Origin of the sequence: Catellatospora bangladeshensis, assembly GCF_016862575.1 — a bacterium.
Taxonomy (GTDB): Bacteria; Actinomycetota; Actinomycetes; order Mycobacteriales; family Micromonosporaceae; genus Catellatospora; species Catellatospora bangladeshensis.
In genome coordinates this window covers 112,586-168,470 of the sequence record NZ_BONF01000029.1, presented here as the reverse complement: position 1 = coordinate 168,470, position 55,885 = coordinate 112,586, and the positions used below count along the sequence as shown (strand labels likewise).

The following is a 55,885-nucleotide window of genomic DNA, read 5'->3' as shown; positions in this document are numbered from 1 at the left end:
CGCAGCCAGCACAGAGCCCAGGTGAAGTAGCCGTACCAGCCGTCGCGAGCCATCCGCCCGGAGGCGGCATGTGCCAGGTCGGCGATCGCCGCCTCCCACGCCACCAGCAGATCTGTCGGGGCCAGGTTGGGATCGGGTAGTAGCCGGTCGAACCGCTCCGCCAACTCCTCAAGCCAATCCCGCCAGTCGAGCAGGGAAGCCGACACGCACGCCTGGTTCTCCTCGGCGGAGGCCACCGAGTGTTTTGTGCAGCACCAGGCCGCCACCCGGCCGCCGTGCCACGATCCCGGACTGGGCGACCAGCACCACTCGCGTGCCCAGATGCCGAACGCGGCGACAAGAAGACGGCTGATCTCGTCCCGCCAGCCATCACGCTGACCATGATCAGCATCGACGGGCACGGCCGACACGATTGCCCGAACGATGCCCGCTGCCGCGGTCCGGTCGAACGGGTTCCGTGCCGGATCGACGTCCGGCCACGTCAGCGAACGATGAAGAGCTGTGTCCAGGGAGGTCTCAGCCATCGCGGCGATTGTCGTGCGCCGCCGCCTCCGGCTGCCACTGGATTACCGATCGAAGAGCGATTCGGCCTGCGGCGGCTGGAGGACCCTGCGTATACCGTTGATGGTTCGACGCCATGCCAGGCCGCTGGCGGCATCCGTCCAGTGGTCGGCGAGCCAGGACGTCGCGACTATCCGGTCTAGGGAGTCGACGGCCAGCGGTGTGAGGTAGTCCGGGAACTGCGGCATCGGCGTGGACGGGCCGTAGTTGGTGCAGACGGGCTCGCCTCCCGGGCGTTGCGCAGCGATCAGAGCCGCCGCCGCCACGGCACGCGGTGCGTCCCAGAGGTCGGGGTCGTCGTCGGTCGCGACACGTTCGAGCACGCGGCCGACCATGTCGATACAAGCTCCGCTGTCACCTGATCCAGTTCGGCGGCGAAGTCCGCCAGCGTCGTCGTTATCGAAGGGGCCGACGTCCCAGAAGCCCATACCCCCTCCTTCCCACAATCGCCTGGGCGATCTTCCCACCCCCGGAACGACGACGCCATACGTATGCGCTGCCTACGCTGGCCGCCGTACGTGTTGCGTCTTCATGCTCTACTGCTCGCCATGATTCGTCGTCGGGTCGCCGCTGCCGTCGCCGTCGCCGTCCTGGCCGTGGCCGGTGTGGTCGTGGTGCGTTGGTGGCATGAGCGTCCCCCCTTCACACCCGACGTGATCAACGCGTCGGTCACGGTGGACATGCTGGGTGTGGGTACCGACGGGATGGAGGGGGAACGTTCCTACGACGGGGTTTCCTACCTGCCCTCTCCCGGCGATGCATTCGTCGGAGGACACCTGCGCTGGACCCCGCCGCCGGGCGCTGCGACGGACTGGGAGGACGGCTGGTTCGTGCTTCTCGTCATCGACAAGCGCGTGGACCTGAAGCCACCCATGGTGATCGGTCGATCTGATAGCTCGGTGCGAGTAGTCCAGGGCAGCGACGGTGTGCTGAACGAGGTGGCTGAGAAGTATCCGTGGCTACGTGGCGCGGGCGACGTTCGCACGGGGGAGGACACCTGGCTCGGCAGTACCACGACCGTGATGACCTCACCGGCCGGAGGGCCGATCACTTTCGTGGCGACCTTTCCCGCGCAACGGCGGGAGACCCCGCAGCCGCCCACGTACGCTACGGCGCCCGTGAACAGGGATGATCTGTTGGTGGCTTTGGTGTTCATCGGCCCGGACCGGCAGGTCTACTGGGCACAGCGGCTGTTCGGCTGAGGGTCGCGGGCCGATCTCACGTAGCCGAAGCCATGCACGGAACGTGCGGCGTCAGGCGGGCGGCGGGCCGTCCGGTGCTTCGAGGATCAGCACCGCCATGTCCAGCAGTCGCTGGTAGTAGAGGGCCTCACCGTCGCGCAACTCCGGAACGACGCGGAGGAGGTCCTGCTCGCGTGCCGCAAGGATGTCCCACAGCCTGTCATCGATGTGCCCGGCTTGCAGCCAGGTGCTGACGCAGCCGGCCACGGCGGAGTCGAGCAGATTGGCGCGTTTGTCGTTCGGTGCTGGGGCTCACGCGCTGATCGTGCCGGTCAGCCACTGGTGGGTGCGGCGGGTGCTCATCGGCCTGGCGAACAGGTAGCCCTGGCCGTACTGGCAGCCCGCGCGGCGTAGCAGGTCGAGTTCCTCCGGGCTCTCGACACCTTCGGCCACGGCGTCGAGGTCCATCTTGTGGGCCAGCGACACGATGCCCGCGACCAGGTCCGCCTGGTGGCGGGAGGTGGTGATGCTGCTGGTGAACACCCGGTCGAGCTTGAGCACGTCCAGCGCGGTATGGCGCAGGTAGTTCAGCGCGGAGTAGCCGGTGCCGAAGTCGTCGATGGCGACCCGGACCCCGAGCCGGCGCAGCTCGGCCAGGTCGTGCCAGACCTGCTCGTCGTCGCGCAGCAGCAGCGTCTCGGTGATCTCCAGCAGCAGCCGGTCGGCGGGCAGCTCCGTCTCGGCCAGGGTGTGCTCGACGTGGGCGGCGAAACCGGCGGTGCGGAACTGGCGGGCGGAGACGTTGACGCTGACGTACGGCGGCCGCCCGTCGGCGGTGGCCGGCCAGCTCGCGGCGGTGGCGGCGGCGGTGGCCAGCGCCCAGTTGCCGATGGCGACGATGACACCGGTGTCCTCGGCGATGTCGATGAAGCTGCCGGGCATGAGCCGCCCCCGGACCGGATGATTCCAGCGCAGCAGCGCCTCGAACCCGACGGTGACCATGTCGGACAGCCGCACGATCGGCTGGTAGTCCAGCTCGAACCGGCCGCCGGGCAGGGCCTGCTCCAGCTCGGCGCGCATCTGGATGCGCTCAACGGAGCTGGTGTCCAGGTCCGGCCGGTAGCGCCGCCAGCGGCCCTTGGCCTCGGCCTTGGCGGAGTAGAGCGCGACGTCGGCCTGGCGCAGCAGGTCTGCGGCGGTGCGCCCGTCGCTGGTGACCGACACCCCGACCGTGGCACGGCCCGACACGAGCCTGCCGTCCAGCTCGAACGGCCGGGCCAGCGCCGCCACCACGCGGTCGGCGACGTCCTCGATCAGCTGCGGGCCGGAGACGCTCTCGACCAGGACCGCGAACTCGTCACCGCCCAGCCGCGCGGCGGTGTCACCGGCCCGCAGCACGCCGCGCAGCCGCTGTGCGACCAGTTCCAGCAGCCGGTCCCCGGCCTCGTGGCCGAGCGTGTCGTTGACCAGCTTGAAGTCGTCCAGGTCGATGTAGAGGACGCCGGCCAGGGTCCCGTCGCGCCGGGCCCGCGCGGCGGCCTCGGCCAGGCGCTGGCGGAACGCGGTCCGGTTGGCCAGGTGGGTCAGCGCATCGTGGAAGGCGTGGTACGCCAGGTCGCGCTGCAGGCGCCGCTGCGTGGTGACGTCGCGCAAGGTGACCACGATCCCGGCGATGGCGGGCTCGGCGCGCAGGTCCCGGCAGATCGCCTCGACCTCCGTCTGCTGGCCGTCGCAGCGCAGCACGACCCAGTCCGCGGTGGTGCCCGCCCGCTTCGCGGGCGCTGTCTTGAGCTGCTCACGTACCTGCTGGCGGCCGTCCGGGGCGGTCAGGTCGACCAGGTCGGCGCCGACGATCTCGCACACGCCGAACACCTGCCGCGCCGACGGGCTCGCGTAGCGCACGCGCTGGTCGTCGGCGTCGACGATCAGGATGACGTCGGTGGCGTTGCGTACCAGCGCGCGGAAGTACTGCTCGCTGTCGCGCTGCACGACCTCGCGGGCCAGCGCGATCCGGTCGAGCGCCAGGGCCGCCTGCGGGGCCAGCGTCTGTACGGGGGTCGACAGCGACCGCAGCAGGTCGGTGTCGCCGCCGACGACGATGGTCGCCAGGTGCGGATCGTGTCCGGTGTCGCGCCGGTCGAGCAGCACCGGGCACACCAGCGCCCGGCCGAACGGCGCGACGGCTGCGGCCGTGTCCGGGCCCAGCTCGGCCGCGGGCCGGTCCTCGGCGCATCCGGCGGAAGACACCGGCTCGTCACGAGGCTCGGTGACCAGGTGGAACGTGTGGGCCTTGCCGTTCGCGAGCCGGTCGACGGCCAGCCGCAGGCAGTCGCGTACGCCGTCGAGGTCGTGCGCGCCGACCAGGCCCGTCGCCGTGCCCCGCAGCACGTCGGCGCGGGCGAGGTCGCGCCGGTGGTCGGCGATCATGGTGTAGAGGCGTGCGGCGACCAGCACCGCGGTGATGCTGGCGAATACGGCGATCGCCGGGGTGTGCAGCAGCCGCCCGCGCACGGCCTCGTAGACGAGCAGCGCCGACGGCAGCAGCGACGCCGCGAGCAGCGACATCTGGCGGGCCGGGCTCAGCTCGCGGGGCGAGCGGGCCGGAGTCTCGGTGAGCTGTGTCATCGACGGGTGCAGGGCCGCGGCGGCCCAGCCGCCGTAGAACAGCAGCCAGCCGAGGTCGATCGGGCCGCCCACGGGGCCGTGCCCGCGCAGCTGCGACAGCGCGTACACCAGGTCGGTGACCAGGAGCCCGGCCGAGCCGATGCTCATGAGCAGGACCGCCGGGGTGAAGCGGCGCAGCGCGATGAGCCTGCCGATGGTGGCCAGGATCAGCACATCGCCGACGGGGTACGCCACGGACAGCAGGCGCTGCTGTGGGGACAGGCTGGGATCGGCCAGGTGCGGCGTGATGAGGAAGATCCACGCCAGCAGACCGAGCCCGCTGACCAGGATCAGGGTGTCCAGCGGCGGTGCTCTGCGATGCTCGTTCGCCCGGCCGTTGCTGGCCAGCCCCAGCACACCCATCGCCAGGACGGGGTACATCGCCAGGTAGAACACGTCGGCGGCGGACGGGAAGAGTGCCGTGAGCTGATGCGTGTCGACCAGGAGGTCGTAAACGGTGTCACCGAGGAACAGCAGGCATACGGCGGCGCAGATGAGCCACCAGGGCCGGGTCCGGGCGGGGCGATGGTGGCGTATGCCGTACGCGACGGCCACGGCGGACCCGGCGCCCACGACCGCCCACGCCGCGTCGTCCGCGGGGCTGGGAAGGACGAAGAAGGCGGTCAGCCCGACCGCCCAGAGGCCGACATAGGTCCACAGCGCCTTGTGGGGCATGGCCTCCTCCGCAGCACCGTCGCGGGTATCTGCGCCTTCCACGCTACTCCGCAGGTCACCGCCGGGCCCGGCCTGTGCGGAGGTCGGCCGAAGGGCACCCTGTGCGACCGTGGAGCGCCGGACAAGGTGCCCTTCGCCTCGCTAGGGGGCCGGGGCGAACACGATCCGGGAGCGCACCTGCCGGAAGCCGGTGCGTTCCAGCTCCGCCACGGTCGCGACCCGGTGGGCGTCCGCATCGGCCACGACCTCCCGGGCACCGCCCTCGGCCAGCACCCGCACCGCCTCGGCCAGCAGCTCCGCCCGCACCGCCTCGTCGAGCAGGCCGAGGTACGCGATGAGCGGGTAGCAGGCGTCGCCCGCCGTCCCCACCAGGCCGACGGGCTCACCGGCCCGCAGCGCGATCCGCCAGGCTCCGGCGGGGCTGTTGAGCCAGGCCAGCGGCTCGGTGGCGAGGTCGACGCCGCGGACCGCCAGCGCGACCTCCCGGCCGGTCAGCACGTCCGGCCGGGCGATCCGGGCGACCAGGTCGTTGATCTCGGCGTGGTCGGCCGCGGGGCGGAAGGTGTACCGCCCGGAGAACGCGGGCAGCGGGGCGCCCGTCCAGGTGAGGCGCAGCCGCTCGCCCTGCTCGACGAGGCCGGCGAGCCGGGCGGCCGCCATCGGCGCCTCGGCGACGGCCCGCACCTCGGCCCGGTGCCGCCAGTGGGCGGGCAGGGCGGCGTAGTACAGCTGGGGGCCGCCGAGCGCCTCGTGGGCGGCGTGCAGCAGCGCGGCTCCGGCCTCGGGTTCGGCGGCCAGGTCGAAGCGTTCGAGCCACGGTTCGCCGATGGCGCCGGGCGGCAGGACCCAGGCCGCGCGGGCGACGACCCGGCCGCCGCGCAGCGCCACCCAGGTGCGTTCGGGGCGGTAGCCGCCACCGGCGAGCCCGTCGGCGTAGGCGACCTGCCGCAGCTGGGGCAGCGGATCGGGCATGGAGTCGAACAGGTTTTCCTCGCCCGCGGCAAGCGGGCGCACGACCAGATCGGTCATCGGTTGATCCTCCGGAAGGCGTACGCCCCGGTTCAGATCCGCGAGTACGCCGGGCCGCGGAAGGGGCGCAGAACATCGGACACGGTTCTGACCTCCCTTCGGCTCGCGCTGGCGTGCCCGGAAAACTACTCGACGGCCCGTTCCGGCGCAACCGGACAGCGCGGGGACGCCGGTGCCCGGCATGCGGGTGGGCCTCACCGCAGACGATGCATGTGACCATCTGAAGTGCGCATGCGGCGCGGAAAGTCTGGTGCACCAGGCAGCTGCCGGTCCCTAGAATTCGTGGGTGGATCTTTCGCGTCTCGGGGCGCCGCTCGGGCCGATGATCCGCGTTCACGGCGGGTTCGCGAACCGGATGTACCGGCTCGACACCGAGCAGGGGTCGTTCGCGGTGAAGGAGCTGAACCTCGCCGACCGCCGCCGGTCTTATCGCGCCGAGGATGTGTTCCGGTTCGAGCGGGCGGCCTTCGCGGTCGGCATCCCGATGCCGGAGCCGATCGCGGCCGGCCACGGCACGCTCGTTCACCGATGGGTCGAGGGAGAGACGGTGCCCGAGGCGCCGGTGCCGGTGGCGTACGCGTACGAGATCGGTGAGATCCTCGCGCGCATCCACACGCTCGACGTCGCGTGGACCCGTGTGCCGGTCGAGGAGCCGACGCCGCGGGACTGGCCCGAGCTCGCCACGCGGGCGGCGGCCACCGGACAGCCGTGGGCCGGCGAGCTCGCCTCCGAGGTGGAGACGTTCCTCGCGATTGCCCACTTCGTCGATGCCTGCGAGCGGCCAGGCCCCGTCGTACTGACCCATCGGGACATCCAGCCGTGGAACCTGCTCGCCCGGCAGGGCCGGCCGGTGCTGCTCGACTGGGAGCTCTCGGGGATGCTCGACCTGTCCGGTGAGCTGGGCTCGACAGCGCTGAGCATCGCGAAAGGACCTGGCTTCGACGACGTCCGGCCCGCCGTCTTCCACGCGGTCCGCGAGGGCTATGCCGCGGCGGGCGGAGCGCTGCCGCCGTGGGGTCCGAGCTGGTTCGTGTTCATGATCGGCGGCTGGCTGGGGCACACGAGGTGGAACATCCTCCGCTGCCTCGCCGGTGTGGAGGCGAGCACCGGCCCCGATCTCGCCCTGTCGCACGAGTCCGTACGCGACGGCCTGCGCGGCCTGCCCGACCTGTTCGGCCGGCTTCCGGAACTCGAAGCGCTGCTCAGGTGACCTGCCGGAGGCCCTCCAGCCGCCGCGCCCGGGGGAAGCCCTGGTGGGGAGGTGCCACCGGCTGGTGCGGCGGCGCCTCCGTCATCACAGCTCCCGGCCGAACAACGACGCGATCCGGCGCTGCCAGGCCCGCATGAACCGGGGAGGCCGGGCGGGGGAGTGATTCCACCTGCGGTTCAGCGAGGGGTGAGCCACGGCGCCGCCGACGTGACGCGGGTGGCCGTGGACCTTCGCCCCCTGGTGCCCGGCCGGCCGCTCGGCATGTGCGGGAACGCCGGGAGTGCGGTGCGTCGCCCGGTGCAGCAGGCCGCCCGGCGAGTGCTCCTTTGCCATCTTCAGCTCCCTCTCTATCGGTGATAGGGAAACCCTAGCACTGATAGAGTGCGGGCGGGAGGTACCGAGTTGGCGCTAGACCGACAGCGGATCGTCGCCGAGGCCGTCGCCCTGCTGGACGCCGAGGGCCTCGACGGCGTGACGACCCGCAGACTCGCCGCGCGGCTGGGCGTGCAATCGCCGACCCTCTACTGGCACCTGCCCAACAAAGCGGCCCTGCTCACCGCGATCGCCGACGCGATACTCGACCAGGAGTTCGGCGACATGACCCCGCCGCAACCCGAACAGCCCTGGCAGGACTGGTTGAGCGGCCTGGCCGAGCGGCTGCGCCGAGCGCTGCTCGCCCACAAGGACGGCGCCCGCGTCGTCTCGGCCTCCCAGCTCTCCCACCACATGGCGGCCATCTCCGAACTCGCGATGAGCACCCTGGTCGCGCGCGGCATCCCGTTGCGCCAGGCCCGCGTGATCGTCCTGACCGTCGAGCGCTTCACGGTGGGCCACGTCCTCGAAGAGCAGGCCCCACGCCCGGATCCGGACACGCTGAAACACTTCGACCTGGACACGTTCACCCGGCAGCACCCGACCGTTGTCGCCGCGGTCACCGAGTACTTCCAACCCGGCCGCACCGTGGACGACCTGTTCCGCGACTGCCTGGAGGTCGTCATCGAGGGCGCCGCGGTCAAAGCCGCGGCCACCCCCTGACGCAGATTCGCATGACTCCATCGCGGTCAGCTGTCGCCCGTAGCCTGGCTTCCGGCGTTGACCTGTGCGTATGAGGGAAGGCCCGCCGCTATCGGAAGGCCGTCCCGGACGGCGACGGCGGTCTGCGCCGACGCTGCCAGCGCGGCACGAAACAGCAGCGAGCCGGTGCTGATCCGCCGCACGCCGAGGTCGGCCAGTGCGGCGACGGTGTGCCGATCAGGCAGGAACAGCACGTTGACCGGGAGGTCGACCGCCGCCACGACCGCGGCGATGTCCCCCGGGTCCGACAGCCCGGGGACGAACACCCCGTCGGCGCCGGCATCGGCGTAGAGCCGCACCCGGGCCAGCGTCTCCGCCAGATCACCCGGCCGCTGCCAGTAGGTGTCGGTGCGCGCGTTGACGAACAACCCCGGCACCTGCCGTTTCACCGCCCGGATCAGCGCGGCGTGCGCCGCCGCCGGACCCATGGCGTCCTCCATGTTGACGCCCGCGGCCCCGGCTTCGGCCACCGCGGCCGCGGCCTCGACCGATCCGGTCTCGATGTCGGCGGTGAGGCACACCGGCAGCGGCGCCAGGGCGGCGATCAGGCGTACCGTCTCGGCGCAGACGGCACCCTGCCCGTCGGGCAGACCGTTCGCGGCGGCGATACCGAGGCTGGTCGTGCCGAGGGCGGTGAAACCGGCCGCGGCCAGGTGCCGGGCCGACGCGACGTCCCACACGTTCGGCAGCACGAGCGGATCACCGGTGCGGTGCAGGGCGGCGAAGTCCCTCATGCCGCACCTCCCTCGAACCGGCTCGTCGCGACGAGGGCCAGGGCGTGCTCGCGGCCGGGACAGCGCCGCGGCCCGGCACCGAACGCCAGCTCGCCCGCCAGCTGCACCTGCACCACCTCACCTGCTCGGACGCTGACCCCGCCGACCGTCGTCGGTTCGAGGGCACACCGTCTGGTCGCGGGCACAGGCGGATCGTCACGCAGCACGTCCTCGACGGGGCGCTGCCGGGCCCTGTCGATCAGGGCCGCAGTCGGCTCACACGCCTGCACCAGCACCCCGATGCGTGCCGCGGTCTGTTCGTCGTACCCACCGCCGAAGATCGCGACCAGGCGGCCGACCGCCGCGTCGGCGCGCGCGTCGTCGCCGGTGCCGGGCTGATATGCCTGCGCCACGTCCCGCACGAACTCGACGACGTGCTCATCGATACCCATGGCCTGGGCCAGGACCTGCACCGGGTGCACCGATGCGCTGGTGCGCAGCGCGTCCAGCGGGATCGCCGACAGGACCGCGATCGACAGGGCACGCCGGCGCTCGTGCGCCGGACCGTTGCAGAAGCGGCCGACCGTGGCGCGCAGCCACGCCACCCCGGTCGGGGCCGGTGGCGCGGGCGGCACCACGAACAGGGGGTCGTGCAGAACGGCGAGGGCGGCGTCACGGCCGCGGATCTGCTGCATACGGTCACGCTAGGGCCGTGACGGTTCGGTGCCCGCCGAAACGATCCCCGCCACAATGGGACCATGAACCCCGCCACGGAGCTGGCCTCACTCGCGGCACTGCTCGCCGACCAGACGCGCGCCGCCATCTGCCTGGCGCTGCTCGACGGCCGTGCCTGGACCGCAGGCGAACTCGCGGCCCACGCGGGAGTCGCTCCCTCCACCGCGACCGAGCACCTGCACCGTCTGATCAGCGGCGGCCTCCTCGTGGAACGGCGCCAGGGCCGCCATCGGTATGTCCAGCTCGCGGGTCCGGCTGTCGCGCAGCTGATCGAAGACCTGGCTGCCCACACCGGTCCCACCCGGACCCCGGTCCGCGGGCTGCGGGAGGCGACCGCCGGCGCCGCCCTGCGACGGGGCCGCACCTGCTACGACCACCTCGCCGGGCGGCTCGGCGTCGCGCTGACCGACGCGATGACAGCGGCAGGCTTGCTCGACCAGACCGGCGGCTTCGCCCTCACCCCGGCCGGGCTGACCTGGCTCACCGACGAGCTTGGACTGGATCCGGCCGAGCTGCGCCAGAGCAGGCGGCCGCTGGCACGCGGATGCCTCGACTGGACGGAACGCCGCCAGCACCTGGCCGGCATCGCCGGGGCCGAGCTCTGCCGGCGGCTGCTCGACAATCGATGGGTGGCAAGGGTGGGGTCCGGCAGAGCCGTGAGAATCACCCCCAGCGGAAAGAGTGAACTCGGCCGCCTGCTGGAACTGCCTGACATCGACTGATTGCCCGCCGTTCACCGGCGAGGACCAGGGCAAATTCTGCTTTGTACGCCCTCGGGGCGGTGCGGGCCGCGACATCGCCGCCCGCACCGCTCATCGGGCGGAGGAGAGATCAGCCGCCGTGGTCGTACGGGGCGCCGATCGTGTAGAGCAGCGTGGCCAGCGAGACGAGCGCCAGCGTGACGCGGATGCGCATGATCAGCCTCCGTGCTCGTGGGGTGCGCCTACCGTGTAGAGCAGTGTGGCCAGTGACAGGAGCGCCACGAGGATGCGGACTCTCATGCCGGCTCCTAACTGCCTTCCGTCATCGGTGCGCCGATCGTGTAGAGCAGCAGGGCCAGCGATGCCAGCGTGAGGATCGCGTAGGCGGCCTGGCGCCAGTTGATGGACAGGGTCATGTGTCACCTCCTGTTACGGGTCGGGGTGGCGGATCGGGCCGGTCGCGGCGGCGGCGCATCGCGAGCGCCGTGAGCGCGACGGTTCCGGTGCCGATGAGCAGGTCGCCGGGACTGACGACCTTCCGCAGCGGCGGGACGGGGATCGTGTCGCCGAGGAACGCGAGCCGGGTGGCGTGGTCGGCGGGTTCGTTCTTGGGTGTGGTGAGGCCCGGCCGCAGGCCGACTGCTTCGGCGGTGGCGGGCTCGTAGGGCATGCGGCCGTTGAGGGCGATGGTCAGCCCGTTGGCGAGCGCACCCACGGTGATGGCGACGCCGGCGATGCGGATGGCGAGCGGCCATGCGGGCAGGTTGAGGGCCAGCCACCACAGGACCAGGCCGAACACGACGGCGAGCAGGGCGGGATGGCGCAGGGGGGTCACGTAGTACTGCGCCGCCTGGACGAGGGCGGCCAGCCACAGGAGCCACAGGGCCGAGAGCCGGAGGTTCCGCAGGCTCGCGAGGCGGCCTCCGCAGGCGTACCCGACGATGACGCCCAGGGCCGGTGGTGCGATGAGCAGGAGCAGGCCGTGAATCGTCATCGCACCACCGCGCACGCCGCGATCGAGTGGGTTCCGGTCATCCGCTGCTCCTCTCGTCTCGCGCCTTCACCATCGCTTCGTCCGATGCGGATCGTCGGAGCCGGCAGCGGGCATGCTCGCGCCCTCTGCAGTGACTACGTCTTGGCACACCGCATCGGTGGCCCCCGGCGCTCGGATTTGCGTCCGCCCGCGACGCCGCAGGTTCGGACCCGGCCGCAGGGCAGGTCCTGTCGATCGACGAGCTGACCTGGCTCAGGGCTCAGCCGACTGCCATGCCTAGGCTCGGTGCTCGCTACGGGACGTGAACTCGGCGGCCCGCTCGGTGACGAGGCCGGGGCTGTGCACCTGCAGATCGTGTCCGGCGCCTGGGACGACATCAGCGCGCCCGGCCGGCATCAGTGCGCGGATGCGGGCGGCCACCTGCTCGGCGTCGTACATCTGGCTGCGCCCGCCGAGCAGCGCCAGGGTGGGGACGGTGATCGCGCGCAGCTCGTCGTCGGTGAGCGGCGGCGGCGCGGGCAGCCGCCGCCGGAAGCCCGTCGAGGCGAGCGCCAGGCTCATGAGATCGTCGTCGAGCAGGGTGGCGTTGCGCAGCCAGCGTGCCGCGCGGTGGCGCAGCGGGCGGGGGGTGAGCCCGGCGAGCCCGCCCACGACCACCCAGGCGATGAACCGTTTGGTGATCCGGCCGAATCCCGCCGGGTCCAGCAGCGTGATCGTGGCGGCGCGGCCGGGGGTGTGGAGCTGGTGCTGCAGGGCGACCCAGCCGCCGTAGGAGCAGCCGACGAGGTGCGCACGGTCGACGTCCAGGGCGGCGAGCACCTCGTCGAGCCAGCGGGCGAGGTCGCGGCCGTCGGTGACCGGGCTGTCCTGTGTGGAGTGTCCGGGCTCGCCGACCGGGTCGATCGCGATGACGGGCCGGGTTTGGCCCCATCGCGTCACGTACTGGTGCCATCCGAGCGCGTTGCCGCCCGCGCCGGGCAGCAGCACGAACGGAACGCCGCCGGGCCGCCCCGTCCGGTACACCCGGGTGGTGCCGAAGGAGGTGGGCACGTCGATGCGGCTGTGGCCGGCGGGCCAGACCCGGCCGAAGGCGCGCTCGTACGCCGCCAGGAACTTGGCTCGTGCCTTGTCGCTGGTGAACACGCTGAGACGTGCCTCGGTCATGTCAGGTCTCCGATCGACGCGTTTTTGATACGAACGTATCATCAAAATCCTGTTGCATGATAGGCCCACGTGACAGCCCCGACACGACCGTCAGACCGGATGGAGCACAGTGCCCAAGCGCGTGGACCATGACCTGCGGCGCCGGCAGATCGGCGAAGCCCTGCTGCGCATCGCCAGCACCAGGGGCCTGCAGGCGGCGAGCATGCGCGAGGTGGCCACGGAGGCCGGCGTATCCCTGCGCCTGGTCCAGTACTACTTCCACACCAAGCAGGAACTGCTGCTCGGCGCCCTCGCCTACCTCGGCGAACAGCTCTCCGCACGGGTGGAGGCGCACATCCGCGCCCTCGGCATGCCGCCCACCCCGCGCAGCCTCGTCTACGGCACCCTCACCGCGATCCTGCCGACCGACGCGGAAAGCCGGCGCCTCACCAGGACCTACGCCGCGTACTACGCCCTGGTGCTGGCCGAGCCGGCACTCGCCGCCGACCACGGCGCGACATACCCCGACCTGCTCGAACGCTTCCTCGCCGGCCACCTGCGCACCGCCCAGCGGTCGGGCCAGGTCGATCCGGACCTGGACGCGCCGACGACGGCTGCGGGCCTGCTGGCCCTGACCAACGGCCTCGGCTCCAGCGTGCTCGGCGGCCAGCGCGACGGCGACGCCGCGCTGGCGATCCTCACGTACCACCTCGACCGCCTGTTCGGTGGCTCGCCGGGCGGGTCCGCGGCCGGACCTGCACCCGAGGCGAGCTGATCCGACGGGGATCGTGCCGCCCGATGGGCGGGCGGACGGCATCGGCGCTGCCCGGCGTACCTGTGCGTCAGCCCGGGGCCAGGATGCAGAACTCGTTGCCCTCCGGGTCGGCCAGGATCTGCCACGAGAAGTCGCGCCGGCCCACGGCGGCCGGCGTCGCGCCGAGGCTGACCAGCCGGGCCGTCTCCGCAGCCTGATCGTCGCCGCGACACGGCACCAGGTCGAGGTGGGCGCGGTGCCGACCGGTCTGCACGCCGGGCGTGCGCAGGAACTCCAGATACGGCCCGGTGCCCTTGGGCGAGCGCAGCCGCGCGAAGTCGCCGGCCGCCTCGTGCACGGTCCAGTCCAGGGCCGCGCCCCAGAACCGGGCCATGGCGCGAGGGTCGGCGCAGTCGACCACCATCGCCGCGATCGGACCGGTGTCCCGGTAGACCTCCCGGGGCTCCAGCACGCAGAACAGGTTGCCCTCCGGGCCGGCCAGCACCGTCCACGGGACGTCGCCCTGGCCCACGTCGGCGGGCGTCGCGCCGAGTTCCCGCAGCCGCGCGACCAGCTCCCGCTGGTGCTCCAGGGAGGTGGTGGCGAGATCGAGGTGCATCCGGTACGCCACCGTCGCCGGGTCCGGGACGGCGATGACGTCGATGCAGACCGGCGCGTCGGGGTCCGTCCAGTCGAAGCCCGCGGGTGCGGCGCTGGTCGCCCCGGATCCCGAGCCGGAGGCATGCCAGCCGAGCGCCTCCGCCCAGAACCGGCCGAGCGCCGAGTCGTCCCGAGCCTTGTAGTTCACCTGTACCAGTCGCAGCGCCACACGGCCGACCCTATCGCCGCCGGTCAGGCCGTGCCGCCCGACCGGCGCTTCAGCAAGGTCATGACCTGCTCGAACTCGTGCGGTGGCAGCATCCGGCTCACCGGGCCGCCGCGCTGCTGCGCGTGCAACGCGGGGCGCCACGGGCCGGGCGGCGCGCTCAGCACCGGTGTGTCGATCACCTCGTGCCGGCTTGTGACGATCCGGATCCCCTGGTGGCCCCAGGGCGCACGTGGTCGCATCTCGACGGTTCTGACCTCGTGCCACGGCATGGTGTACGTCCGCCAGAAGCGGCGCACGCGTACCGCGCCGTCGCTCACGAACAGGCCCACCAGGCCCGCCCGGACCACCGCACCGGTCAGCAGCCAGCACACGGCGTACACGCCGAAGCGCCGGCCGCCCGCGAGCAGGTCGATCAGGCAGAACAGCGAGCCGGTGCCGAGAACGAACAGCCAGCTCGCCACGATGCCCAGGCCGTTGTCCAGGCTGTAGGGCCTGCGCCATCTCCGTCGCACGGCGACATCGTGCATCACGCCACCGCACCGTCGACCACCACCTCCCAGGACGTCACTCCAAGAAGACAGAACTAAAAGGACAAGCCCTTGGTCGGCGGGCTGCGCGACGCGGTCCACTCCGGGGTCCCGTCTGGTGCTCGCGTTGAGGGTGAAAGGATTCGGCGGCACGTCCGGCGCCGTGCCGGACCACCGCTGTTGAAGGAGTGGCCATGCCGGTTTCCGCTGATCTCGCCAAGCTGCTGGACAAGGAGTACCACGACAAGTCGCTGGAGGAGATCGCCAACGCGCCGGTCGCCGCGCTCGCCGGTGTGAGCGAGCGTGCCGCTGAGCACATCAAGGACGCCCTGGGCGTCAAGACGATCGGCGAGCTGGGCCGCAGCCCGTACTTCCGCGCTGCCCGCGCGATCGCCGACCTGGCCGACGCCAAGTAGTCGCGCCCGGGGCCGGCCGCCCGTCGCGGTAGCCGGCCCCGCAGCCGCCCTGCGTCTCGGGCCCGACCCGGCACTACGTCATGCGGCTCGCCGTGCCCGCCCTCGGCCTGCACAGCGGCTGGTGGGAGCGTTGCGCCTGACCGAAACACGGTTGCCGACCCGGTACCGGTATCTGGCACGATGCGGCCGTGGACCTGTTGCCGTGCGGACACGCCGCCTATGCCGGCCCGGGCCGGATGTGCCGTCACCTGCTCGGCGACGACGGCCGTGACGACCACGTCCGGCTGCTGACCGGCCGCGGGCTGGAGTACGACATGTGCTGCCAGGACTGCGACAAGGCCACCGGCGACGGCAGCCCGGTCCAGCTGCTGGTCGCCTGCGAAGGCTGCGTCGCCCGGTGCGCGGACACCTACTGGAACCTGATCCGGTGGCGCGGCAGCGCGGGGATCGGCCTGCGCCCGGAACCACTCGACACGAGCGTGCGGGACACGCCGCTGCCCGTCGACGTGGTGGACTTCGCGCCGGTGGAAGGCCCCGGCTCGGTATGGCTGCTGCTGGACCACGACGGGCGCATCGGCCGGTTCGACGCGGACACGGGCGGCTGGACGGTCCTGGCCGAGACGACCGTGCCCGCCGAGCCCGACCATGAGCCGTGGGCCGGGCACGAGCTGCGCCGCAGCCTGCACGCCTCCGCCGACGGCCGTTTCGCGGCGGTGGTCAACGACTTCGGCCACCACGGGCAGGTGCTCGACCTGCGAACCGGCGCGGTGACGATGGTGCTGCACGGCGGCGACCACCGGCCCGACACCGTCCCGTTCTCGCTGGCGATGCTCGAGCATCAGGGCCGCACCCTGGTGATGCACCGCACGGAGTGGAACCGGCTCGACGTCTCCGACGCCGCCACCGGGCGGCTGCTCACCGGCCGGGAGCCGGCCTCCCACACGGCGGGCCGCCCGCGGCCCGAGCACTACCTGGACTACTTCCACGGCACCCTGCACCTGTCACCGTCGGGCCGGTACGTGCTCGACGACGGCTGGGTGTGGTCACCGGTTGGCGTCCCGCACGTCTGGAGCGTGGACCGGTGGCTGGAGGACAACGTGTGGGAGTCCGAGGACGGCCCGAGCCTGCACTGGCTCGACCAGCGCGCCTACTACTGGAACAACCCGATGTGCTGGCTCGACGACCGGCGGCCGGTGATCGCCGGCATCGGTGGCGACGAGGAGGCCATGCTGGACGGCGTGCGCATCTTCGACGCCGACACCGGGCGGGAGACGGCGGCGTTCGCCGGTCCCACCGGCGCGCTGTTCGCCGACGGGCGGCGGCTGTACGCGGCCGCGGCCACCGGTCTGGAGGTGTGGGATCCGGACACCGGCGAGCGCACCGGGCAGCTCCCGGGGTTCGTGCCGGCCCGCCATCACCGGCGCGCCGGGGAGCTCGCGTCCGCCGCCGGGCGGGTGCTGCGGCGCTGGCGTATCCCGTCCGGCGAGGTCGCGGCGTGAGGCCACGGGGCGAACCGGTGACCGCTGCGGCAGGCGGCGCCCGCTGCGGGCAGGAAGCGCCTGGTGGCGATCCGGGGCGGCTATCGTGATCCAGATGGGCGGCAACCGCAAGGTCTTCTACCACCTGCTGGCGAACACCCTGCTGGTGTCGGTGATCAACTTCACGGTGTGGTTCGCGATCACCTTCTACGTGTACCTGCAGACCCGATCGGTGTTCGCCACCAGCATCATCGCCGGCATCTTCCTGGTGATGACCGCGCTGACCGGCATCTGGTTCGGCAGCCTCGTCGACCACCACCGCAAGAAGACGGTGATGCAGGCGTCCGCGCTGATCTCGCTCACGCTGTACGCCGCCGCGTTCGTCATCTACCAGCTGACCCCGGAGCGGGAGTTCACCGACCCGTCCAGCGTGCCGCTGTGGACGTTCGTCGTACTGCTGATGCTCGGCGTGATCGCCGGGAACATCCGTACGATCGCGCTGCCGACACTGGTCACCGTCCTCATCCCCGAAGCCGAACGCGATAGGGCCAACGGCCTGGTCGGCAGCGCCACCGGAGTGTCCTTCCTGGTGACCTCCGTGATCAGCGGCGTGCTGGTCGGTGCCAGCGGCATGTTCTGGGTCCTGCTGCTCGCCGTCGGCGTGCTGGGCGCCGCGATGCTGCACCTGGGGCTGCTCCCGGTCCCTGAACGGCCGCCCGGCGCCGCCCAGGCCGAGCCCGGCGAGCAGGCCGCCGCACCGGACCGCCGCATCGACCTGCGGGGCACCCTGCGCGTGGTCGGCAGCGTGCCAGGGCTCCCGGCGCTGATCCTCTTCTCGGCGTTCAACAACTTCCTCGGCGGCGTCTACATGGCGCTGATGGACGCCTACGGGTTGTCGCTGGTCAGCGTGCAGGCGTGGGGGCTGCTCTGGGGTGTGCTCAGTACGGGGTTCATCTTCGGCGGCCTGCTGGTGGCCCGGACCGGCCTGGGCCGCAACCCGCTGCGGCTGCTGCTGGGCGTCAACGCGGTCCTGTGGTCGGTGACGATCCTCTTCCCGCTGCGCTCCTCGGTGGTGCTGCTGGCCGTTGGGATGTACGCGTACATGCTGCTCGTGCCCTATGCCGAGGCCGCCGAGCAGACGATCCTGCAGAAGGTCGTGCCCTACGAGCGGCAGGGCCGGGTGTTCGGGTTCGCGCAGAGCGTCGAGCAGGCCGCCTCGCCGCTGACCGCGTTCCTGATCGGCCCCATCGCCCAGTTCGTGTTCATCCCGCTGATGACCGACGGAGCCGGAGCGGACGCGATCGGCGGCTGGTTCGGTGTCGGCCCCGACCGCGGGCTCGCGCTGGTGTTCGTGCTGACCGGCATGATCGGCCTGGCGGTGACCGTGCTCGCGCTGCGCAGCACGCCCTACCGCCGGCTGAGCGGCTACTACCTCGAACAGCCGCAGTCGCCGGTGCCGGCCGGCGAACCAGCCGTGGACGCGGACGCCGTCGACCTCGACGAGGAGCCGGACCGCGACCGCACGCACCGCCGGGCGTCCTCCTCGTAGGGCAGGCCCGCTGGTCGCGGGACGCGCACCGGCCTCAGTAGAATGATCGACTGGGATACGATGCGGCGTGTCGTTCACTCCCCGCGCCGCGTGGGCCGATACGCCCGCGCCGCTGCAGGCGGCCGTCGCCGACGCGCTCGGCACCCGCATCGCCGGCCACCAGGACCTGACCGGCGGTATGTCGCCCGGACCGGCCGCCGCACTGCGGCTGGCGGACGGCCGCACGGTGTTCGCCAAGGCGATGTCGGCCGAGGTCCGAGCGCACAACCACATGCTGATCGGCCGCGAGTCGGCCGTCCTGGACGTGCTGCCGCCGTCCGTGCCTGCCCCGCGCCGCCTCGCGACCGTCGAGCACGGTCCCTGGATCGCCCTGGTCACCACCTGGGCCGCCGGAGCCGTCGGCGAGCTGTGGACAGATGCGTCGATAGCTGCCGTCGTGGCCGCGTGTAAGACGGTGAGCGGTCACCGGGCGCCGGATGAACTGCGGCCGGTCGCCGAGCGGATCTGGGACTTCGACGGCTGGGAGAGGGTCGCCGCGGCCGGGCCCGCGGACGAGTGGGAGGCGGCGTACGCAGCCCGGGCCGCTGAGGTGGTCGCGGACTGGCCGCGGTGGACGGCCGGCGACGCTCTGGTCCACCGCGACATGCGCGCCGACAACGTGGCCGTGGACCTGGCGACCGGCTCGGCGACGCTGCTGGACTGGGCGTATGCGGCCGCCGGTGTGCCGTGGCTGGACTTCGCCCAGCTGGCGGCGGACATCGTCGGCACCGGTCACCGCCTGGGCGGGCAGGTGGCGACGGATCGTGCGTACCGGCTGATCCAGGCTCTGCCCGCCGATGCCGCGCGGTTCGTGGTGGCGATGAGCGGCATGTGGCGCATCCGCGCCGCGACGGTCCAGCACAGCGTGCTGCCGACGATCTCGGCCTGGCGCCGCGAGCGGGTGCAGGCGTCACGCCAACTGGTGACTCGGCTGATCATGGACCTCACCGAGGGCCGCTGAACCGTCTGGATCGCACTCTCGTCGGCAACGCTGAGCAGCCTCCTGGCCCCGCAACAGCGCCCCGTCGGCCCCGCCATGGACCAACCGGGGGAGCCGATGGCGGGCGGCGGTGATCGTCACGTCGGAAGGCTCACCGAGCCCCACGGCCCGACGGGTCAGCAGGTGACCTGCGGATCGGCTCCGGTGTAGTTCAGCGGGCCGGCGACGATCGTGGCCGCGATCGTCGAGACGTGATCACACGTCGCGGATGATCCGGCGAAATAGTCGCGCCGCGAGGCTGCCACGACGCCGCTGACCAGCCACACCAGGACCACCACGGTCACGATCCGGCGCATCGCCACCTCCCCGATCAGGCTATGCGACCGGATATCGCCGCAGCCTCGTTCGCGGATATCGCGGTCAGGCGCAGCGTGGTTGTGCTAGCGCGGCCTCGCGGCCGGCTCGAACAGCGTTTCCGGCCGGCTGGACCGCTGGCGCATAATCCGTTGCCGTGACGCGGCACATCCGCCAGCATCCCGGATCATGAATGGATCAGCGTGGGAGCTGTTCGATCGCGTCGCCGCCGACTATGACGAGGTCGTTCCGTTCTTCGCCTCGTTCGGCACGGCAATCATCGCGGCGATCGATCCGCCGCCCGGCTGCCGCTTCCTGGATCTCGGCGCCGGAAGAGGGGCGCTGACGGCACCCGCGCTGGCCCGGGGCTGTGCCGTCACCGCGGTCGACGCCGCGCCCGGCATGGTGCGGCATCTTGCCGCCGCTTATCCGGATGCGGCCGTGCACGTCATGGACGCCCAGGCGCTCACGCTGGCGGACGACGGCTTCGACGTGGTCGCGTCATCGTTCGCGATCCACGTTCTCGATGATCCCGCGGCCGGCGTGGCCGAGGCGTTCCGTGTCCTGAAGCCCGGTGGGCGGTTCGCTTTCACGGGCGGCAGCGCCCGAAGCAAGGGCGGGCCTGCGGTGTCGGGCGCAGACGAGCTGGGCGTACGCCTCAACGAGCTGTTCGGGGAGTTCGCCGCCCACCTGCCGCCGAACGGCAGCATGGGCACGCCGGTCGACGCGGCGGACCTGCTGGAGGGGGCGGGCTTCGTCGACCTGCGCGAGGACTTCGCCGAGGTCGCCATTCCGTTCCCGGACACCGAGACCCTGTGGCGCTGGTCGATGACGCACGGGTATCGGGCTTTCATCGAGGACCTGCCCGCAGACCGCCGCGCCGAGTTCCACGACCGGGTGCTGGCGCTGCGGGCGAAGGACCTCGTCCTGCGCCGGGTGACCGGGGTGTGGTCCGGTCGCAAGCCCGGCTTCGGGGCAGCCTGACGCCTGGGCTTGAACAACCGCGTCGAGCGCCTTGACCGGGCCGTCAGCCCCAGAGCCGGTGTGTGCCCATACCGGCCAGGCCGTGGTATGCCCAGCGGCGCAGCAGCCGCCACTGGATGAGCACCGCCATCACGGTCAGGATCAGGGTCAGCGCGGCGACCGCGGCGGCGTAGCCGTAGCGCAGGTACTCGAAGGCCTCCTGGTAGATCACCAGGGACAGGTAGGTCGTCGCGTACGGCGGAGGGCCGCCGTTCGTCACGACCAGCGCGGGGATGAACGACGCCTGCAGGCTCGCCACCGTGTCCCGCAGCACCAGGACGGCGAGCACCGGCGCGAGCAGCGGCAGCGTGACCCGGCGCAGCACCTGCCCGGCACGGGCCCCTTCCAGCTCGGCGATCTCGTACGCCTCGGGCGGCAGCGCGAGCCGGGCGGTGAGCACGATGACGAACGTCTCGCCGATCGTGAACAGGCTCATCAGCACGATGCCCGCGCGGGCGTCCTCGGGGTCGGTCAGCCACTGGGGCGGCAGCGTGCCGAACATCGTCCGGCCGTTCTCGCCGCCGAGCAGAAGCAGCTGGTTGACCGGTCCCTGCAGGGGATTGAGCAGCCACAGCCACATCAGCCCGTAGGCGAGTTCCGGTACGGCGCCGGGCAGCAGCACCGCGGCCCGTGCCGTGCCCGCGCCCCGGGTCCGGCGGTGCAGCAGCAGTGCCAGGCCGACCGCGAGGACCAGGCGCAGCGGTACGGAGTACGCCAGGTAGGACAGCGAGTTGCCGACCGCGGCGTGTACCGCCGGATCGCGGGCCAGCTCGGCGAAGTTGTCCAGGCCGATGAACTCCGAGGTGGCGATGAGGTCGGTGTGGGTGAACGCCATCGTCATCGTGGCCGTGGCGGGCAGCAGCACGAGCAGGGCCAGCCCGGCGAGGTACGGCGCGAGCATCAGCACGAGCTGGCGGCGGTCGCGGTTCACCGGGTGGCCGCCTCGGCGGGCAGCGGGATCCGCTCGCCGGTGATCGCGTCGAAGGCGTGCAGGTGCTCGTCGGCGACGTGGACGGTGACCCGGTCGCCCGGCGCGGGCCGGGTTCGTGCCGGAACCCGGGCGACCACGGCGTGTGCGCCCAGGCGCAGGTGGACGAGTGCGTCCTCGCCGAGGACCTCGACCCGCTCCACCTCGCCGATTGCGCCGTCCGTCGTGCTGCCCGCGGCGATCACGGTCACGTGCTCGGGCCGTACGCCCAGCTCGGCACCTGCCGCCGTGCCCGGCGGGCGCAGCGGCCCGTCGGCGGGCAGCAGGTTCATGCCGGGTGCGCCGACGAAGGAGGCGACGTAGCGGGTGCGGGGGCGGTGCCACACCTCGTCGGGGGTGCCGAGCTGCTCGATGCGGCCGTCACGGAGCACGGCGATCCGGTCGCCGAGGGCCATGGCCTCGGACTGGTCGTGGGTGACGTGGACCGTCGTGGTGCCGAGCCGGTCGTGGACCGCCCGGATCTCGGTGCGCATCGAGGTGCGCAGGGCGGCGTCGAGGTGGGCCAGGGGCTCGTCGAGCAGGAACACGTCTGGTTCGCGTACCAGCGCGCGGGCCAGTGCCACCCGCTGGCGCTCGCCGCCCGACAGCTGGTGCGGGCGGCGGGCGAGCAGGTCCGCGCAGCCCACTGATGCTGCTGCGGCTGCCGCGCGGTCCGCGGCGGCGCGGCGGTCTGCGCCGCGGATGCGGTGGCCGAACGCGATGTTGTCGGCCACGGTCAGGTGCGGCAGCAGCGAGTACGACTGGAACACCATGGACACGTTGCGTTGTCCCGGCCGCAGCGCGGTGACGTCGCGCCCGCCGATGGCGACGGTCCCGGCGGTGATCCGGTCGAGCCCGGCGACGGCCCGCAGCAGCGAGGACTTGCCCGCGCCGGAGGGGCCCAGGACGACGAGCAGCTCGCCCCGGGCCACGGTGAGGTCGATGCCGCGCAGGGCGGGGATCGTCCCCCGGGTCAGGTGCACCCCGCGCAGGATCAGCCCTGCGGTCATCTGCTCGCCGCGCCGCGTTCGAAGACGGTGCGGGTCGCCGCGTCGAGGTCGCGGATGACCTTGTCGAGCGGGTCGCCGTGGAAGAACGCGTTCTCCAGCACCTTGCCGGTGGCGTCCTCGATCTCGGGCCAGGTCGCGATGGTCGGCACGGGGCGCAGTGCGGGGATGGTGTCGAGGAAGATCTGCGAGCGGCCCGGTGGCGTGCCGGGGGACAGGAACGCGGCGGAGGTCGCCACGGAGATGCGTGAGGGGACGGTGCGCCCGGTCTTGGCCATGAGGGTGGCGCCGGGGTCGCTGAGCGCGTATTCGAGGAAGCGCCAGGCCGCGTCCTGGTTGGCCGACGTCCTGGTCATGCAGTAGGCGTCGCTGTGCAGGATGTTGGCCGGGGCGCGGTACTGCGGCAGCGGGGCGACGTCCCACTCGAACCCGGTGATCGCCCGGAAGGCGGTGGTCACCCGGCGGGAGGAGACGAACATGGCCAGCTTGCCGGCCGCGAACCGGGCCTCGTAGTCCTGGGCCTCGACCTCGACGTCGGAGGGGACGACGCCGATGCGGGGCAGTTCCAGGAAGTCCTGCATGACCTCGCGGGCCTGGGGTGTGTCGAGGGTGAGCCGGGTCGGCGCGTTCGGGTCGTCGACGATGTCGCCGCCGTTGGACCAGATGAGCGGCGCCATCCGGATCAGCTCGGGGGCGATGCCCAGCCCGTGCACCGCCACCGGTGTCCCGGCGGTCTCGGGCTCCCCGGCGCGGACGGTCCGGCCGCCCGCGTCGCGGGTGAGTGCCTGCGCGGTGGCGACCAGGTCGTTCCAGTGCCATCCCGCGGCCGGTTCGGCGACCTCGTACTGCTTGAACAGGGTGCGGTTGTAGTAGACGGCGAGGCTGGAGATGTTCTGCGGCAGGCACATCTGCTCGCCCTGCCAGCGGAAGGCGCCCATGGCCTGGGGGTAGAAGTCCTGCTCGTGCAGGCTGGCCGAGGCGGCGAGGCGGGCGGTGACGGGCGCGAGCGCCCCCTTGACGGCGAACTGGCCGTAGTTGCGGTAGTTGATCAAGAACAGGTCGGGTGGGGAGTTGCCCGCGATGGAGGTGGACACCTTGGTCATCAGGTCCTTGGCGGTGCTCGCCTCGATGAGGGTGACCCGGGCGCCGGGCGTGGCCTGCTCGTACGCAGCGGCCAGCGCGCGGTAGGCGGCGAGCTCGTCGGGGGTGCCCGCGACCAGCAGGGACACCGGGTCGGCGGTCTGCTCGGCGGTGTCGGCGCACCCGGCGGTGACGGTGGCGGCGGTGAGCGTGGCGAGCAGGCTCAGCAGGGCGGCGGTTCGCTTCACGGGGCTCCTTCGGGGCCGTAGGCGTGCAGGAAGCGGTGCTGGGCGACACCGATGACGAGCAGGGCGGGCAGGGTGGTGAGGACGGCTGCGGCGAGGAACACGGGCTGGTTGTGCGGATCCATCGCGGCCAGGGCGCGCAGCGCCAGCGGCAGGGTGAACACGGCACGGTCGTAGAGGTAGACCATCGGATCGAGCACGTTGGACCAGGTCAGCACGAAGGTGAGCGCGGCGAGCCCGGCGGTGACGGGCCGGACCTGGGGAAGGGCCATGCGCCGCCAGGTCTGCATCGGGGTGAGATCGGCCAGCCGGCACAGGTCGTAGCTGTCGGCGGGGATTGCCCGGAACGCGAGGTAGTAGATCACCGGGTAGAGCGGTGAGGTGGCGATCAGCGCGGGTGCGATCAGCGGCACGAGCGTGTCGGTCAGGTGCAGCGTGCGGAACAGCACGAAGCGGGGCAGCAGCAGCGCGGTGGCGGGCACGGTCATGGCGAGCATGGACAGGGCGATGACGGTGGCGGTGACGCGGCGGGGCAGCTGGGTGAGGGCGAAGCCCGCCAGGGACGCCACGAGCAGGCTCAGGGGTACGCCGACCGCGGCGACGATCATCGAGTTGGCGGCCGCGCGTACCAGATCGCCTTCGTGGATCGCCTGGTCGTAGGCGGCGGTGCCGACGCTGTCGGGGATGAGCGGCGGTGCGATGACGGGCGGCTGCCCGGGTTCGCGCAGCGACCCGGTCAGGAGCAGCAGCAGCGGCGACAGGAAGATCACCGTGACGGCGGCGGCGCCGTAGGCCCGCCGGCGGCGGTGCGGTGCGGGAGCGCGGCCCGGCGGTGTCATGGGCGGGCGTACCCGATCGCGGCCGGGCCGTGCCAGAAGCGTGCCACCTTGGAACCGTCCCTAGAGGTTTCCATGCATCGATGCGTAGCATTGCATGTCTAGCCGAGGTGGGGAATATGAAATCATCGATCAGTTTCGGTGTCACTGTCCTGCTCGGCCTGTCGCTGGTGGCCTCGGCCGACGCGCACGGCCTGCCCGCCGACGTCGTGATCGGACCCGACGTCGCCGCCCTCGAAGCGCTGGAGGGGGCCGCAGGCCCGTCCGGTGCCGACGAGTGGTTCATGACCCAGCGCCTGGGCGCCGACCCCACCGGCGACCTCGTGAAACTGGCAGGCCGGTCCCGCGCCCAGGCCGAGCGGATCCGCGCCGGCGCGTCCAGCTTCGCCGCGCTGCCCGCCTGGCAGTCGATGGGGCCGACGAACCTCGGCGGCCGGGTCACCGACCTGGTCGTCGACCCGGCCGTCGCCAACACCGTCTACGCCGCCACCGCCTCCGGCGGCGTCTGGAAGAGCACCGACTCCGGCACCACGTTCAACTACGCGTGGAACACCGCCATCACCCAGGCCATCGGCGCGATCGCCATCACCAGCACCGGCGTCCTGTACGCCGGGACCGGCGAGGCCAACCCCGGCGGTGGCAGCGCCTCCTTCCCCGGCACCGGCGTCTACCGCTCGACCGACCGCGGCCTGACCTGGCAGTCGATCGGCCTGACCGGCACGCACCGGATCGGCCGGATCGTCATCGACCCCACCAACGAGAACCGCATCCTGGTCGCCGCCACGGGCAACCTGTATGTCGCGGGCGGCGACCGGGGCCTCTACCGCACCACCGACGGCGGCGCCAGCTGGACCCAGATCCTCGCCGGGGCCAACGCCACGACCGGCGCCTCGGACGTCGCCCTCGACCCGGCCGACCCCAACCGCATCTACGTGACGATGTGGGACCACCAGCGCATGCCCGCCAGCCGCCGCTACGGCGGGGTCGGCTCGGGCCTGTACCGGTCCACCAACGGCGGCACCAGCTTCACCCGCCTGGCCAGCACACTGCCGCCCTCCGGCACCAACGTGGGCCGCATGGGCGTCGCCGTGGCCAAGAGCGACCCCAACCGCCTCTACACGATCGCGGCCAACGCCACCGGCAACTTCCTCGGCTTCTGGACCTCCACCGACCGCGGCGACAACTGGACGAAGATCACCAACACGACGGCGCTGAACTCGTCGCAGTCCACGTTCGGCTGGTGGTTCTCGCGCATCTTCGTCGACCCGGCCGCACCCCAGCACATCTGGGTGCCCGGCGTCCCCATGCTGGAATCGACCAACGCGGGCGGCAGCTGGACCAGCAACTCCAGCTCCTTCCACGTCGACCAGCACGCCGTCGCGTTCGACCCGCGCGTCGCCGGGCGCGTCTTCATCGGCAACGACGGCGGCATCTACCGCTCCACCGCCAACGGCTCGCTCAGCGGCGCCTGGACCAAGACCACCCGGCTGGGCAACATGCAGTTCTACACCGTCGCCGTCTCCCAGCAGGACGTCACCCGCATCAGCGGCGGCCTGCAGGACAACGGCTCGGTCCGGTCCTGGTCGGCATGGGGCTCCTACTACGGCGGCGACGGCCTGCAGAACCTCATCGACCCCACCAACCACCAGAAGGTGTACGCCTGCTCGCAGAACGGCTCCTGCGGCCGCTCCACCAACGGCGGCAACTCGATGAGCAGCTTCGGCTCGACCACCTCCGACCGCCGCGCCTGGCTGACCCCCGTCGTTTTCGACCCGTCGAACCCGGCGATCATGTACTACGGCGGCAACCGGCTCAACCGCTCCACCAACTCGGCGCAGAGCTGGACCGCGATCAGCGGGGACCTGAGCCGGGGCAGCAGCGGCAGCACCACCTACAACACCATCTCGACGATCGCCGTCGCCAAGACCAGCCCCGCGACCATCTACGTGGGCACCGACGACGGCCGCATCTGGGTCACCCGCAACACCGGCAGCACCTGGACCGAGATCGGCACCGCGCTGCCGCAGCGCTGGGTCACCCGGCTCACCGTCGACCCGGCCGACGCCAACCTCGTGTACGCCACGCTGTCCGGATACACCACCGGCGACATGGCCGCCCACGTGTACCGCACCACCAACGGCGGCACCAGCTGGCAGAACATCTCCGGCAACCTGCCCAACGCGCCCGTCAACGACCTGGTCCTCGACCCGCAGAACCGGGCCGCGCTCTACGTGGGCACCGACGTGGGCGTCTTCACCTCGACCGACGCGGGCGCCACCTGGTCCGCGGCGGGCACCGGGCTGCCTACGGTGTCCGTGATGGACCTCGCGACCGCGGTGTCCAGCGGCCGTACCCTGATCACGGCCGGCACCTACGGCCTGGGCGTCTACCGGCTCGACGTCGGGGCGCCCGTCGCGTGACGCCCGGCAGAGTCCGCTGACCGGCTACGGCACGGAGGCCGGGTTCGCGGGCCGGGCCTGCCGCCGGGCGGCGAAGCTCACGGTGCCGGTGGTGCGGTGCTGCCGCGTACGGTGAGTGTGGTGGCCAGCTCCAGCCCCGCCTGCGGTGGCCGCTCGCCGCGGCCGAGGGCGAGGGCGAGTTCCGTGGCGGCTGCGGCCATCTCCGTGAGGGGCTGGTGAACAGTGGTCAGCGGGGGATCCACCAGCGAAGCGATCGGGAGGTCGTCGAAGCCGACCACGCTGACGTCCGCCGGGATCCGCAAGCCGAGCCGCCGCGCCGCCTGGTAGACCCCGAGCGCCTGCAGGTCGTTGCTGGCGAAGATCGCGGTCGGCCGGTCGGGGCGGTTCAGCAGCGTCATCGCGGCGGCTTGGCCGCCCTCCTGGGTCAGGTCGGCGACGGCGACCAGGCCGGGGTCGGCTGGAAGGCCGGCGGCGGTCAGCGCGGACCGGTAGCCGTCGACCCGGGCCTGGCAGCAGAGGATCTCGCGGGGACCGGCGATCATGCCGATGCGGCGGTGTCCGAGGTCTATCAGGTGGCGGGCGGCTGACCGGCCGCCGGTCCAGTTCGTGGCGCCGACGAAGGGCACGCCGTCGGGCAGTTCGGTGGTGGGGTCGACGACGACGAACGGGATGCCTCTGGCCCGCAGCTGGTTGCGCTGGTCCTCCGACAGCTGGGCCACGGTCACGACGCACGCCGGGCGCCGGGCGACGGTGTCGTCGATCCAGTAGTGGATCGTGCTGCGCTGCGGCCCGAACTCCGTCAGCACGACGCCCAGGCGGTGTTCGCGGGCGACGCTCTCCACCCCGCGGATGATCTCGATGCCCCACAGGTGCTGCAGCTCGTCGAACACGAGCTCCATGACGTTGCTGCGGGTGGCCGATGCGGGTCTGCGGTATCCGTACTGGTGGACGAGCGCTTCGACGCGTGCGCGGGTCTCCGCGGCGACGCCGGAGCGGCCGTTGAGCACTTTGGACACGGTCGGGATCGACACCCCGGCGGACTCGGCGATGTAGGAGATCGTCACCGGCCCGGCCGGGTGGGGGAGCGCGAGTCCGGTGTCGGGCACGGGCGGGTCTGACTCGGCGTGCGACAACCCGGCTCCCTCCGTCGTGTCCCCCGCCGCGTCCGCACGGCCGGGGCCGGACGGCGCCCGGCCCCGCTCACGGCGCAAGGATAACCTCTGCCGAGGTGGGCGAGCCGACCTCGATCGGTGCGTAGTCGAACCAGTCGAACCGTACGGTGCCGGCCGCGGCGTACATGCCGAGCACCCGGCCCGTGAAGCCCCCGGCCACCTCGGTCGACAGGTACCTGCCGTCGAGTTCGGCCAGCACCTCGAACGTTCCGTCGGGGTGCTCGACGCCCAGCCGGATGGTGTCGGGCTCCCTGCACGGCTGCCAGTGCGCGGACGGCGAGGCGATCACGTCCATCCGCAGCAGCACCGGTCCGGGTGCGACCGCGCGGTCGCCGAGCACCGTCCGCAGGGAGGACGCGCGCGCGGACACCTGCACCCGGCCGTCGCCGGCCTCGATCTCGTAGTGGTGCGCCTCGTCGAGGCGGGCGGCCAGGCCGCCGCGGCCCGCGGTGGCGTCGAGCAGCGTGCGTACGGTGCAGGACAGGTGCTGCTGGCGCCGGCCGACGAACATGACGTCAGGCTGGTCGAGCGAGGCGCCGCGGGCGTGCAGGGTAAGCCAGCCCGAAGGTTCGGTGAGCGACCACAGGTCCTCCGGGCGCGACCGCACGGAGATCCATTGCGGGTGTAGGCGCGGGGAGTCGAAGTCGTCGCGACGCGGGGGCGCGGGCACGGGCCGGGCCGGCCATGGCGGCGCCGGGAGGGCCGCCTCGACGCGGCCGACGACGGGCCATCCGTCGGTCCAGGTCACCGGTGTCAGGAACGTCTCCCTGCCCAGGACGTGCCAGCCGGGCGTCCCGCCCCGGGGACGTACCCCGAGCAGCATCAGCCACCACGACCCGTCGGGGGCCTGGACCAGGTCGGCGTGCCCGGTGTTCTGGATCGGATGGTTGAGGCCGCGATGCGTCAGGATCGGATTCGCCGGGCACGGCTCGAACGGGCCGTCCGGCGCCGGGCCGCGGGCGATCGACACCGCGTGGCCGCGTTCGGTGCCGCCCTCGGCGATCAGCAGATACCAGTGCTCGCCTATCCGGTACAGGTGGGGTGCCTCGGGCGCTTGGGCGTCGGGGCCGCCGGACCACAGCCGGCGGGGCGTGCCGAGGGTCCGGCCGGTGTGCGGGTCGATGCGTGTCTGCTCGATGCCGGCGTACGTGCACCAGCAGCGGCCCTGGTCGTCCCAGGCCAGGTCCGGGTCGATGCCGCCGATGCCGGGCAGCCTGATCGGCTCCGACCACGGCCCGGCGGGGTCGACGGCGGTGAACAGCATGGTGCCGCCGCCCGGTGCGACGTTGGTGGTGATCAGCCAGAACCGGCCGTCGTGGTGGCGCAGGGTGGGGGCGTACACACCGGCCGAGGACGGCGTCTCGGGGGGCAGGTGCAGCTGGCCGGGCCGGTCGAGCGCGTTGCCGATCTGCTCCCAGTGCACCAGGTCCCGGCTGTGGAAGAGCGGCACGCCGGGGAAGTACTCGAAGCTGGAACAGGCCAGGTAGTAGTCGTCGCCGACGCGGCAGACGCTCGGGTCGGGGTGCATGCCCGGGATCACCGGGTTGCCGAACACGCCGCCGGGCCGGTCTGAGGCGACGGCGGAGGTGTCCGCAGGGGATGGCTGTGGCGAGTTCATGAGGTTGTCTCCGTCGGTGTGCGGTCGGGGCGATCGCGGCGAGACGGCATCGTCTGCGTCTGCCGGGCTGAACCCGGTCGAATTCTCTCTGCCGAAGGAGAGAAACTTTCCAGGCACCTCACGACACTTTCTGGCGGAGCGTAATGACGCTCGGCGATATCGTCAATGGACACAGGTGGTCACCCGCCGATCGCCGCGCCCGATTCCTGGTCGGGGGCATGAGCATTGACGTGTATCTAGGAAAGGCGTAGCGTCCGGGCCGAAACTTTCGCTGTGAGGATGGCGAAGGTTGATCGCTGCGGGAGCCAAGCAGCGTCGCGGACACAGAGGCAGCTGGCCGCGAGGCACTCGAACATGCCGGCGCGATGCGCAGGCGGCTAACCGGCCGCCGGGCCGCCCTCGCGCGCGGATCACCTGTATGGACCAGCAGCTCGTCCGGGTTGCCCGGCTCCTGGCTGAGCGCCGCCTGCACCCGCCATCGGCTGTGCGGCGACCGCCTGACACGCCGTCCAACCCGTACCTGCCGACCTCAAGGACGATCATCATGACCCTGCAGAACACGCGCCGGACGAGATGGCGCGCAGCCGTCGTCGCCGGCGGCGTCGCAGCACTGCTCACCGCCGGCATGGCCGCGGCGGTGAGCGCCCAGGCCGCCGCCGGATGCCAGGTGGCGTACTCCGTGTCCGCACAGTGGCCGGGCGGCTTCACCGCCAACGTCGACGTCACCAACCTCGGCGATCCCGTCAACGGCTGGAACGTGCGCTGGACCTTCCCGTCCGGCCAGCAGGTGACGCAGGCGTGGAACGCGGCCGTCACCGCCTCCGGCGGGCAGCAGACCGCGACCAACATGAGCTACAACGCGGCGATCGGCACGAACGCGACCGTCTCCTTCGGCTTCAACGGCTCCTGGTCGGGCAGCAACAACCCGCCCACGGCCTTCTCGCTCAACAACGTCACCTGCACCGGCACCATCGGCGGCACACCGTCGCCGTCGAACAGCCCGTCGACCCGCCCTTCGCCGTCCGCCTCGGCCTCCGCGTCGCCCTCGCCGTCCACACCACCCCAGCCGGGCGACCCGATGGCGACGGTGGCGGCGATGCAGCCCGGATGGAACCTGGGCAACACCTTGGACGCCATCCCCGACGAGACCGCGTGGGGCAACCCGCTAACCACCCAGGCGCTGCTGCGCCACGTTCGCCAGCAGGGGTACAGGAGCATCCGGATCCCGGTCACCTGGTCCAACCACCACGGCCCGGCCCCGGCGTACACCATCGACAGCACCTGGCTGAACCGCGTCCGGCAGATCGTCGACTGGTCGCTGGCCGAGGACCTGTACGTGATGATCAACCTTCATCACGACTCCTGGCAATGGATCAACGCCTACCCCACCGACCGCGCCAACGTGCTCGCCAGGTACAGCGCACTGTGGACCCAGCTGTCCGGCGCCTTCCGCGGCTACCCCTCCCGGCTGGTCTTCGAGAGCATCAACGAACCGCAGTTCGCGGGCACCTCCGGCGACGAGCAGAACTATCAGGTGCTGCACGAGCTGAACGCCGAGTTCGTGCGGATCGTGCGCCGGTCGGGCGGCGGCAACGCGACCCGGCTGCTCGTCCTGCCGACCCTGTTCACCAACGCCGACCAGGGGCGCCTGGACGCGCTGACGGCGACGTTCCGGCAACTGGGCGACAGCAACGTGGCCGCGACGGTCCACTTCTACGGATGGTGGCCGTTCAGCGTCAACATCGCCGGCGGCACCCGCTACGACGCTTCCGTCGAGCAGGACCTGATCGCCACCTTCGACCGGGTGCACGCGACCTTCGTCGCCCACGGCATCCCCGTCATCATCGGCGAATGGGCCCTGCTCAACTGGGACCACAACCGGCCCGGCATCATCGAGCGGGGGGAGTTCCTCAAGTTCCTCGAGGCCGTGGGCTACCACGCCCGGATCAGGAACCTCACCACCATGGTGTGGGACGCGGGCCAGTTCCTCAACCGCAGCGAGCTGCGCTGGCGCGACCCGGGCGTGTTCGCCATGATGAAGACCAGCTGGACCACCCGCTCGGCCACCGGGTCCACCGACCAGATCTACGTGCCACGCAGCACGGCGATCACCGCCAAGAGCATCACGCTCAACCTCAACGGCGCCTCGTTCACCGGCCTGCGCCAGGGCACTGTCAACCTGGTCAGCGGCAGTGACTACACGCTGTCCGGCAACGTGCTGACGCTGACCGCGGCGGCGGTGACGCGGCTGGTCGGCAGCCGCGCCTACGGCGTCAACGCGACCCTGGAGGCCAGGTTCTCCCAGGGCGAGCCGTGGCCGATCAGCATCATCACCTACGACCCGCCGAGCCAGGCGGCGGCCTCGGGCACGACGAGCTCCTTCGCGATCCCGACGCAGTTCCGCGGTGACCAGCTGGCCACCATGGAGGCGAAGTACGCCGACGGCACCAACGCCGGACCGGCCGACTGGACGTCGTACAAGGAGTTCTGGACCCACTTCCAGCCCGACTACGCCGCCGGCACCCTGCTGCTCAAGCCCGAGTTCTTCAACGAGGTCCGGGACGGGACGGTCACCCTGACGTTCCACTTCTGGAGCGGGTCTCAGATCACCTACCGGATCACCAAGGCGGGAACCGCGGTGACCGGCACCAGCAGCTGAGACGGACAGGCAAGACGTGGGCCGGCGGCCTCACACGCGGGGCCGCCGGCCTGTCATCGCCCGTCGACCGGGGCCAGGGGCTCCAGCGCGGGGCCCTGCAGCACGGCACCGTCGACGTCGAAGCGGGAGCCGTGGCAGGGGCACTCCCACGTCCGGTCGGCGTCGTTGAAACCGACGACGCAGCCCAGGTGGGTGCAGGTGGCCGACACCGTGTGCAGCGCTCCGGTCTCGTCGCGGTAGGCGGCGCAGCGGCGCCCGCCGACCTTCACGATCGCGCCGCGGCCGGGCGCCAGCTCATCGAGCGTGGTGTCGGGCTTGGCGAGCCGCTCGCCGACGAGGTTCTTGGCGACGGTCCCGGCGGCCTTGGCCAGTGCGGGCGCCTCCTTGGCCGGGCTCAGGCGGTGCGGGTCGTACAGCTCGGCCCAGTCGGGCAGGGCGCCGTCGGTGATGCGGGCGGTCAGCAGGTCCGCCGACATCATCGAGTTGGTCATGCCCCAGCCGCCGAAACCGGTCGCGACCCACACGTGGTCATGCCCGGGGAACCGGCCCACGAACGGGACCTTGTCGCTGCTGGTGTAGTCCTGCGCGGACCAGCGGTAGGCCACGCCCTCGATCGGGAAGCGCTCGCCGGCCCACACCGTCAGGGCGGTGTAGCGCTGCTCGATGTCGCCGTCGCCGGGCTGGTAGGTCTCGCCGGTGACGATGAGCAGGCGGCGTCCGCGGTCCAGGGGCGCGGTCCGCACCGAGCGGTCGTCGTCGATGCCGAGGAACATGCCGCCCGGGTCGGCGTCCGCGGGGATCGGGGCCGCGACGACGAGTTCCCGTTTGGGGAGCAGCCGGGTGAACAGTTCCGGCCGGTCGAAGGCGGGAAAGCCGGTGGTGACGACGATGTCGTACGCGGTGAGCTGCTCCCCGTCTGCGAAGGTCAGCGTGCCGTCGCCGATCTTGGTGACGCGGGCCTGCTCCACGATGCGCCCGCCGAGCCGGACCAGGTCTTCGGCGAGAGCCAGCAGGAAGCGCCGTGGGTGGAACTGTGCCTGGCCGGTGACGCGCACGGCCGCGGCGACGGCGTAGGGCAGGCCGGTGTCGGTGACGAACTCGGCGGGCAGACCCGCCTCGGCCGCGGCGGCAGCCTCCTCGCGCAGCGAGGCCACCGCTTCGGCGCCCACCCCGTAGGTGTATGCCGTGCGCGCCTCCCAGTCGCAGCTCGCGTCGATCGCGGCCGCCACCTCGTGCAGGCGGGCGAGAGCCGCCTGCTGCGACCGGGCGTAGAGCCCGGCCCTGTCCGCGCCGAGCTTGTGGTAGACGGCGCTGTGCAGCGCGGTGACCTTGGCGGTGGTGTTGCCGGTGGAGGCCTGGGCGATGCGCTCGGCTTCGAGGACCACCACCCGCCGCCCGGCACGAGCCAGGGACCAGGCGGTGCACAGCCCGGCGATGCCCCCGCCGACGACGGCCACGTCCACGTCGCGCAGATCCGCCGCGGGCAGGGTGGGGTACGAGGTCGGCGGGGTGCTGCTCAGCCAGTAGGAGATGTCGTCTGCCATCGTTCGCTCGTACCCAGCGCGGCCCGGGGCAATCCCCGATGCCGTGCCGGATCCCCGTTCGGACGCGGTGCGCGGCGCGCGCGGGGGCAGCAAGCGGCTCGCCGTCCCCGGGGCCGGCGAGCGCGGCGCACCGTCAGGTCAGCGGTCCGTGACCGATCCGTCCTCATCGAGCGGCACCTCGTGCATCGCGAGCTCCTCGGCGCTGGCTCCACCGCCCGCGGCGCCCGCGTCGTAGGCGACGGCTTCGCCTTCGGTGTCGGACTCCAGCCCCTCGTCCGGTGCCACGAGCCGGCCGACCAGGCCGCCGGTCAGCGGGTCGTCGCCCATCCGCTCGTACATCGATACCTGGGAGTCCAGGTGCGGATCGACGGGCGCCTCGTCGCGAAGCTGCCGGTCGATCGCGGGCTGCTCGTCGTCCACGGTGTCGGAGCTGTCGGCCGGCCGCCGTAGGGCGCCGTCGTCGATCTCTTCGAGGACATCCGGTTCCTCACGCGCCAGGCGGGCTTCCAGGGCTTCACCCTCCGGCCGCTCGCCGCCCGTGGCACCGAGCTCGTCGACGGCCAGTGGGCCGCCTTCGCGGTCGGCGGGCAGCGGCGCCGCGTCGGGGCCGTCGGCCTCGCGGACGGAGTCGACCTCGTCGTAGGCGTTGGAGTCCGGGTCGGCATACTCCGGTATGCCATCGGCCTCCGTGTCCGAAACCGGATGCGGGTAGCTGTCCTGACGTGCCATGTGCCCGGAGTACCCGCTACCCGCCTGCTCAAACCGATCATGATCCGGGGCCGGGTTCATGTCGCGCCGGTGATCACCAGTTCGTTGCCTTCGGGGTCGGCCACGCGCCGGCGATCGTCCGACTCGTCAAGGAGCCGGCCACCGGCTGCGACGATCGTGGCCAGGCGCGTCCGGGCGAGATCCGGCGGCACGGCGAGCTCGAAGTGGATGCGGTTGCGCTGCCGTCGCCGCTCCGTCTCGGAGGCGTCGATCTCCTGGAACACCAGCACCGGGTTCAGCCGCCGCGGATCGTGGATGTCGCTGACCCCGGCTCGCCGGTCGGGGGTGTAGCCGAGCGCGGCGGCCCAGAACGCGCGGACCGCGGCGACGTCGGCGGCGTCGAGGAACAGCTGAGCGAAGCGCGGCAGCCCCGGCTCCGCGATCGCTCCGAGTTCGCGGGCGGCGGTCTGGAGGTTCGCGGCGAGGCCGGCGAAGTCGAGGCCGAGGCCGTGGGCGTCGCCGTCCCACTGGTCCTTGCCGCTGTCGATGATCACGAGCCCGGGGCGCAGGTCGACCAGCAGCGGGAAGCCCACGCCGTCGGCCAGCGCCGCTGCCGCGGCCGCCAGATCGCGCTGCCGAGCCGGCGAGCTGACGCGGTAGCACGCCATCGCGCTGAACACCGCCTGCCAGTCGGCCGTCCCGGCGCTTTCGCCGAGCGCCCCACCCGGCACCAGGTCGACCTCGTTGCCGTCGGGGTCGGCGTGACGGACCCCGTACGGTCCCGATGCCTCACCGAGACCCGCCTGCTCGACGGCCGCGGCCGGGCGTACCACGTCGAGGTGGACGCGGTTTCGCAACGGCCGTGGCTCGGCCGACTGCCGGATCCGTATGGCGGGGTCGCGCCGCAACGGATCGGCCAGACCCCCGTCCTCGCCGGGCACGTAGCCGAGCACGCGCTGCCAGAACCGGCTCACCGCGGGCGGGTTCGCGGATTCGAACACGACACTCAGGTGCTGCGGCACGGCGGGGTTCGCGGCCAGCCCGAGCTCACGCGCGGCCGCCGACACCGCCTCGGCGTGCCCGGCCGAGTCGAGGCGCACCCGCAAACCTGTCGCACGCAGGTCGACCACGATCTCGGCCGACACCTCCACGATGCGCCCGGCCAGCGCAGCACCCTCGGTCAGCGAAGGCGCGTCGAACCATGCCGTCGCAACGCCGTCGACCGTCCGCCAATCCGATCCGACTCCTGTCATGCCCGGCACTGTAGAGCCCGCGGCGGACGAACTCCCTCCGAACGATGATCGTGTCCAGACCGGTGATACGTCGACCTCACCGTCAACGGCGCCGGACTGTAGCGGATCCGTTGCGGCGGATACGATCTGCGCCGTGGCGCCGAAGATGACGTGGCTGAACGAACCTGGTGAGTGGTCACACGAAGGCGACGTGATCCATGCCGTCACCGAGCTGAGGACGGACTTCTGGCGCAGGACGTTCTACGGGTGGGTCACCGACAACGGGCACTTCTACCACCGGCCCGTGACCGGTGACTTCACCGCCGAGGTCACCGTCTCGGCCACCCACACCACGCTGTTCGACCAGGCCGGCCTGATGGTCCGGGCCGACGAGCGCAACTGGCTGAAGACCGGGCTTGAGGTCACCTCGGGCGCCGTGCATGTCAGCACCGTCTACACCCGCGAGTTCTCCGATGTGTCGATGGCGCCGGTCCCCGGCCATCAGGGCGAGATGTCGATGCGGGTGACCCGCTTCGGCGAGGCCGTGACCGTCCACTGCCGCAGCGCGGCCGGTCCGTGGCGGCTGCTGCGCCTGGGTCACCTCGACCTGCCCGAGACCGTCGACGTCGGCGTCATGTGCTGCTCGCCGGAGCGTGCCGGGCTGGAGGCCACGTTCCGGGAGTTCCGGATCGGGCCGCCCATCCCGAGGGAGAACCTGGAATAGGGCTGCCGTTCGGAAAGCTGACACCGGCCGGGCCCGGCGGCTGCTCCCCGTGTCGCTGCCGTTTTAGGGCCGGGTCAAGCTGAATTGGGTATTCTGAGTCAATGGTCACGGTTACGGCAAACGAGGTAAGGGTGCTCGCCCGGTCCCGGGCCGTCGATCCGGTACTCGCCCTGGTCGATGACGAGATCGTCGTGATCCCCGCAGCGGAGCTGGCCGGGAACGGCAGGGTCCTGTGCACTCAGCAGACGCTTGTCCGCGAGCTGGGCGCCGAGGTCAGCGACATCGAAGCCGAGCTGTTCGCCGGGCGTCTGACCAACCTTCTCAACGACTGAGCCGGACGGGCGGCGCGGCTCGGTGCCGCACCGCCCGTCAGGACATCAGCAGAGGCCTTCGCAACCGCCGTCGCTGGGCGGCGTACCCGCGTCCCTGGGGCTGGGCAGCCCCGGGTGGTACTCCGGCTCGGCCTTGGCGGCCCGCCTGGGCTCGGTCAGCACGAACAGCTCGCCCACGGTGCCGTCGATCAGCATGATCGTCGAGGGATTGTTCGGATTCTCCGGGTCCCCGTCCATGTCGGGGGCGTTCCATCCCTCGACCACCTTGACCGCCGCACCGCGCAGGCGCAGCACACCGTCGACGTCCTCCTGCGTCACCATCACGTTGTACGCCTGCTCAGGGTCGACGTACTTCTTTCCGTCGGTGTAGCTGGTGCACTGCTTGCCGGTGGAGTCGCAGACCGTCGTGGTGGTCGTCGTGGAGGTCGCGCCGCTGGAGGAGGTGCGCTCGGTCGTGCGGGTCGAGGTCGAGCCCATGAGGTTGCCGTCCTCGTCGCGGATGTACTCCGTCACGACGGTGACCTCGGTCGACGACCCGTCCTTGTTCTTGCGGTACTCGGTGCTCTTGGACTGGAGCAGGTTGCCGTCGCTGTCCAGGACGGTCTCGTCCTTGTGCACGACCTCGGTGGAGCCCTCCATGTGGCTCTCGCCGTGGCTGGTCCGGGTACCCGCGTTGTTGCCGTTCTTGTCGGTGATCTCGGTGCTGGTGCCGTCCTTGTCGTGGGTGACGGTCTCCTTGGAGCCGTCGCCGTAGACGCGCACGTCCCTGCCGAACCAGTCCTTGTACCTGTCGACGACCCCGCCCCCGAAGACGTGGTCCCTCGGGTCCTTCGCGCCGGCGCTGATCAGGCTGGTCTTGATGTTGGTCAGCCGGATGCCCGGCTGCTCGTCCGGTCCGAAGCCCTCCACGCCGAGGGAGAAGCCGCTTTGCTCGGGCGAGATGCCGAACTTGCTCAGCTGGTCCTTGGAGATGCCGAGCCGGCTGAGCACGTCGCCGCGCTCGTGGAGCGGGAACGCCCCGAGCGGGTCGACGCCCAGCTCCTCGCGCGCCTTGATGATCTCGGCGGGGATCGCCACCATGGCGGCGAGCCCGTACTCGAATGACGGCAGCTTGCGGTCGATGAGCAGCTCGGCGATCAGCTTCAGGCCCGGCCGGCTGGCCGGGTCGTACGGGTCGGTGCCGGCCAGCAGCTCGTCGGCGTCGCAGACCCCGTCGTGGTCGGAGTCGACCACCGACCAGGCGACGTAGCAGGCGGTCGGGTCGCACAGCCGCAGCGTGCTGTACTTCTCGGCCGGCTCCTCGACGGCGGCCGCCGGGGTGATCACATGTACTGCCAGGGCTGCCACCAGGGCAGTCGTCAGACCTGCTCGGAACAGGTTTCGCATCATGCGCGAACGATCCCACCGGCCCCGGCGGGCCGCCGCTCTCTGTCCGCAACGCGCCAGAACCCGTCCAGCCGGATCGCCCGAGATCGGCGAGGACGCCGGGAGGGTCGGCACGGGATGAACCTTCACAACGGCGGGGGAGTCTGCTTAACTGTCTGCACCCGACGGGAGAGCGCTCTCCGATCGTATTAGGACAGCTGGGAGGTGATGGCACGCAGGCTTTTCGGTCGCGGCCGCCTGAGTCCGCTCAGGACATGCGGTCGCATCCCAGTCTGAGGCCCACCGTGCCCCGGTGTGGCTGACAGCGCACGGACCAGACGTGATCGGCGCACGTCTTCATAGTTCTCTCTACGGGAGAGGTGCAACCGATCATGCTCCTACGCAGAGTGCTGCTCTGTGTCACCCTCGTGCTGGCCGCGGTCGGCTTCAACGTCGCCCCCGCGCAGGCCGCCCCCGACTTCACGGTGCTGATCTTCAGCAAGACCGCGGGGTTCCGCCACGACTCGATCCCGGTGGGCATCACCGCGATCCAGCAGCTCGGCACCGCGAACAACTTCGCGGTCGAGGCCACCGAGGACGCCACCCAGTTCAACGACGCCAACCTGGCCAGGTTCAAAGCCGTGATCTGGCTGTCCACCACCGGCGACGTGCTCGACGCCACCCAGCAGGCCGCGTTCGAGCGCTACGTGCGCGCCGGCGGCGGGTACGTCGGCGTGCACGCCGCCTCCGACACCGAGTACGACTGGGCCTGGTACGGCAGCCTGGTGGGCGCGTACTTCGCCAGCCACCCGGCGATCCAGCCGGTCACGGTGCGCATCGAGGACACGGCCCACCCGTCCAACGCCGGCATCCCGGTGAACTGGGCCCGGACCGACGAGCTGTACAACTACCGCACCAACCCGCGCGCGCAGGTGCGCGTGCTGGCCAACCTGGACGAGTCCACGTACACCGGTGGCAGCATGGGCGCCGACCACCCGATCACGTGGTGCCGCGCCTATGACGGCGGGCGCTCGTGGTACACCGGCCTCGGGCACACCCAGGCGAGCTTCAGCGAGACCCACTTCCGCACCCACCTGCTCGGCGGCATCCGGTACGCGGCCCAGGGCACCGGCAACTGCACGCCCGGCGGCACCCCGCCGGTCGGCACGTTCAGCCAGGTGACGCTGGCCAAGGGCGTGGCCGAGACGGGCGAGCCGATGGGCCTGACCGTGCTGCCGAACCGGGGCGTGCTGCACACCTCCCGCGACGGTGTCGTCCGGTACACCGACGTCAACGGCAACACCAAGGTCGCGATGAGCCTCCAGGTGTACACCCACGACGAGGAGGGTCTGCAGAGCATCAAGGCCGACCCGAACTTCGCCACCAACCGGTGGGTGTACATGTACTACGCGCCGCCGCTGAGCACCCCGGGCGGCGACGCGCCGGCGACCGGCACGGCGGCGCAGTTCGCGCCGTTCAACGGCTCGAACAAGCTGGGCCGGTTCACCGTGCGCGACGACTACACGATCGACCCGGCGTCGCTGGTCACCATCCTCGACGTGCCGACCAGCCGGGGGCAGTGCTGCCACGTCGGCGGTGACATCGACTTCGACGCGGCCGGCAACCTGTACCTGTCCACCGGCGACGACACCAACCCGTTCGACTCGGGCGGCTCCGCGCCGATCGACGAGCGGGCCGACCGCAACCCGGCGTTCGACGCGCAGCGCACCGCGAGCAACAGCAACGACCTGCGCGGCAAGGTGCTGCGGATCAAGCCGGGCGCGACCGGCGGCTACACCATCCCGGCCGGCAACATGTTCGCGCCGGGCACGCCCAACACCAGGCCCGAGGTGTACGCCATGGGCTTCCGCAACCCGTTCCGGATGAGCGTGGACAAGGCCACCGGGGTCGTCTACCTCGGTGACTACGGCCCCGACGGCGGCGCCGACCCGAACCGCGGACCGGCGGGCACGGTGGCGTTCGAGCGGATCACCGCGCCAGGCTTCTTCGGCTGGCCGTACTGCTCGAACTACAACACCCCCTACCACGAGTACACGTTCCCCAGCGGCCCGTCGCTCGGCCTGTTCAACTGCGCGGGCGGCCCGACGAACAACTCGCGCAACAACACGGGCATCACCACGCTCCCGCCGTCGCAGACGGCCTGGCTGCCGTACGGCGGCGCGGGCCCCTGGCGGCCCGAGCTGGGTGGCGGCGGCCCGATGGGCGGCCCGGTCTACAACTTCAACCCGGCGCTGGTCTCGGACGTGAAGTTCCCTGCCTCCTACAACGGCAAGGCGTTCCTCGGCGAGTTCACCAGCCGCTGGATCAAGGCGGCCACGATCAACGCCAACGGCACCGCCGGTGCGATCGACCCGATCCCGTGGTCCGGGACCGCGATCATGGACATGGAGTTCGGGCCGGACGGCGCCCTGTACGTGCTCGACTACGGCACGACCTGGTTCGGCGGCGACGCCAACTCGGCCGTCTACCGCATCGAGTACAACAACGGCGGCAACCGGGCGCCGATCGCCCAGGCCACGGCGAACCCGTCCACCGGGGCGGCCCCGCTGACCGTGCAGTTCAGCTCGGCCGGCAGCAACGACCCGGACGGCGACGCGATCACCTACGCCTGGGACTTCACCAGCAACGGCAGCACCGACTCGACCGCGGCCAACCCGACGTTCACCTACGCGGCCAACGGCGAGTACACCGCGACGCTGACGGTCCGCGACACCGGCGGCCGGATCTCGACGGCCAGCGTCGTCGTCGGCGTCGGCCGGCCGGGGATCCAGATCGTCATCCCGGGCAACGGCACCGTGTTCCAGTTCGGCGACCTGGTGCCCTACGAGATCCGGGTCACCGACCCGAACGTCGGCACCGTCGACTGCAACCGGGTCGTGGTCAACTACGTCCTCGGCCACGACAGCCACGGACACCCCATCACCAGTAAGAACGGCTGCACCGGCTCGATCCAGACCACGGTCGACGGCGAGCACGACGCGGCCGCGAACATCTTCGGGGTGCTCGCCGCGGTGTACACCCCGCCCACCGGGACGGCGGTCCAGGCCCAGCACGTGCTGCAGCCGCGGACCCGGCAGGCGGAGCACTACAGCACGATGAACGGCGTCCAGATCGCCGCCAAGGCCAGCGCACACGGCGGCAACGCCGTCGGCTACATCGAGAACGGCGACTGGATCTCGTTCACGCCGTACAACCTGACCGGCGTCACCGGGTTCAAGGCGCGTGTCGCCTCGGCCGGGGTGGGGGGCACGCTGACCGTACGGGTCGGCTCGCCCACCGGCACGGTCGTGTCCACGGTGCCGGTCGCCCCGACGGGCGGCTGGGAGACCTGGGTCGACGTGACCGGCACGGTGACCGTACCGACGGGTACCCAACTGCTGTACCTGGTGTTCACCGGGGCCGCCACCGGCTCGCTGTTCGACATCGACGATTTCACCTTCACCTCCGGCGGCACCCAGCCGCCGACGGGGACCAACCTCGCCCTGAACCGCCCGGCGACGGCGTCGAGCGTCGAGGGCGCGTACACCGCGTCGGCGGCGGTGGACGGTTCGCTGACCACCCGTTGGAGCAGCGCGTTCGCCGATCCGCAGTGGATCCAGGTCGATCTCGGCCAGTCGTATGCGATCAACCGGGTGAAGCTGACCTGGGAGGCCGCGTACGGATCGGCGTACCAGATCCAGACCTCGGCCGACGGCACGACCTGGACGACGGCGCGGTCGGTCACCGGCGGCGACGGCGGGGTCGACGACAACACGGGGCTGACGGCCACCGGACGGTACGTGCGCATCAACGGCACGGCCCGCGGCACCGCCTGGGGGTACTCGCTGTTCGAGTTCGAGGTCTACGGTGACAGCGGCCCGCCGCCGACCACCACCAACCTCGCGCTGAACAAGCCGGCCACCGCATCCAGCGTGGAAGGCGCGTTCACGGCCCCGGCGGCGGTGGACGGTTCGCTGACCACCCGCTGGGGCAGCGCGTTCGCCGACCCGCAGTGGATCCAGGTCGACCTGGGTCAGTCGTATGCGATCAACCGGGTGAAGCTGACCTGGGAGGCCGCGTACGGATCGGCGTACCAGATCCAGACCTCGGCCAACGGCACGACCTGGACGACGGCCCGCTCGGTGACCGGCGGTAACGGCGGCGTCGACGACAACACGGCACTCGGCGCCACCGGCCGGTACGTGCGCATCAACGGCACGGCCCGCGGCACCGCCTACGGCTACTCGCTGTTCGAGTTCGAGGTCTACAGCTGACCGCGTAGGCAGGCACGGCACCGGGCGCGGAGGACCGTTCAGGTCCTCCGCGCCCCGCCCCGTCGTGCTGTCGGCGGGGCGGGGTGGGTCCGGATCACGTCGGCGGCCGCGTATCGTAGGCGACCCTCATCGTGAACCAGGAGTCGTCAGCCATGCCACCCCAGACGCCAGCGGAGATCATCCACAGTGAGCCGGTGCCGGCTCCGGCAGGCCGCGAGATCGCCGCTCCCGGCCGGGCGCCGCACGCCCAGATCATCGGCCTCGGGGCGTACCGGCCGCGCCGCGTCGTCACGAACGAGGAACTCTGCACCTCGGTCGACTCGACCGACGAATGGATCAGAACGCGGACCGGGATCGCGGAACGCCGCTGGGCCGAGCCCGACGAGACCCTGGTGGCCATGTCCGTCCAGGCGGCTGCCGCGGCGCTGGCCGACGCCGGGATCGCCGCATCCGACGTGGGCTGCGTGGTGCTGGCCACGGTGACCCACCTCGAGCAGACTCCGTCGGCCGCCGCGCTGATCGCGCACCAGCTCGGAGCCGTCAACGCCGCGGCGTTCGACATCTCGGCCGGGTGCGCCGGATTCTGCCACGGGGTGGCGCTCGGCCGGGACCTGGTGCAGGGCGGCAGCGCCGGTCATGTCCTGGTCATCGGTGCGGAGCGGATCTCCGACTTCATCGACCCGCAGGACCGGACGACGGCCTTCATCTTCGGGGACGGAGCGGGCGCAGTGGTGATCGGCCCGGCTGGGCGGCCTGGCATCGGGCCGGTCGTGTGGGGCGCGGACGGCAGCCAGTACGGCGTGATCGGCCAGACCCGCGACTGGAAGGCGTTCATGGAGGACCCCACCGGTCCGCGGCCCTTCATCCAGATGTCCGGGCAGCAGGTGTTCCGCTGGGCCTCCTACGAGATGGTGCCCGTGGCGAACAGGGCGCTGCAGGCCGCGGGCATCACCGTGGACGAGCTCGACGCCTTCATCCCGCACCAGGCCAACATGCGGATCATCGACGCGATGGTCAAAGCGCTCAAGCTCCCTGAGGGTGTGCCGGTGGCCCGCGACATCGCCGCGATGGGCAACACCTCCGCCGCGTCGGTGCCGCTGGCGATGGAGCGGATGCGGCGTGACGGTGAAGTCCCCCGAGGCGGGACGGCGTTGCTGGTGGGCTTCGGCGCGGGGCTCTCCTACGCCGCGCAGGTCGTCCGGCTGCCCTGGGGCTGATGCGGTGCCGCCGACGTCCGGCAGCCGCCCGGAAACGGATCCACGGCAGCGGATTGATGTATACATTTCCATATGCGAAACAAATTGATCCGGTTCACCGTCGCCGGACTCGTCACCGGCCTGCTGTCCGCCACGGCCGCCGCCACCCCTGCGGCGGCCGACCCGGCGCCCCGGACCACCAAGGGCCCCTGCCAGTACGCCGAAACCCCGGACGACCCGCCGGCCCGGCCGGTGGGGCTGCCCTTCGACCCGCGTCACCAGCAGACCTGGAACACCCACGTCGTGCTCAACACCAGCCACGGCAAGATCACGATGACGCTGGACGCCGCCAAGGCGCCCTGCACCGTGCAGAGCTTCGAGCACCTGATCCTGCACCGGTTCTACAACAACACCAGCTGCCACCGGCTGACGGCGTACCCGACGCTGAAGGTGCTGCAGTGCGGCGACCCGTCCGGCACCGGCAGCGGCGGCCCCGGCTACCAGTACAAGGACGAGCTGCCCACCGACCTGCCGCCCGTGCCCGACCGGCCCGACCGCGTCTACTACCCACGCGGCACCCTGGCCATGGCCAACGCCGGACCGAACACCAACGGCAGCCAGTTCTTCCTGGTCTACGCCGACTCGATCCTGCGGCCCAACTACACCGTCTTCGGCACCATCGACGAAGCCGGGATGGCCGCCCTGGACGCGATCGCCGCCGGTGGGATCCAGCCGACGCCCGAAGACCCCGCGCCCGTGGACGGCGCCCCCGCGCTGACCGCCGACATCCAGCGAGCCTGCGTACACCTGTTCCCGCTGCCCTTCTGCTGAACCGGCCCCGCGCCTCCGCCGACGACGGAGGCCGCCTCGCTGGGCTCGGGCCGAGTCCGGGCCCAGCGAGACATGCGGCCGGAGCATCACCGGGCCTGCCGTGCAGACGTTCATCCGTGCGTAGCCGCCCGGCGGATCGGCGATCCCCCGCGGCCGGTGCGTGCCGGTCCCGCCCGGACAGGACACCTGATCCTGGCCGGCCGGGACCCGGGGCCGGTGGGATGCGGAGTCGAGCGCGCTCCGCGCCCCTCCGACCGAAGGACTGCACGATGTTGATACTGGTGACCGGTTCGACCGACGGCATCGGCCTGCGCACCGCCACGGCCCTGGCCGACGCGGGACACCGGGTGGTCGCCCACGCCCGCGACGAGCCCAAGGCCGCCGAGCTCAAGGCGCGCGCGCCCGAACTGCACGCCGTCCTCGTCGGCGACCTCGCCTCCCTGCGGCAGACCCGGGCGCTGGCCCGCGCCGCGACCGCGTTCGGGGTCTTCGACGCCGTCGTGCACAACGCGGGCGTATCCCGGATGGACGCACCGCAGCCGCTGCTCACCGAGGACGGCCTGGAGACCACGTTCCAGGTCAACGTGCTGGCGCCGTACACGCTGACCGCCCTCATGCCGCCGCCGCGCCGCCTGGTCTACGTCTCCTCCGCGATGGCCGCCGACGGCGTCATCGACCTCGCGACGGCCGGCTCGCCGCAGCCGTGGCACGGCGTCACCGCCTACTGCACCTCGAAGCTGTACGTGCTGATGCTGGCGTTCGCGGTCGCCCGGCACTGGCCCGGTGTGCGCAGCAACGCCACCGACCCGGGTTGGGTCGCCACGCGGATGGGCGGCCCGCAGGCCCCGATCGGCCCCGACCAGGGCGCGCGGCCGCAGGTCCGGCTCGCCGGCGGCGACGCGGACGAGCTGGGCAGCGGCCGGTTCGTCACCGACCGCGGCTGGCAGCCGTCCGGCGCCGCGTGCGACCCGGCGGTACAGGACGAGCTGCTGTCGGCGTGCGCTCGCCTGAGCGGCGTAACTCTTCCCCCCGCGGCGCGCCTCGCCCGGTGACCGGCACCCCGCCGGGCGGGCGTCACGGCACGACCGCCCGGATCCGGGCGATCCTCAGCCGGTCGGCCGAGGGCCGTTTCGTCCCGCTCGGCCGGGTCGGCTGTCCCTGGCCGCCAGGGCACCTCCCCGCCGAGACTGACCCGCATCGCCACCGGCGATCCAGCACGACAGACGAACGGAAGAACGCCATGACCACCACCCCCGTCCCCGGTGCCGGCCCGGCCGAACACGTCGACCACATCCCGGCGCACGTCAAGAACTCCTACCCGACCTGCAACGAAGTGGTGCGCCGGCCCATGCTGTCGGCGCCGCCCGCCACCTCCGGGCAGCCGCGATGACCGCCGTCGCGACGGTGCGCCTCGATGACGGCTGGCGCGGCTGGCTCGCCGAGAACCTCGCCCTCGGCGCCCCGGTCGAGCAAGTACGCTCGGCCGCCCTGGCCCAGTCGATCGACCCGGCAGAGCTGGACCGTGAGCTGGCCCGGCTCACCGAGCACCCGTACTTCCAGGTCTGCCGCCGCCTGGCGCTGCGCTACGACTGGCTGGAGTCCATCCTGGACGTGTACCGGGCGCTGCGCGACGGCGACGGCGGGCGCGACCTCGACCGGCGGCGTGACGTCGACCCGGCCGAGTTCTTCTCCCGCTACTACTTCGGTCACCGGCCGGTGGTGCTCGACGGGCTGTGCGACGACTGGCCGGCCCGCTCCTGGACCCTCGACGAGCTGGCCCGCAGATGCGGCGACGCCGAGGTCGAGGTGATGACCGGCCGCGAGGCCAACCCGGACCACGCGTGGCAGTACGACCGGCACCGCACCACCATGACGTTCGGCGACTACCTGCGGCTGGTCGGGTCGGGCACGCCCACCAACGACTACTACATGGTTCCCCGCAACAGCAACTGGCCCGGCGCGCTGGCCGCGCTGGCCGACGACGTACGGCCACCGGCCGGGCTCATCGACCCGGCCGAGGGCACGCGCCGGGCCCACCTGCTGCTCGGCCCGGCCGGCACCCTCACCCCGCTGCACTTCGACAACAGCAACGTGCTGCTGTGCCAGGTGATGGGCCGCAAACACGTGCGGCTCGTGCCCTCCTACGAGCGGCACCTGGTGTACCCGCGCGGCGGAACCTTCAGCGAGGTCGACGCCGACCACCCCGACCCGGCCCGCCACCCGCGCTACAGCGAGGCGACGGTCCTGGAGACGGTGCTGGAGCCCGGTCAGGCGCTGTTCATCCCCGTCGGCTGGTGGCACTGGGTGCGCGCCCTCGACGTGAGCGCCACCGTCACGTTCCACCACTTCGCGGTGCCCGGCGCCAACCACCGGATCGCGACACCGCCCGCGGCGCTCAGCGACGAGTAGCGGCACCGGGACGGGCGGTCAGTCCCGGCCGCCCATCCCGGCGTCGCGAGCGCGGGCGATCGCCTCACCACGGCTGCTCGCCTGGATCTTGACGAGGATGTTGGACAGGTTGTTGCGCACCGTCTTGGGACTCAGCCCGAGGCGGTACGCCACCGCCGCGTTGTCCAGGCCCCGCGCGACCAGGTGCAGCACCTCCCGCTCCCGGTCGGTCAGCTGCGGGAACGGCAGCGGCGCCGCGCCGAAACCCGAGGTGAGCAGCCCGGCGGCCTGCCCGGCCAGCGCCGCCCCGACCACCAGCTCGCCGTGCGCCACGGCCCGGATCGCCCGCTCGACCTCGGCCGGGCCCGCCTCCTTGAGCAGGTAGCCCCGGGCACCGGCGCGCAGCGCCGCGAACAGCGAGTCGTCGTCGTCCATCATGGTCACCACGAGGACCCGCACGCCGGGATGCCGCTCGGTAACGATCCTGGTCGCCTCGATACCCGACCGGTGCTGGAAGTGCAGGTCCATCAGCACCACCTGCGGCCGTGCCGCGTCGACCACCGCCAGGGCGGTGTCGACGTCGGCGGCGTCGCCGACGCACTCGATGCCGTCGAGCGTGGACAGCAGCGCCGTCATGCCCAGCCGGAACACCGGATGGTCGTCGACCACCACGACACGGATCGGCGCGCTCACGCCGCCACCGCCACCGCGGGCACCACCAGGCGCACGGTCGTCCCGGTCGGGACCGCACCGGCCATGGTCGCGCCGACCGTCAGCGTGGCGCCGACGCCTTCGGCGCGTTCCCGCATCGACCGCAGGCCCAACCCGGCCGAGCGCGCCTGCGGCGGCCCGCCGCCGTGATCGCTGACCGTCACCCTGAGCTCCTCATCCTGTTCGATGCGTACCTCGCAGACGCCGACGCCCGCATGGCGGTGCACGTTGCGGACCGCCTCGGCGATCACCCCGTACGCCGCGGTGGCCACCAGACCCGGCAGCGGCGCCGGCTCGGCCGGGGCGCACACCCGCATGTCGAGCCCGGCCAGCGCGTACCGCTCGGCCAGCGTGTGCAGGGCCGGAACCAGGCGCCCGTCGGCCAGGTCGGCAGGCAGCAGCGCCCGCGCCAGGTGCCGCACCGACTCGGCCCGCTGGCTCATCTCCTCGGCGAGCCGGTCCAGCAGCGCCTCCGCCGCCGCCGGATCGCGGTGCAGCAGGTTCCGCGTCGCGGCCAGGCCCAGGCCGATGCCGCTCAGCGCGGGGCCGAGCCCGTCGTGCAGGTCCCGCCGCAGCGCCCGCCGCTCCTCGTCGCGCGCCTCGGCCAGCCGGCTACGGGAACCGGCCAGCGCCCGGTTCGTCGCCACCAGGTCGACCACCGCACCGGCCACCGGGGCCAGGTCGGCCAGCGCGGCAGCGGCCCGCCCGCCCAGCCGCTCGCCCGTACGCGGCCAGGCCACCAGCTCGCCGACCGTACGCTGCCCGCTGACCAGCGGCACGCGGATCGGCGGCGCGGCACCCGTTTCCCTCTGCTCGGGCCGCGCCCGGCCGTCGTGCACGGAGATGGTGACCCGCTCCAGCCGCAGGGACGAGGCGATCGCCGCGGCGACCGTGTCGATCATGTGCAGGTCGGGGCCGGCGCTGCCCAGGCGGCGTGCCACCTGCCGCATCAGCGGCTCGTGGGCCTCGCCGTGCACGAGCCGGTCGACCCGGCGCTGCACCCACTGCCGCACCGGCTGGAACGCCGCCGCCAGCGCCGCGGTGACCAGCACCTTCGGGGCATAGGACCCGGCCGGTAGCAGGTGGTCGAGCAGCAGCACCCCACCGGTGTACGCGGCGATCACCGCCGCGGTCATCAGCAGCCACACCAGGGTGCGCCGGACCGCCACCTCGATGCCCCACAGCTGCTGGCGCAGCACGACGACGAGCACCGCCGCCGGAAAGAACAGCTGCGAGGCGAGCATCAGCAGCGCCGGAGCCTGCGCGGGCAGCCGCTCGGCCAGCGGCTGCGGCAGGTAGGACAGGCCGAACGCGAGCGTGAGCAGGGCGCTGCCGACGGCGAGCCAGCCCAGGCCGTGCCGTCGCGGCCGGTCGGTGACCCGGCGCCGCACCAGCACCCCGGTGGTCGCGGCGAACCCCAGCGGCACCAGCCACTGCGACACCGGACCGAGCACCTCGGCCCGGATCCAGTGCAGCCGCGGACCGGACAGCGGCACGATGCCGTACGGCGCGGGCGCCGTCATCGCCACCGCCGTCGCCGCGGTCACGCAGCAGGCACCGGCGGCCAGCACACCCGCCCGCAGCACCCGCCCGGCCGTCCACGGCCGCCGTCGCGCGGCACCGGTCGGCAGCAGCCACGGCAGCAGGACCAGCAGCCCGTAGAGCCCCGGCACCCAGGCCCAGCCGTGCGCGCCGGTCAGCAGCGCCGGGGCCCACAGCCCGGGATGCCGGTCGGCCAGCGCCGCCCACTGGGTGCCCAGCGCCGCAACCGCCCCGCCGACCGCGGCCGCGGCGACGATCCAGCCGACCAGCCCCGTCCGCCGCCCGAGGATCAGCCAGGCCACCGCGCCGTAGACAAGGCCGTCGGCGAGGTCGACCAGCGCGTACAGCTGCTCGGGGGTCATCGGCGGCTGCGCGGCGATCCAGCCGGCCACGGCGGCGGCGCTCAGCACGGCGACCACGGACGCGACCGTCCAAGCCGCCGGCCGACGGCGTGGCGGGCTCGGCAGGGGAGCGGAGGACTCGGCCATGACAGCTGATCATTGTGCACCCGTGCCGGACCGGCCGAACGGACCGGATCCGGCGGCACGTTGAGCCAGGCGGCCGGGGTCCCGCCAGACCGGGTCAGCGGTCCCTGGCCGCCGGGCCGTCAGACCGGCCACAGTACGGGCGACCCGTCGATCGGAGGAACCATGCATTCCCTGACCCCCGCGCCCGTCGCGGCCAGCACGCCCGACCACATCCCGGCCCACGTCAAGAACTCGTACGTCAACTGCGAGGGATACGGGCGCAGGCCCCGCCTCACCCCGGCCCCGGAGCGCACCGCCGGCAGGTGACGCACCGGCGCCGTGACGCCGCCAGGTCCGATCCCGCCGGCTCGCCCGGTGGGATCGGATCTGACCGCCATGATCGGGCCGCGAACGGCGCCGATTGCAGTCGACGGCGGCTACGCCGCCCGCTGGAATCGGTCCGCACGATCGACCCGGGCCGGGTCTTCGACCTCACCCTGCCCCTCGACCGGGCCGCCGAGCTACCGGACGAAGGTGCCGTCGCTGAAGCTGACCTGTGCTATCGGTCGAGTTGCAGCCGATGCCAGGCGTGCAGCGTCAGCACGCTGAAGGCGGCTGGAAAGACCGCCGCGAACAGCAGTTCGGCCGCGCCGACCGTGGTGGGCGACAAGGCCCACAGCGCCGGTGCCGCCGGCGGGAACCAGCCGCCGCCCGCACCGACCACGACGATGATCTGGGTGACGGCCATCAAGGCGACGATGGTCGCGATCGCGGGCAGCAGACCACGGCCGAGGGTGGCGGCCCAGGCCGCGGGAACCGCGAGGGCCGCGGTCATCACGGCGAGGGCGAGCAGGCGCCCCAGCCCCGCCCAGTCGGCCGGTTGCGGCGCCTGACGTGTGACGGCAGTTCCAGCCAGCGCGACGGCCACGGTCAGGGCCGTCGCGGTCGCCGCGGCCCACAGCAGGAACACGACGAGTTTCGCCGCGGCGAGCGCGGGCCGGGTGACGGGCAGGCCGAACAGGCCGGTGATGGTGCCCTCGGTGAACTCGCGGCCGAACATCCAGCTCAACCCGACTCCGAAGGCCAGCAGCCCGGCCGCCGCGGTGACCTGCGTGGCGACGTTCAGCACCGCCGGCCACCCGCCCGCGGCGGCCAGCGGCCCGAGCTTGGCGGCGAGTTGCCCGTCGCCGCCGTCCGCAGCCGCCGTGGTGGCCGCGGCCAGAGCGGCGACGCCGACGGTCAGCAGGACTGCCGTGCTGGTCAGGACGCGGGAGGCGGCCGCTTTGCGGCCTTCGACGGCGACGGCGGTGGCCAGCATGGACAGGTTCACAGCGGGCTCCGATCGCGGTGCGTGTCGTCGGCGTGGACGAGCGCGAAGAAGGATCTCTCGATGTCGACGCCGCGCGGGTCCAGCGTCCCGATCACGCGGCCGGCGTTGATGACGGTGATGCGATGCGCCACCCGGGCCACCTCGTCGAGATGGTGGCTGGACACCAGCACCCCGGCGCCGTCGGCGGCACGCCGCACCAGCGCCTCGCGCAGCAGGATGACCCCGGCCGGGTCCAGGGCGTTGGTGGGCTCGTCGAGCACCACGACCCGAGGGTGGTGCTGCAGCGCGGCGGCCAGGCCGAGGCGCTGGCGGTTGCCCAGCGACATCCGGCGTGCCCGCACGGCGGCGTATTGGGCGAGGTTCAGCTCCGTCAGGACATCGTCGACCATCCGTGCGGCTCGGTTCGCGTCGGCGCCGTGCAGGCGTGCGGCGAGCATCAGGTTCGCCCGGCCGTCCAGTTCGCCGTAGGCCAGGGGAGTCTCCACGAGGTGGCCGACGGTCGACCAGTCGGCGGTGCGCAGGGGCCGGCCGTCGATGCGTACGGCGCCTGAGGTGGGCCGCAGCATGCCGAGCAGGAGCCGCATGAGCGTGGTCTTGCCCGCGCCGTTGAGGCCCACCAGGGCGTGGATCTCGCCTGCGATCACGTCGAAGTCGACGCCGCGCACGCCGGCGCCGCCGCTGAACAGCCGCGTCAGGCCGCAGGCCTCGATGCGGGGTGCCGTCATCGCCGTCCCTCCAGCGTGTCCAGCGCCGCCGACACCACGTCGGTCAGAGCGACGCCGTCGCGCTGGGACCAGTCCAGCAGCGCCGCGGTGAGGCCGGCCAGCACCGCGGCGGCCGCGACCCGCGCCGGACCAGGGTCGGCGCCGTCGGCCACGAGCTGATCGACGAGGATCTGCTCGGTGGCGGCGTTGTTCGCTGAGATCGCCGCTCGCAGGGACGGCGTGGCCGCGGCGATACGCACCCGCCGCCGGACCGCGGCGCTCTCCGGCTCCGGCAGCCGGCCCCAGGCGGCGCGCAGGCCGGCGACCGCTCTGGCAAGTGGCGCCATGGTGCGGGGCTGGGCCGCGACGGCGCCGGCGATGACCGGGTCGTACGGGTCTTCGACCACCAGGCGCTCCTTGGCGGCGAAGTGGCGGAAGAACGTCATCTCGGTGACTCCGGCAGCGGAGGCGATCTGGGCGACGGTCGTCCGCTCGTATCCCTGCTGCTCGAACAGATCCAGTGCGCACTCCAGCAGGAGCGCGCGGGTGCGGCCGCGGCGGCCGCCCGGTTCGCTGTCCACCACGCCACGGTAAATGTTAGTGGCTAACATTTCAACCGCCGGCGAACCCGCCACCGCCCGGCGGAAACCGCGCAGCTGGTCAGGCGGCCGAGCCGGCACCGCTTGGCGGCGTTCCAGGCCTGCGCACCGTCACTCGGCGGCGTCGGCCGGGTGGTGCCAGGCGGCCAGCAGGACCAGCAGCGAGACCTGCGCCAGCACGCCCGGGGCCAGCGGCGGGGCCGGGCCCACCGTCTTGCTGAGCGCGTACCACCACTGTGCGGCGACCGGCAGCGTGCCCCACCGCGTCCCGTGGACCGCGTCGAGCCACCCGGCGTGGAGATTGGCCTCGACGTGCTCCCACACACCGAAGGCCGCCATCAGCAGCACCAGCACGGCCAGCACCCGGCCTGCGCGGACCCTGACGGCCTGCGGCCGCCACCCCACCAGGACGATCGCGGCCGTCGCCATCGCCAGACCCAGCCAGGCCAGCAACTGCACCGGGGTGTCCCAGTGCCGCTCCGTGGCCAGCTCCACCGCCGTGCCGAACGCGGCCACCGCGGCCAGGCACAGCAGGCCCGTGCGCAGGCCGGTGACGGTGCCGACCCGGTCCTGCCGCTCCCGGACCGTCACGGCTGCAACACGCTGAGGATCTTGCTCATGGTGTCCGCGCCCGGGTTGTACTTGGCCAGCTTCTGGCGCAGGCGATCCATGTTCGTGTCCGTGCTGTCGTACGGCCGGTACTCCATGACCTCCTCGGCCCAGTGGCCTGGATTGGCGACACCGGCACCACGCAGCGCGGCGGTGATCTGGTCCTCGGTCGCGGTGTTGGCGGAGATCTTCGCCGCCGCCTTCGCAGCCGGGGTGGCCGCGGCCTGTGCGGTCGTCTGGGGTGCGGCGGCCGGCGTTTCGGTGGCACTTCCGCAGGCGGCGGCTGACAGCGCGATGGTGGCGGCGACCGCTGCCAAGGTCGTTCTCCTGAGCATGGTGGTCCTTCGTCCGCGTGGGTTAGTCACCAGCTATAACGTTCGGATCAGGACCGGGGCATCGCGCGGGCGGGGCGCCGCCACAGGCCCGCCTCACTCGGGGTGCGCCGCGCCACTGGCGGCCGCACCCCGAGGGCGGCCCGGGTCAGCGCCGCGGCGGCTGCCAGTCACGGATCTCGGGCAGGTCCTGGCCGGTCTCGCGGATGTACGCCGCGTGCTCGGTCCGCTTGTCGACCATGGCCTGACGCAGCGCGGCGGCGCTGCGGGCCAGCCCGGGAACCCGGTCGATGACGTCGATGACCAGGTGATAGCGGTCCATGTCATTGCGCACCAGCATGTCGAACGGGGTGGTGGTCGTGCCCTCCTCCTTGTACCCGCGGACGTGCAGGTGCTCGTGGCCGTTGCGGCGGTAGGTCAGGCGGTGGATGAGCCACGGATAGCCGTGGTAGGCGAACACGACCGGGCGGTCCGTGGTGAAGATGGCGTCGTACTCGGCGTCGGGCAGCCCGTGCGGGTGCTCGGACTGCGGCTGCAGCCGCATCAGGTCCACCACGTTGACGACCCGGACCCGCAGCTGCGGCAGGTGCTCGCGCAGCAGCCCGGCCGCGGCCAGCACCTCCATCGTCGGTACGTCGCCGGCCGCGGCCAGCACCACGTCGGGGTCGCCGCCGTCATCGGCGGCCCACGGCCAGATGCCCAGCCCGCGGGTGCAGTGGGCCACCGCCTCGTCCATGTCCAGGAACGTCGGCGCGGGCTGCTTGCCGGCCACGATCACGTTGACGTAGTCCCGGCTGCGCAGGCAGTGGTCGGCGACCGACAGCAGCGTGTTGGCGTCCGGGGGCAGGTATACGCGGATCACGTCGGCCTTCTTGTTGACCACGTGGTCGATGAAGCCCGGGTCCTGGTGGGAGAAGCCGTTGTGGTCCTGGCGCCACACGTGCGAGGTCAGCAGGTAGTTCAGGGACGGGATCGGCTTGCGCCAGTCCAGCTCGCGGGTGACCTTCAGCCACTTGGCGTGCTGGTTGACCATCGAGTCGACGATGTGCACGAACGCCTCGTAGCAGGAGAACAGCCCGTGCCGGCCGGTCAGCAGGTAGCCCTCCAGCCAGCCCTGGCAGGTGTGCTCGGAGAGGATCTCCATCACCCGCCCGTGCGGGTCCAGGTGCAGGTCGGTGCCGACGGTGCGGGCGTGCCAGGCCTTGCCGGTGACGTCCAGGACGGCGCCGAGCCGGTTGGACTCCGTCTCGTCCGGGCCGACCACCCGGAAGTTGCGGTGCTCGGCGTTGGCCGCCATGACGTCGCGCACCCAGCCGCCCAGCACCCGTGTCGGCTCGGCGGTCTCGCCCGCCTTGACCGCGTGCGCGCGGAAGTCGGGCAGCTCCAGGTCACGGGCCAGGCGCCCGCCGTTGGCATGCGGGTTGGCCCCCATCCGCAGCTCGCCCGTGGGCAGCCAGCCGACGACCTCCGGCCGCGGCGCACCCGTGGGGTCGAACAGCTCCTCGGGGCGGTACGAGCGCATCCATTCGGCCAGCATGGTCAGATGCGCGGCGTCGTCGCGGGCCGCCGACAGCGGCACCTGGTGCGCGCGCCACGTGCCCTCGACCGGCACGCCGTCCACCTGCTTCGGCCCGGTCCAGCCCTTGGGCGTACGCAGCACGATCATCGGCCAGCGCGGCCGGGTGGTCACCTCGCCCAGCCGGGCGGCGGCCTGGATGTCGGCGATCTCGTCGCAGACGGCGTCCAGGGTCGCGGCCAGCCGCTGGTGCACCTGCACCGGGTCGTCGCCGTCGACCAGGTATGGCTTGTGCCCGTAGCCGATCAGCAGCGCGGTCAGCTCATCGTCGCCGAGCCGGGACAGCACCGCCGGATTGGCGATCTTGTACCCGTTGAGGTGCAGGATCGGCAGGACCGCACCGTCGCCCACCGGGTCCAGGAACTTGTTGGAGTGCCACGACGCAGCCAGCGGCCCGGTCTCCGCCTCGCCGTCGCCGATGACGCAGGCGACCAGCAGCTGCGGGTTGTCCAGCGCGGCGCCGTACGCGTGCGACAGGCTGTAGCCCAGCTCGCCGCCCTCGTGAATGGAGCCGGGCGTCTCGGGCGCGACATGGCTGGGCACGCCGCCGGGGAAGGAGAACTGCCGGAACAGCCGCGCCATGCCCCGTTCGTCCTGGCTGACGTGCGGATACACCTCGCTGTAGGCGCCCTCCAGCCAGGTGTTGGCCACCAGGCCCGGACCACCGTGACCGGGCCCCGTGATGAAGATCGTCTCCTGGCGGCGGGCCGCGACGATGCGGCTCAGGTGCGTGTAGAGCAGGTTCAGGCCCGGCGTGGTGCCCCAGTGGCCCAGCAGCCGCGGCTTGACGTGCTCCGGAAGCAGCGGCTCACGCAGCAACGGATTGCC

At 72.1% G+C, this 55,885-nt stretch carries 51 protein-coding genes and 1 pseudogene (1 of these 52 only partly in view); 21 read left to right on the top strand and 31 right to left on the bottom strand.

Translation table 11 applies throughout. The annotated features are described in order from the left end of the window. Positions 1 to 524 (bottom strand): annotated as a pseudogene (locus Cba03nite_RS24430) (hypothetical protein); the annotation flags it as partial. Between the two features lie 42 nt (positions 525 to 566). After that, a complete protein-coding gene (locus Cba03nite_RS24425) occupies positions 567 to 989 on the bottom strand; it encodes a DUF4259 domain-containing protein (RefSeq protein ID WP_203750590.1) in 423 nt (140 codons plus the stop codon). 120 nt (positions 990 to 1,109) lie between these two features. Between Cba03nite_RS24425 and Cba03nite_RS24420 the strand changes: the two genes are divergently transcribed. Beyond that, positions 1,110 to 1,763, top strand: coding sequence for a hypothetical protein (locus Cba03nite_RS24420; RefSeq protein WP_203750587.1), 654 nt, complete (start codon positions 1,110 to 1,112; stop codon positions 1,761 to 1,763). Positions 1,764 to 1,814: 51 nt separating this feature from the next. On the opposite strand, the gene Cba03nite_RS24415 is transcribed toward Cba03nite_RS24420, so the two are convergent. From Cba03nite_RS24415 to Cba03nite_RS24405, 3 genes are all read right to left on the bottom strand, one after another. Beyond that, on the bottom strand, positions 1,815 to 2,009 hold the full coding sequence (locus Cba03nite_RS24415) for a hypothetical protein (RefSeq protein ID WP_203750584.1): 195 nt from the start codon (positions 2,007 to 2,009) through the stop codon (positions 1,815 to 1,817). Positions 2,010 to 2,054: 45 nt separating this feature from the next. Then, a complete protein-coding gene (locus Cba03nite_RS24410) occupies positions 2,055 to 5,081 on the bottom strand; it encodes a putative bifunctional diguanylate cyclase/phosphodiesterase (protein WP_203750581.1) in 3,027 nt (1,008 codons plus the stop codon). 141 nt (positions 5,082 to 5,222) lie between these two features. Then, a complete protein-coding gene (locus Cba03nite_RS24405; RefSeq protein WP_203750579.1) occupies positions 5,223 to 6,110 on the bottom strand; it encodes an acetyltransferase in 888 nt (295 codons plus the stop codon). 286 nt (positions 6,111 to 6,396) lie between these two features. On the opposite strand from Cba03nite_RS24405, the gene Cba03nite_RS24400 reads away from it, so the two are divergent. Further along, the gene (locus Cba03nite_RS24400) at positions 6,397 to 7,320 is read left to right on the top strand and encodes a phosphotransferase family protein (RefSeq protein ID WP_203750576.1); all 924 of its coding nucleotides are present in this window, start codon (positions 6,397 to 6,399) and stop codon (positions 7,318 to 7,320) included. An 84-nt stretch (positions 7,321 to 7,404) separates the two neighbouring features. Here Cba03nite_RS24400 and Cba03nite_RS24395 read toward each other — a convergent pair whose 3' ends face one another. Then, positions 7,405 to 7,653: a hypothetical protein gene (locus tag Cba03nite_RS24395; RefSeq protein WP_203750573.1), complete on the bottom strand. Its 249-nt coding sequence runs from the start codon at positions 7,651 to 7,653 to the stop codon at positions 7,405 to 7,407. Positions 7,654 to 7,722: 69 nt separating this feature from the next. Between Cba03nite_RS24395 and Cba03nite_RS24390 the strand changes: the two genes are divergently transcribed. Continuing rightward, entirely contained in the window at positions 7,723 to 8,355 is a 633-nt protein-coding gene (locus Cba03nite_RS24390; protein ID WP_203750570.1) for a TetR/AcrR family transcriptional regulator C-terminal domain-containing protein, read from the top strand. A gap of 26 nt (positions 8,356 to 8,381) precedes the next feature. Here the strand turns inward: Cba03nite_RS24390 and Cba03nite_RS24385 are convergent, their stop codons facing one another. Next, the gene (locus tag Cba03nite_RS24385; RefSeq protein ID WP_203750567.1) at positions 8,382 to 9,128 is read right to left on the bottom strand and encodes an isocitrate lyase/PEP mutase family protein; all 747 of its coding nucleotides are present in this window, start codon (positions 9,126 to 9,128) and stop codon (positions 8,382 to 8,384) included. After that, positions 9,125 to 9,802, bottom strand: a complete 678-nt coding sequence (locus Cba03nite_RS24380; protein WP_203750565.1) for a hypothetical protein — start codon at positions 9,800 to 9,802, stop codon at positions 9,125 to 9,127. Before Cba03nite_RS24380 ends, Cba03nite_RS24385 begins: the two co-directional genes overlap by 4 nt. 63 nt (positions 9,803 to 9,865) lie before the next feature. Here Cba03nite_RS24380 and Cba03nite_RS24375 point away from each other — a divergent pair, with 63 nt between their 5' ends. After that, positions 9,866 to 10,564: an ArsR/SmtB family transcription factor gene (locus tag Cba03nite_RS24375; RefSeq protein ID WP_203750563.1), complete on the top strand. Its 699-nt coding sequence runs from the start codon at positions 9,866 to 9,868 to the stop codon at positions 10,562 to 10,564. 391 nt (positions 10,565 to 10,955) lie between these two features. On the opposite strand, the gene Cba03nite_RS24370 is transcribed toward Cba03nite_RS24375, so the two are convergent. Continuing rightward, complete coding sequence (locus Cba03nite_RS24370; RefSeq protein WP_203750561.1) at positions 10,956 to 11,537, bottom strand: DUF5317 family protein; 582 nt, start codon at positions 11,535 to 11,537, stop codon at positions 10,956 to 10,958. Between the two features lie 276 nt (positions 11,538 to 11,813). Further along, positions 11,814 to 12,701, bottom strand: coding sequence for an alpha/beta fold hydrolase (locus tag Cba03nite_RS24365; protein WP_203750559.1), 888 nt, complete (start codon positions 12,699 to 12,701; stop codon positions 11,814 to 11,816). Positions 12,702 to 12,810: 109 nt separating this feature from the next. Between Cba03nite_RS24365 and Cba03nite_RS24360 the strand changes: the two genes are divergently transcribed. Continuing rightward, entirely contained in the window at positions 12,811 to 13,455 is a 645-nt protein-coding gene (locus Cba03nite_RS24360; RefSeq protein WP_203750556.1) for a TetR/AcrR family transcriptional regulator, read from the top strand. A 67-nt stretch (positions 13,456 to 13,522) separates the two neighbouring features. Here Cba03nite_RS24360 and Cba03nite_RS24355 read toward each other — a convergent pair whose 3' ends face one another. Further along, a complete protein-coding gene (locus tag Cba03nite_RS24355; protein WP_203750555.1) occupies positions 13,523 to 14,263 on the bottom strand; it encodes a VOC family protein in 741 nt (246 codons plus the stop codon). Positions 14,264 to 14,286: 23 nt separating this feature from the next. After that, the gene (locus tag Cba03nite_RS24350) at positions 14,287 to 14,775 is read right to left on the bottom strand and encodes a PH domain-containing protein (protein ID WP_203750552.1); all 489 of its coding nucleotides are present in this window, start codon (positions 14,773 to 14,775) and stop codon (positions 14,287 to 14,289) included. Positions 14,776 to 14,984: 209 nt separating this feature from the next. Here Cba03nite_RS24350 and Cba03nite_RS24345 point away from each other — a divergent pair, with 209 nt between their 5' ends. From Cba03nite_RS24345 to Cba03nite_RS24330, 4 genes are all read left to right on the top strand, one after another. After that, entirely contained in the window at positions 14,985 to 15,206 is a 222-nt protein-coding gene (locus Cba03nite_RS24345) for a hypothetical protein (RefSeq protein ID WP_203750550.1), read from the top strand. Between the two features lie 188 nt (positions 15,207 to 15,394). Then, positions 15,395 to 16,705, top strand: coding sequence for a WD40 repeat domain-containing protein (locus Cba03nite_RS24340; RefSeq protein ID WP_203750548.1), 1,311 nt, complete (start codon positions 15,395 to 15,397; stop codon positions 16,703 to 16,705). A 94-nt stretch (positions 16,706 to 16,799) separates the two neighbouring features. After that, on the top strand, positions 16,800 to 18,233 hold the full coding sequence (locus tag Cba03nite_RS24335) for an MFS transporter (protein ID WP_239125987.1): 1,434 nt from the start codon (positions 16,800 to 16,802) through the stop codon (positions 18,231 to 18,233). A 67-nt stretch (positions 18,234 to 18,300) separates the two neighbouring features. After that, the gene (locus Cba03nite_RS24330; RefSeq protein ID WP_203750544.1) at positions 18,301 to 19,233 is read left to right on the top strand and encodes a phosphotransferase; all 933 of its coding nucleotides are present in this window, start codon (positions 18,301 to 18,303) and stop codon (positions 19,231 to 19,233) included. Positions 19,234 to 19,388: 155 nt separating this feature from the next. Here Cba03nite_RS24330 and Cba03nite_RS24325 read toward each other — a convergent pair whose 3' ends face one another. Then, positions 19,389 to 19,568 carry a hypothetical protein gene (locus Cba03nite_RS24325; RefSeq protein ID WP_203750542.1) on the bottom strand — a complete coding sequence of 60 codons (180 nt, stop codon included), beginning with the start codon at positions 19,566 to 19,568 and terminating at the stop codon, positions 19,389 to 19,391. 187 nt (positions 19,569 to 19,755) lie between these two features. On the opposite strand from Cba03nite_RS24325, the gene Cba03nite_RS24320 reads away from it, so the two are divergent. Further along, positions 19,756 to 20,550 (top strand): class I SAM-dependent methyltransferase, encoded by a 795-nt coding sequence (locus Cba03nite_RS24320; RefSeq protein WP_203750540.1) that lies wholly within the window; start codon positions 19,756 to 19,758, stop codon positions 20,548 to 20,550. A 43-nt stretch (positions 20,551 to 20,593) separates the two neighbouring features. Here Cba03nite_RS24320 and Cba03nite_RS24315 read toward each other — a convergent pair whose 3' ends face one another. Genes Cba03nite_RS24315 through Cba03nite_RS24300 form a run of 4 tightly spaced genes read right to left on the bottom strand, consistent with a single transcriptional unit; the run spans position 20,594 to position 24,727 of the window. Beyond that, positions 20,594 to 21,490, bottom strand: a complete 897-nt coding sequence (locus tag Cba03nite_RS24315; RefSeq protein ID WP_203750626.1) for a carbohydrate ABC transporter permease — start codon at positions 21,488 to 21,490, stop codon at positions 20,594 to 20,596. Positions 21,491 to 21,516: 26 nt separating this feature from the next. Next, the gene (locus tag Cba03nite_RS24310) at positions 21,517 to 22,566 is read right to left on the bottom strand and encodes an ABC transporter ATP-binding protein (protein ID WP_203750538.1); all 1,050 of its coding nucleotides are present in this window, start codon (positions 22,564 to 22,566) and stop codon (positions 21,517 to 21,519) included. Then, complete coding sequence (locus tag Cba03nite_RS24305; RefSeq protein ID WP_203750534.1) at positions 22,563 to 23,891, bottom strand: ABC transporter substrate-binding protein; 1,329 nt, start codon at positions 23,889 to 23,891, stop codon at positions 22,563 to 22,565. The genes Cba03nite_RS24310 and Cba03nite_RS24305 overlap by 4 nt, the downstream gene beginning before the upstream one ends. Continuing rightward, a complete protein-coding gene (locus Cba03nite_RS24300) occupies positions 23,888 to 24,727 on the bottom strand; it encodes a carbohydrate ABC transporter permease (RefSeq protein WP_203750531.1) in 840 nt (279 codons plus the stop codon). Before Cba03nite_RS24300 ends, Cba03nite_RS24305 begins: the two co-directional genes overlap by 4 nt. Before the next feature lie 116 nt (positions 24,728 to 24,843). Between Cba03nite_RS24300 and Cba03nite_RS24295 the strand changes: the two genes are divergently transcribed. Then, positions 24,844 to 27,144, top strand: coding sequence for a WD40/YVTN/BNR-like repeat-containing protein (locus Cba03nite_RS24295; RefSeq protein WP_203750528.1), 2,301 nt, complete (start codon positions 24,844 to 24,846; stop codon positions 27,142 to 27,144). A gap of 77 nt (positions 27,145 to 27,221) precedes the next feature. On the opposite strand, the gene Cba03nite_RS24290 is transcribed toward Cba03nite_RS24295, so the two are convergent. Both Cba03nite_RS24290 and Cba03nite_RS24285 read right to left on the bottom strand, forming a co-directional pair. Further along, complete coding sequence (locus Cba03nite_RS24290; protein WP_239125986.1) at positions 27,222 to 28,277, bottom strand: LacI family DNA-binding transcriptional regulator; 1,056 nt, start codon at positions 28,275 to 28,277, stop codon at positions 27,222 to 27,224. 67 nt (positions 28,278 to 28,344) lie between these two features. Next, positions 28,345 to 29,934, bottom strand: a complete 1,590-nt coding sequence (locus Cba03nite_RS24285) for a glycoside hydrolase family 43 protein (RefSeq protein WP_203750525.1) — start codon at positions 29,932 to 29,934, stop codon at positions 28,345 to 28,347. A 544-nt stretch (positions 29,935 to 30,478) separates the two neighbouring features. On the opposite strand from Cba03nite_RS24285, the gene Cba03nite_RS24280 reads away from it, so the two are divergent. Next, positions 30,479 to 32,593: a cellulase family glycosylhydrolase gene (locus tag Cba03nite_RS24280; RefSeq protein ID WP_203750522.1), complete on the top strand. Its 2,115-nt coding sequence runs from the start codon at positions 30,479 to 30,481 to the stop codon at positions 32,591 to 32,593. Between the two features lie 53 nt (positions 32,594 to 32,646). On the opposite strand, the gene Cba03nite_RS24275 is transcribed toward Cba03nite_RS24280, so the two are convergent. The 3 genes from Cba03nite_RS24275 to Cba03nite_RS24265 form a co-directional block, all read right to left on the bottom strand. Continuing rightward, positions 32,647 to 34,137 carry an FAD-dependent oxidoreductase gene (locus Cba03nite_RS24275; protein ID WP_203750518.1) on the bottom strand — a complete coding sequence of 497 codons (1,491 nt, stop codon included), beginning with the start codon at positions 34,135 to 34,137 and terminating at the stop codon, positions 32,647 to 32,649. 138 nt (positions 34,138 to 34,275) lie between these two features. Further along, entirely contained in the window at positions 34,276 to 34,866 is a 591-nt protein-coding gene (locus Cba03nite_RS24270; protein ID WP_203750515.1) for a DUF5709 domain-containing protein, read from the bottom strand. 56 nt (positions 34,867 to 34,922) lie between these two features. Beyond that, positions 34,923 to 36,098 carry a VOC family protein gene (locus Cba03nite_RS24265; protein WP_203750513.1) on the bottom strand — a complete coding sequence of 392 codons (1,176 nt, stop codon included), beginning with the start codon at positions 36,096 to 36,098 and terminating at the stop codon, positions 34,923 to 34,925. Between the two features lie 133 nt (positions 36,099 to 36,231). On the opposite strand from Cba03nite_RS24265, the gene Cba03nite_RS24260 reads away from it, so the two are divergent. Next, positions 36,232 to 36,801 (top strand): DUF1349 domain-containing protein, encoded by a 570-nt coding sequence (locus Cba03nite_RS24260; RefSeq protein ID WP_203750511.1) that lies wholly within the window; start codon positions 36,232 to 36,234, stop codon positions 36,799 to 36,801. A 131-nt stretch (positions 36,802 to 36,932) separates the two neighbouring features. Further along, entirely contained in the window at positions 36,933 to 37,133 is a 201-nt protein-coding gene (locus Cba03nite_RS24255) for a hypothetical protein (protein WP_203750510.1), read from the top strand. 45 nt (positions 37,134 to 37,178) lie between these two features. Here the strand turns inward: Cba03nite_RS24255 and Cba03nite_RS24250 are convergent, their stop codons facing one another. Then, positions 37,179 to 38,522 (bottom strand): thrombospondin type 3 repeat-containing protein, encoded by a 1,344-nt coding sequence (locus tag Cba03nite_RS24250; RefSeq protein ID WP_203750508.1) that lies wholly within the window; start codon positions 38,520 to 38,522, stop codon positions 37,179 to 37,181. A 368-nt stretch (positions 38,523 to 38,890) separates the two neighbouring features. Here Cba03nite_RS24250 and Cba03nite_RS24245 point away from each other — a divergent pair, with 368 nt between their 5' ends. The 6 genes from Cba03nite_RS24245 to Cba03nite_RS24220 all read left to right on the top strand — a co-directional run bounded on the left by Cba03nite_RS24245 (position 38,891) and on the right by Cba03nite_RS24220 (position 47,208). Then, positions 38,891 to 42,772 carry a ThuA domain-containing protein gene (locus Cba03nite_RS24245; RefSeq protein WP_203750506.1) on the top strand — a complete coding sequence of 1,294 codons (3,882 nt, stop codon included), beginning with the start codon at positions 38,891 to 38,893 and terminating at the stop codon, positions 42,770 to 42,772. Between the two features lie 194 nt (positions 42,773 to 42,966). Beyond that, a complete protein-coding gene (locus tag Cba03nite_RS24240) occupies positions 42,967 to 43,989 on the top strand; it encodes a beta-ketoacyl-ACP synthase III (protein ID WP_239125985.1) in 1,023 nt (340 codons plus the stop codon). 72 nt (positions 43,990 to 44,061) lie between these two features. Next, on the top strand, positions 44,062 to 44,799 hold the full coding sequence (locus Cba03nite_RS24235; RefSeq protein ID WP_203750502.1) for a peptidylprolyl isomerase: 738 nt from the start codon (positions 44,062 to 44,064) through the stop codon (positions 44,797 to 44,799). Positions 44,800 to 45,068: 269 nt separating this feature from the next. After that, positions 45,069 to 45,851 (top strand): SDR family NAD(P)-dependent oxidoreductase, encoded by a 783-nt coding sequence (locus tag Cba03nite_RS24230; RefSeq protein ID WP_203750498.1) that lies wholly within the window; start codon positions 45,069 to 45,071, stop codon positions 45,849 to 45,851. A gap of 188 nt (positions 45,852 to 46,039) precedes the next feature. Then, entirely contained in the window at positions 46,040 to 46,189 is a 150-nt protein-coding gene (locus Cba03nite_RS24225; RefSeq protein WP_203750497.1) for a hypothetical protein, read from the top strand. After that, entirely contained in the window at positions 46,186 to 47,208 is a 1,023-nt protein-coding gene (locus Cba03nite_RS24220) for a cupin-like domain-containing protein (protein ID WP_203750495.1), read from the top strand. The genes Cba03nite_RS24225 and Cba03nite_RS24220 overlap by 4 nt, the downstream gene beginning before the upstream one ends. A gap of 18 nt (positions 47,209 to 47,226) precedes the next feature. Here the strand turns inward: Cba03nite_RS24220 and Cba03nite_RS24215 are convergent, their stop codons facing one another. Together Cba03nite_RS24215 and Cba03nite_RS40415 are read right to left on the bottom strand one after the other, a co-directional pair. Continuing rightward, positions 47,227 to 47,880, bottom strand: coding sequence for a response regulator transcription factor (locus Cba03nite_RS24215; RefSeq protein WP_239125984.1), 654 nt, complete (start codon positions 47,878 to 47,880; stop codon positions 47,227 to 47,229). After that, positions 47,877 to 49,928, bottom strand: a complete 2,052-nt coding sequence (locus Cba03nite_RS40415) for a sensor histidine kinase (protein ID WP_203750493.1) — start codon at positions 49,926 to 49,928, stop codon at positions 47,877 to 47,879. The genes Cba03nite_RS24215 and Cba03nite_RS40415 overlap by 4 nt, the downstream gene beginning before the upstream one ends. 162 nt (positions 49,929 to 50,090) lie before the next feature. Here Cba03nite_RS40415 and Cba03nite_RS24205 point away from each other — a divergent pair, with 162 nt between their 5' ends. Next, a complete protein-coding gene (locus Cba03nite_RS24205) occupies positions 50,091 to 50,234 on the top strand; it encodes a hypothetical protein (RefSeq protein WP_203750492.1) in 144 nt (47 codons plus the stop codon). A 232-nt stretch (positions 50,235 to 50,466) separates the two neighbouring features. Here Cba03nite_RS24205 and Cba03nite_RS24200 read toward each other — a convergent pair whose 3' ends face one another. From Cba03nite_RS24200 to Cba03nite_RS24175, 6 genes are all read right to left on the bottom strand, one after another. Then, complete coding sequence (locus Cba03nite_RS24200) at positions 50,467 to 51,237, bottom strand: ABC transporter permease (protein WP_239125983.1); 771 nt, start codon at positions 51,235 to 51,237, stop codon at positions 50,467 to 50,469. Next, entirely contained in the window at positions 51,234 to 51,962 is a 729-nt protein-coding gene (locus Cba03nite_RS24195; RefSeq protein ID WP_203750490.1) for an ABC transporter ATP-binding protein, read from the bottom strand. The genes Cba03nite_RS24200 and Cba03nite_RS24195 overlap by 4 nt, the downstream gene beginning before the upstream one ends. Continuing rightward, the gene (locus Cba03nite_RS40410) at positions 51,959 to 52,522 is read right to left on the bottom strand and encodes a TetR/AcrR family transcriptional regulator (protein ID WP_275411616.1); all 564 of its coding nucleotides are present in this window, start codon (positions 52,520 to 52,522) and stop codon (positions 51,959 to 51,961) included. Before Cba03nite_RS40410 ends, Cba03nite_RS24195 begins: the two co-directional genes overlap by 4 nt. A gap of 129 nt (positions 52,523 to 52,651) precedes the next feature. Further along, a complete protein-coding gene (locus Cba03nite_RS24185; protein ID WP_203750485.1) occupies positions 52,652 to 53,131 on the bottom strand; it encodes a hypothetical protein in 480 nt (159 codons plus the stop codon). Then, entirely contained in the window at positions 53,128 to 53,484 is a 357-nt protein-coding gene (locus tag Cba03nite_RS24180; RefSeq protein ID WP_203750483.1) for a hypothetical protein, read from the bottom strand. The genes Cba03nite_RS24185 and Cba03nite_RS24180 overlap by 4 nt, the downstream gene beginning before the upstream one ends. Positions 53,485 to 53,629: 145 nt before the next feature. Continuing rightward, on the bottom strand, positions 53,630 to 55,885 hold the 3' portion of the coding sequence (locus Cba03nite_RS24175) for a phosphoketolase family protein (RefSeq protein WP_203750481.1). It continues 105 nt past the right edge of the window; 2,256 of the gene's 2,361 nt are visible here — the last part of the coding sequence; its start codon lies beyond the right edge, outside the window; the stop codon is at positions 53,630 to 53,632.

Bases quoted from the DNA above. Each gene is read 5' to 3' on its own strand.
- Cba03nite_RS24425 (WP_203750590.1), bottom strand. From the start codon at position 989: ATGGGCTTCTGGGACGTCGGCCCCTTCGATAACGACGACGCTGGCGGA.
- Cba03nite_RS24420 (WP_203750587.1), top strand. From the start codon at position 1,110: ATGATTCGTCGTCGGGTCGCCGCTGCCGTCGCCGTCGCCGTCCTGGCC.
- Cba03nite_RS24410 (WP_203750581.1), bottom strand. From the start codon at position 5,081: ATGCCCCACAAGGCGCTGTGGACCTATGTCGGCCTCTGGGCGGTCGGG.
- Cba03nite_RS24405 (WP_203750579.1), bottom strand. From the start codon at position 6,110: ATGACCGATCTGGTCGTGCGCCCGCTTGCCGCGGGCGAGGAAAACCTG.
- Cba03nite_RS24395 (WP_203750573.1), bottom strand. From the start codon at position 7,653: ATGGCAAAGGAGCACTCGCCGGGCGGCCTGCTGCACCGGGCGACGCAC.
- Cba03nite_RS24385 (WP_203750567.1), bottom strand. From the start codon at position 9,128: ATGAGGGACTTCGCCGCCCTGCACCGCACCGGTGATCCGCTCGTGCTG.
- Cba03nite_RS24380 (WP_203750565.1), bottom strand. From the start codon at position 9,802: ATGCAGCAGATCCGCGGCCGTGACGCCGCCCTCGCCGTTCTGCACGAC.
- Cba03nite_RS24375 (WP_203750563.1), top strand. From the start codon at position 9,866: ATGAACCCCGCCACGGAGCTGGCCTCACTCGCGGCACTGCTCGCCGAC.
- Cba03nite_RS24370 (WP_203750561.1), bottom strand. From the start codon at position 11,537: ATGACGATTCACGGCCTGCTCCTGCTCATCGCACCACCGGCCCTGGGC.
- Cba03nite_RS24365 (WP_203750559.1), bottom strand. From the start codon at position 12,701: ATGACCGAGGCACGTCTCAGCGTGTTCACCAGCGACAAGGCACGAGCC.
- Cba03nite_RS24345 (WP_203750550.1), top strand. From the start codon at position 14,985: ATGCCGGTTTCCGCTGATCTCGCCAAGCTGCTGGACAAGGAGTACCAC.
- Cba03nite_RS24335 (WP_239125987.1), top strand. From the start codon at position 16,800: ATGGGCGGCAACCGCAAGGTCTTCTACCACCTGCTGGCGAACACCCTG.
- Cba03nite_RS24325 (WP_203750542.1), bottom strand. From the start codon at position 19,568: ATGCGCCGGATCGTGACCGTGGTGGTCCTGGTGTGGCTGGTCAGCGGC.
- Cba03nite_RS24320 (WP_203750540.1), top strand. From the start codon at position 19,756: ATGAATGGATCAGCGTGGGAGCTGTTCGATCGCGTCGCCGCCGACTAT.
- Cba03nite_RS24315 (WP_203750626.1), bottom strand. From the start codon at position 21,490: ATGCTCGCGCCGTACCTCGCCGGGCTGGCCCTGCTCGTGCTGCTGCCC.
- Cba03nite_RS24310 (WP_203750538.1), bottom strand. From the start codon at position 22,566: ATGACCGCAGGGCTGATCCTGCGCGGGGTGCACCTGACCCGGGGGACG.
- Cba03nite_RS24300 (WP_203750531.1), bottom strand. From the start codon at position 24,727: ATGACACCGCCGGGCCGCGCTCCCGCACCGCACCGCCGCCGGCGGGCC.
- Cba03nite_RS24295 (WP_203750528.1), top strand. From the start codon at position 24,844: ATGAAATCATCGATCAGTTTCGGTGTCACTGTCCTGCTCGGCCTGTCG.
- Cba03nite_RS24285 (WP_203750525.1), bottom strand. From the start codon at position 29,934: ATGAACTCGCCACAGCCATCCCCTGCGGACACCTCCGCCGTCGCCTCA.
- Cba03nite_RS24280 (WP_203750522.1), top strand. From the start codon at position 30,479: ATGACCCTGCAGAACACGCGCCGGACGAGATGGCGCGCAGCCGTCGTC.
- Cba03nite_RS24275 (WP_203750518.1), bottom strand. From the start codon at position 34,137: ATGGCAGACGACATCTCCTACTGGCTGAGCAGCACCCCGCCGACCTCG.
- Cba03nite_RS24270 (WP_203750515.1), bottom strand. From the start codon at position 34,866: ATGGCACGTCAGGACAGCTACCCGCATCCGGTTTCGGACACGGAGGCC.
- Cba03nite_RS24265 (WP_203750513.1), bottom strand. From the start codon at position 36,098: ATGACAGGAGTCGGATCGGATTGGCGGACGGTCGACGGCGTTGCGACG.
- Cba03nite_RS24250 (WP_203750508.1), bottom strand. From the start codon at position 38,522: ATGATGCGAAACCTGTTCCGAGCAGGTCTGACGACTGCCCTGGTGGCA.
- Cba03nite_RS24245 (WP_203750506.1), top strand. From the start codon at position 38,891: ATGCTCCTACGCAGAGTGCTGCTCTGTGTCACCCTCGTGCTGGCCGCG.
- Cba03nite_RS24235 (WP_203750502.1), top strand. From the start codon at position 44,062: ATGCGAAACAAATTGATCCGGTTCACCGTCGCCGGACTCGTCACCGGC.
- Cba03nite_RS24230 (WP_203750498.1), top strand. From the start codon at position 45,069: ATGTTGATACTGGTGACCGGTTCGACCGACGGCATCGGCCTGCGCACC.
- Cba03nite_RS24225 (WP_203750497.1), top strand. From the start codon at position 46,040: ATGACCACCACCCCCGTCCCCGGTGCCGGCCCGGCCGAACACGTCGAC.
- Cba03nite_RS24220 (WP_203750495.1), top strand. From the start codon at position 46,186: ATGACCGCCGTCGCGACGGTGCGCCTCGATGACGGCTGGCGCGGCTGG.
- Cba03nite_RS40415 (WP_203750493.1), bottom strand. From the start codon at position 49,928: ATGGCCGAGTCCTCCGCTCCCCTGCCGAGCCCGCCACGCCGTCGGCCG.
- Cba03nite_RS24205 (WP_203750492.1), top strand. From the start codon at position 50,091: ATGCATTCCCTGACCCCCGCGCCCGTCGCGGCCAGCACGCCCGACCAC.
- Cba03nite_RS24195 (WP_203750490.1), bottom strand. From the start codon at position 51,962: ATGACGGCACCCCGCATCGAGGCCTGCGGCCTGACGCGGCTGTTCAGC.
- Cba03nite_RS24180 (WP_203750483.1), bottom strand. From the start codon at position 53,484: ATGCTCAGGAGAACGACCTTGGCAGCGGTCGCCGCCACCATCGCGCTG.